The organism is Comamonas denitrificans, from assembly GCF_042654745.1.
GTDB lineage: Bacteria > Pseudomonadota > Gammaproteobacteria > Burkholderiales > Burkholderiaceae_C > Comamonas > Comamonas denitrificans.
This window is the reverse complement of the sequence record NZ_JBHSEY010000010.1, coordinates 1-55,781: the sequence shown is the minus strand read 5'-3', so window position 1 is coordinate 55,781 and position 55,781 is coordinate 1. Positions and strand designations below refer to the sequence as shown.

Annotated in this window: 53 protein-coding genes and 1 tRNA gene (1 of these 54 running past the window's edge); 14 read left to right on the top strand and 40 right to left on the bottom strand. The window is 61.0% G+C overall.

Translation table 11 applies throughout. From position 1 onward, the window contains the following. The 15 genes from ACFO24_RS02210 to rpsO form a co-directional block, all read right to left on the bottom strand. Positions 1–120: the 5' portion of an NADH-quinone oxidoreductase subunit J gene (locus tag ACFO24_RS02210; protein ID WP_207573840.1), read on the bottom strand. Its footprint begins 537 nt before the window's first position; 120 of the gene's 657 nt are visible here — the first part of the coding sequence; the start codon lies at positions 118–120; its stop codon lies beyond the left edge, outside the window. Between the two features lie 32 nt (positions 121–152). Further along, positions 153–662, bottom strand: coding sequence for an NADH-quinone oxidoreductase subunit NuoI (gene nuoI, locus ACFO24_RS02205; protein WP_207573839.1), 510 nt, complete (start codon positions 660–662; stop codon positions 153–155). A 14-nt stretch (positions 663–676) separates the two neighbouring features. Then, positions 677–1,753, bottom strand: a complete 1,077-nt coding sequence (nuoH, locus tag ACFO24_RS02200; protein WP_377736561.1) for an NADH-quinone oxidoreductase subunit NuoH — start codon at positions 1,751–1,753, stop codon at positions 677–679. Continuing rightward, positions 1,750–3,864: an NADH-quinone oxidoreductase subunit NuoG gene (gene nuoG, locus ACFO24_RS02195; RefSeq protein WP_377736560.1), complete on the bottom strand. Its 2,115-nt coding sequence runs from the start codon at positions 3,862–3,864 to the stop codon at positions 1,750–1,752. The genes nuoH and nuoG overlap by 4 nt, the downstream gene beginning before the upstream one ends. Before the next feature lie 11 nt (positions 3,865–3,875). Further along, positions 3,876–5,231 carry an NADH-quinone oxidoreductase subunit NuoF gene (gene nuoF, locus ACFO24_RS02190; RefSeq protein ID WP_207573948.1) on the bottom strand — a complete coding sequence of 452 codons (1,356 nt, stop codon included), beginning with the start codon at positions 5,229–5,231 and terminating at the stop codon, positions 3,876–3,878. Between the two features lie 2 nt (positions 5,232–5,233). Beyond that, the gene (gene nuoE, locus ACFO24_RS02185; RefSeq protein ID WP_207573836.1) at positions 5,234–5,725 is read right to left on the bottom strand and encodes an NADH-quinone oxidoreductase subunit NuoE; all 492 of its coding nucleotides are present in this window, start codon (positions 5,723–5,725) and stop codon (positions 5,234–5,236) included. Next, positions 5,722–6,975 carry an NADH-quinone oxidoreductase subunit D gene (locus ACFO24_RS02180; protein ID WP_207573835.1) on the bottom strand — a complete coding sequence of 418 codons (1,254 nt, stop codon included), beginning with the start codon at positions 6,973–6,975 and terminating at the stop codon, positions 5,722–5,724. Before ACFO24_RS02180 ends, nuoE begins: the two co-directional genes overlap by 4 nt. A gap of 3 nt (positions 6,976–6,978) precedes the next feature. After that, a complete protein-coding gene (locus ACFO24_RS02175; protein ID WP_377736559.1) occupies positions 6,979–7,587 on the bottom strand; it encodes an NADH-quinone oxidoreductase subunit C in 609 nt (202 codons plus the stop codon). A 9-nt stretch (positions 7,588–7,596) separates the two neighbouring features. After that, a complete protein-coding gene (locus ACFO24_RS02170; RefSeq protein ID WP_207573833.1) occupies positions 7,597–8,076 on the bottom strand; it encodes a NuoB/complex I 20 kDa subunit family protein in 480 nt (159 codons plus the stop codon). 35 nt (positions 8,077–8,111) lie between these two features. Further along, positions 8,112–8,471 carry an NADH-quinone oxidoreductase subunit A gene (locus ACFO24_RS02165; protein ID WP_377736558.1) on the bottom strand — a complete coding sequence of 120 codons (360 nt, stop codon included), beginning with the start codon at positions 8,469–8,471 and terminating at the stop codon, positions 8,112–8,114. A 72-nt stretch (positions 8,472–8,543) separates the two neighbouring features. Beyond that, positions 8,544–8,628: transfer RNA gene (locus ACFO24_RS02160), tRNA-Leu, on the bottom strand. Between the two features lie 128 nt (positions 8,629–8,756). Further along, positions 8,757–9,104, bottom strand: a complete 348-nt coding sequence (gene secG / locus ACFO24_RS02155; protein ID WP_377736557.1) for a preprotein translocase subunit SecG — start codon at positions 9,102–9,104, stop codon at positions 8,757–8,759. A gap of 35 nt (positions 9,105–9,139) precedes the next feature. Further along, positions 9,140–9,889 carry a triose-phosphate isomerase gene (gene tpiA, locus ACFO24_RS02150; RefSeq protein WP_377736556.1) on the bottom strand — a complete coding sequence of 250 codons (750 nt, stop codon included), beginning with the start codon at positions 9,887–9,889 and terminating at the stop codon, positions 9,140–9,142. 87 nt (positions 9,890–9,976) lie between these two features. After that, the gene (gene pnp / locus ACFO24_RS02145; RefSeq protein ID WP_377736555.1) at positions 9,977–12,217 is read right to left on the bottom strand and encodes a polyribonucleotide nucleotidyltransferase; all 2,241 of its coding nucleotides are present in this window, start codon (positions 12,215–12,217) and stop codon (positions 9,977–9,979) included. 236 nt (positions 12,218–12,453) lie between these two features. Continuing rightward, entirely contained in the window at positions 12,454–12,720 is a 267-nt protein-coding gene (gene rpsO / locus ACFO24_RS02140; protein WP_207573828.1) for a 30S ribosomal protein S15, read from the bottom strand. Between the two features lie 279 nt (positions 12,721–12,999). On the opposite strand from rpsO, the gene ACFO24_RS02135 reads away from it, so the two are divergent. Then, positions 13,000–14,610 carry a methyl-accepting chemotaxis protein gene (locus ACFO24_RS02135; RefSeq protein WP_377736554.1) on the top strand — a complete coding sequence of 537 codons (1,611 nt, stop codon included), beginning with the start codon at positions 13,000–13,002 and terminating at the stop codon, positions 14,608–14,610. A gap of 82 nt (positions 14,611–14,692) precedes the next feature. Here ACFO24_RS02135 and ACFO24_RS02130 read toward each other — a convergent pair whose 3' ends face one another. Next, positions 14,693–15,964 carry an RsmB/NOP family class I SAM-dependent RNA methyltransferase gene (locus tag ACFO24_RS02130; protein ID WP_377736553.1) on the bottom strand — a complete coding sequence of 424 codons (1,272 nt, stop codon included), beginning with the start codon at positions 15,962–15,964 and terminating at the stop codon, positions 14,693–14,695. 56 nt (positions 15,965–16,020) lie between these two features. Beyond that, entirely contained in the window at positions 16,021–16,605 is a 585-nt protein-coding gene (gene purN / locus ACFO24_RS02125; RefSeq protein ID WP_207573825.1) for a phosphoribosylglycinamide formyltransferase, read from the bottom strand. A gap of 44 nt (positions 16,606–16,649) precedes the next feature. Between purN and ACFO24_RS02120 the strand changes: the two genes are divergently transcribed. Further along, a complete protein-coding gene (locus ACFO24_RS02120) occupies positions 16,650–17,279 on the top strand; it encodes a YceH family protein (RefSeq protein ID WP_377736552.1) in 630 nt (209 codons plus the stop codon). A gap of 50 nt (positions 17,280–17,329) precedes the next feature. Here ACFO24_RS02120 and ACFO24_RS02115 read toward each other — a convergent pair whose 3' ends face one another. Both ACFO24_RS02115 and xrtH read right to left on the bottom strand, forming a co-directional pair. Further along, positions 17,330–18,049 (bottom strand): exosortase H-associated membrane protein, encoded by a 720-nt coding sequence (locus ACFO24_RS02115; protein ID WP_377736551.1) that lies wholly within the window; start codon positions 18,047–18,049, stop codon positions 17,330–17,332. Then, on the bottom strand, positions 18,042–18,563 hold the full coding sequence (gene xrtH, locus ACFO24_RS02110) for an exosortase H (RefSeq protein ID WP_377736550.1): 522 nt from the start codon (positions 18,561–18,563) through the stop codon (positions 18,042–18,044). Before xrtH ends, ACFO24_RS02115 begins: the two co-directional genes overlap by 8 nt. A 234-nt stretch (positions 18,564–18,797) precedes the next feature. Here xrtH and ACFO24_RS02105 point away from each other — a divergent pair, with 234 nt between their 5' ends. The 6 genes from ACFO24_RS02105 to ACFO24_RS02080 all read left to right on the top strand — a co-directional run bounded on the left by ACFO24_RS02105 (position 18,798) and on the right by ACFO24_RS02080 (position 27,553). After that, on the top strand, positions 18,798–20,147 hold the full coding sequence (locus ACFO24_RS02105; protein ID WP_377736548.1) for a methyltransferase domain-containing protein: 1,350 nt from the start codon (positions 18,798–18,800) through the stop codon (positions 20,145–20,147). 15 nt (positions 20,148–20,162) lie between these two features. Further along, positions 20,163–21,221, top strand: coding sequence for a bifunctional riboflavin kinase/FAD synthetase (locus ACFO24_RS02100; RefSeq protein WP_377736547.1), 1,059 nt, complete (start codon positions 20,163–20,165; stop codon positions 21,219–21,221). A 110-nt stretch (positions 21,222–21,331) separates the two neighbouring features. Continuing rightward, positions 21,332–24,214, top strand: coding sequence for an isoleucine--tRNA ligase (gene ileS, locus ACFO24_RS02095; protein WP_377736546.1), 2,883 nt, complete (start codon positions 21,332–21,334; stop codon positions 24,212–24,214). A gap of 110 nt (positions 24,215–24,324) precedes the next feature. After that, on the top strand, positions 24,325–24,831 hold the full coding sequence (gene lspA, locus ACFO24_RS02090) for a signal peptidase II (RefSeq protein ID WP_377736545.1): 507 nt from the start codon (positions 24,325–24,327) through the stop codon (positions 24,829–24,831). Positions 24,832–24,901: 70 nt separating this feature from the next. Further along, positions 24,902–26,539, top strand: coding sequence for a Na/Pi cotransporter family protein (locus ACFO24_RS02085; protein ID WP_207573820.1), 1,638 nt, complete (start codon positions 24,902–24,904; stop codon positions 26,537–26,539). Between the two features lie 114 nt (positions 26,540–26,653). Continuing rightward, positions 26,654–27,553 carry a DMT family transporter gene (locus ACFO24_RS02080; RefSeq protein ID WP_377736544.1) on the top strand — a complete coding sequence of 300 codons (900 nt, stop codon included), beginning with the start codon at positions 26,654–26,656 and terminating at the stop codon, positions 27,551–27,553. A gap of 536 nt (positions 27,554–28,089) precedes the next feature. Here ACFO24_RS02080 and ACFO24_RS02075 read toward each other — a convergent pair. From ACFO24_RS02075 to ACFO24_RS02010, 14 genes are all read right to left on the bottom strand, one after another. After that, on the bottom strand, positions 28,090–28,902 hold the full coding sequence (locus ACFO24_RS02075; RefSeq protein WP_377736543.1) for an SDR family oxidoreductase: 813 nt from the start codon (positions 28,900–28,902) through the stop codon (positions 28,090–28,092). Between the two features lie 40 nt (positions 28,903–28,942). Continuing rightward, positions 28,943–30,259, bottom strand: a complete 1,317-nt coding sequence (locus tag ACFO24_RS02070; protein ID WP_207573817.1) for a DUF3422 family protein — start codon at positions 30,257–30,259, stop codon at positions 28,943–28,945. Between the two features lie 248 nt (positions 30,260–30,507). After that, positions 30,508–31,293: a class I SAM-dependent methyltransferase gene (locus ACFO24_RS02065; protein WP_207573816.1), complete on the bottom strand. Its 786-nt coding sequence runs from the start codon at positions 31,291–31,293 to the stop codon at positions 30,508–30,510. Positions 31,294–31,357: 64 nt separating this feature from the next. Next, complete coding sequence (locus tag ACFO24_RS02060) at positions 31,358–32,062, bottom strand: sigma-E factor negative regulatory protein (RefSeq protein WP_377736542.1); 705 nt, start codon at positions 32,060–32,062, stop codon at positions 31,358–31,360. A 38-nt stretch (positions 32,063–32,100) separates the two neighbouring features. Continuing rightward, complete coding sequence (gene rpoE, locus ACFO24_RS02055) at positions 32,101–32,730, bottom strand: RNA polymerase sigma factor RpoE (protein ID WP_377736541.1); 630 nt, start codon at positions 32,728–32,730, stop codon at positions 32,101–32,103. A gap of 20 nt (positions 32,731–32,750) precedes the next feature. Beyond that, positions 32,751–33,239, bottom strand: coding sequence for a hypothetical protein (locus ACFO24_RS02050; protein WP_377736540.1), 489 nt, complete (start codon positions 33,237–33,239; stop codon positions 32,751–32,753). Between the two features lie 98 nt (positions 33,240–33,337). After that, the gene (gene fabF / locus ACFO24_RS02045) at positions 33,338–34,582 is read right to left on the bottom strand and encodes a beta-ketoacyl-ACP synthase II (RefSeq protein WP_207573812.1); all 1,245 of its coding nucleotides are present in this window, start codon (positions 34,580–34,582) and stop codon (positions 33,338–33,340) included. Positions 34,583–34,627: 45 nt separating this feature from the next. Next, positions 34,628–34,867, bottom strand: coding sequence for an acyl carrier protein (gene acpP, locus ACFO24_RS02040; protein WP_207573811.1), 240 nt, complete (start codon positions 34,865–34,867; stop codon positions 34,628–34,630). Positions 34,868–34,983: 116 nt separating this feature from the next. Further along, positions 34,984–35,721 (bottom strand): 3-oxoacyl-ACP reductase FabG, encoded by a 738-nt coding sequence (gene fabG / locus ACFO24_RS02035; RefSeq protein ID WP_207573810.1) that lies wholly within the window; start codon positions 35,719–35,721, stop codon positions 34,984–34,986. After that, positions 35,718–36,662 carry an ACP S-malonyltransferase gene (fabD, locus tag ACFO24_RS02030; protein WP_207573809.1) on the bottom strand — a complete coding sequence of 315 codons (945 nt, stop codon included), beginning with the start codon at positions 36,660–36,662 and terminating at the stop codon, positions 35,718–35,720. The genes fabG and fabD overlap by 4 nt, the downstream gene beginning before the upstream one ends. A gap of 56 nt (positions 36,663–36,718) precedes the next feature. Beyond that, positions 36,719–37,708, bottom strand: a complete 990-nt coding sequence (locus ACFO24_RS02025) for a beta-ketoacyl-ACP synthase III (protein WP_377736539.1) — start codon at positions 37,706–37,708, stop codon at positions 36,719–36,721. Next, positions 37,705–38,757: a phosphate acyltransferase PlsX gene (gene plsX / locus ACFO24_RS02020; RefSeq protein ID WP_377736538.1), complete on the bottom strand. Its 1,053-nt coding sequence runs from the start codon at positions 38,755–38,757 to the stop codon at positions 37,705–37,707. Before plsX ends, ACFO24_RS02025 begins: the two co-directional genes overlap by 4 nt. Before the next feature lie 95 nt (positions 38,758–38,852). Next, complete coding sequence (gene rpmF, locus ACFO24_RS02015; RefSeq protein ID WP_207573806.1) at positions 38,853–39,035, bottom strand: 50S ribosomal protein L32; 183 nt, start codon at positions 39,033–39,035, stop codon at positions 38,853–38,855. A 94-nt stretch (positions 39,036–39,129) separates the two neighbouring features. Then, the gene (locus ACFO24_RS02010) at positions 39,130–39,690 is read right to left on the bottom strand and encodes a YceD family protein (protein ID WP_377736537.1); all 561 of its coding nucleotides are present in this window, start codon (positions 39,688–39,690) and stop codon (positions 39,130–39,132) included. A 28-nt stretch (positions 39,691–39,718) separates the two neighbouring features. Here ACFO24_RS02010 and ACFO24_RS02005 point away from each other — a divergent pair, with 28 nt between their 5' ends. Both ACFO24_RS02005 and ACFO24_RS02000 read left to right on the top strand, forming a co-directional pair. Further along, on the top strand, positions 39,719–40,339 hold the full coding sequence (locus tag ACFO24_RS02005) for a Maf family nucleotide pyrophosphatase (protein ID WP_377736535.1): 621 nt from the start codon (positions 39,719–39,721) through the stop codon (positions 40,337–40,339). Further along, positions 40,336–41,121: an SAM-dependent methyltransferase gene (locus ACFO24_RS02000; RefSeq protein ID WP_377736534.1), complete on the top strand. Its 786-nt coding sequence runs from the start codon at positions 40,336–40,338 to the stop codon at positions 41,119–41,121. The genes ACFO24_RS02005 and ACFO24_RS02000 overlap by 4 nt, the downstream gene beginning before the upstream one ends. 109 nt (positions 41,122–41,230) lie before the next feature. Here ACFO24_RS02000 and ACFO24_RS01995 read toward each other — a convergent pair whose 3' ends face one another. From ACFO24_RS01995 to ACFO24_RS01980, 4 genes are all read right to left on the bottom strand, one after another. Continuing rightward, positions 41,231–42,238 (bottom strand): S49 family peptidase, encoded by a 1,008-nt coding sequence (locus ACFO24_RS01995; protein ID WP_377736533.1) that lies wholly within the window; start codon positions 42,236–42,238, stop codon positions 41,231–41,233. Positions 42,239–42,325: 87 nt separating this feature from the next. Further along, positions 42,326–42,991 (bottom strand): HAD family hydrolase, encoded by a 666-nt coding sequence (locus tag ACFO24_RS01990; RefSeq protein ID WP_377736532.1) that lies wholly within the window; start codon positions 42,989–42,991, stop codon positions 42,326–42,328. 35 nt (positions 42,992–43,026) lie between these two features. Continuing rightward, entirely contained in the window at positions 43,027–43,188 is a 162-nt protein-coding gene (locus ACFO24_RS01985; protein ID WP_377736531.1) for an oxidoreductase-like domain-containing protein, read from the bottom strand. Further along, positions 43,185–44,186, bottom strand: coding sequence for an RluA family pseudouridine synthase (locus ACFO24_RS01980; protein WP_377736530.1), 1,002 nt, complete (start codon positions 44,184–44,186; stop codon positions 43,185–43,187). Before ACFO24_RS01980 ends, ACFO24_RS01985 begins: the two co-directional genes overlap by 4 nt. 236 nt (positions 44,187–44,422) lie before the next feature. On the opposite strand from ACFO24_RS01980, the gene ACFO24_RS01975 reads away from it, so the two are divergent. The 4 genes from ACFO24_RS01975 to queF all read left to right on the top strand — a co-directional run bounded on the left by ACFO24_RS01975 (position 44,423) and on the right by queF (position 49,698). Continuing rightward, positions 44,423–44,605: a hypothetical protein gene (locus ACFO24_RS01975; protein WP_377736529.1), complete on the top strand. Its 183-nt coding sequence runs from the start codon at positions 44,423–44,425 to the stop codon at positions 44,603–44,605. 154 nt (positions 44,606–44,759) lie between these two features. Continuing rightward, positions 44,760–47,804, top strand: coding sequence for an Rne/Rng family ribonuclease (locus tag ACFO24_RS01970; protein ID WP_377736528.1), 3,045 nt, complete (start codon positions 44,760–44,762; stop codon positions 47,802–47,804). A gap of 256 nt (positions 47,805–48,060) precedes the next feature. Then, positions 48,061–48,828: a peroxide stress protein YaaA gene (gene yaaA / locus ACFO24_RS01965; RefSeq protein ID WP_377736527.1), complete on the top strand. Its 768-nt coding sequence runs from the start codon at positions 48,061–48,063 to the stop codon at positions 48,826–48,828. 9 nt (positions 48,829–48,837) lie between these two features. Then, complete coding sequence (queF, locus tag ACFO24_RS01960; protein WP_377736526.1) at positions 48,838–49,698, top strand: NADPH-dependent 7-cyano-7-deazaguanine reductase QueF; 861 nt, start codon at positions 48,838–48,840, stop codon at positions 49,696–49,698. A 15-nt stretch (positions 49,699–49,713) separates the two neighbouring features. Here queF and ACFO24_RS01955 read toward each other — a convergent pair whose 3' ends face one another. From ACFO24_RS01955 to ACFO24_RS01945, 3 genes are all read right to left on the bottom strand, one after another. Further along, on the bottom strand, positions 49,714–50,706 hold the full coding sequence (locus ACFO24_RS01955; RefSeq protein WP_207574636.1) for a response regulator: 993 nt from the start codon (positions 50,704–50,706) through the stop codon (positions 49,714–49,716). Positions 50,707–50,710: 4 nt separating this feature from the next. Beyond that, positions 50,711–53,575: an ATP-binding protein gene (locus tag ACFO24_RS01950; protein WP_377736525.1), complete on the bottom strand. Its 2,865-nt coding sequence runs from the start codon at positions 53,573–53,575 to the stop codon at positions 50,711–50,713. Between the two features lie 32 nt (positions 53,576–53,607). Next, on the bottom strand, positions 53,608–55,781 hold a 2,174-nt coding region (locus ACFO24_RS01945; RefSeq protein WP_377736524.1), incomplete at its 5' end, for a PAS domain-containing hybrid sensor histidine kinase/response regulator.

Below are 55,781 nucleotides of genomic sequence, written 5' to 3'. Positions count from 1 at the left end.
GGAAAAGCCCAAAATCAAATGCAGCACGGCGTGTACCGGGTTGCGCGAGGTGATCACGCGCAAGGCCGAATACAGCAGTACGGCGGAGAAGAAATAAAAGAAACCAGTTTTGGCGTCCATGATTCGCGTCTTTCTGTGGATCAGGAGCCGCTTCAGCGGTACTTGGCATCGGCCGCTTTGGCGGCAGCGATGTCGGCTTCATAGCGGTCACCCACGGCCAGCAACATGTCCTTGGTGTAGTACAGGTCGCCACGTTTTTCGCCGTGGTACTCAAAAATGTGCGTCTCGACGATGGAGTCGGTCGGGCAGCTTTCTTCGCAAAAACCGCAGAAGATGCACTTGGTCAAGTCAATGTCATAGCGCGTGGTGCGACGGGTGCCATCTTCGCGCTGGTGCGACTCAATGGTGATGGCCATCGCGGGGCAAACGGCTTCGCACAGTTTGCAGGCAATGCAGCGCTCTTCACCGTTGTCATAACGGCGCAGAGCATGCAGGCCACGAAAACGCGGCGACAGAGGGGTTTTTTCTTCCGGGTATTGGATGGTGACCCGGGGCGCAAATGCGTAACGCCCGGTCAAGGCCATGCCCTTGAAGAGCTCCACCAGCATGAAGCTCTTAAAGAAATCTTTGAGTGAGAAAGGCGCAGCAGTAACAGCAGCCATGGATGTGTCCCCGCTTATTTCCAGATGTTCCAAGGCGAGTGCAGCCATGCACCCACAACGACCAGCCACACCAAGGTGACTGGGATGAAGATTTTCCAGCCCAAGCGCATGATTTGGTCATAGCGGTAGCGCGGGAAGGTGGCACGAATCCAAATGAACATGCTGACGACGGCCGCCGTCTTCAGGCCCAACCAGATCCAGCCAGGAATAAAGGACAAGGCATCCACAGGAGGCAGCCAGCCGCCCAGGAACATGATCGCGGCCAGAATCGACACCAGCCACATGGCCGCGTATTCCGCCAAGAAGAACACCGCAAAGCCCATGCCCGAGTACTCCACCATGTGCCCGGCCACAATCTCGGCCTCACCCTCGACCACGTCAAACGGGTGGCGGTTGGTTTCGGCCACGGCAGAAATCATGTAGATGAAGAAAATCGGCAGCAGCGGCAGCCAGTTCCAGGAGAGCAGACCCAGCCCCATGTCAGCAAAGCTGCCCTTGCCCTGGCTGAGCACGATGGCCGTCAAATTCATGCTGCCCGTCACCATGATGACGATCAGGAAGCAAAAACCCATGGCAATTTCGTAGCTGACCATTTGTGCCGAAGCCCGCAAGGCACCCAAAAACGCGTATTTGGAGTTTGAAGCCCAGCCGGCAATGATCACGCCGTACACCTCAATCGAGGTGATGGCCATGACCAGCAAAATCCCGGCATTGACGTTGGCCAAAGCAAAATCGGGCGCAAATGGCACCACCGCCCAGGCCGCCAGTGCCGGCATGATGGCCATCACCGGGCCAACATAAAACAGGCCTTTGGCCGCAACCGTGGGCATGATCAGCTCTTTGGTCAAGAGCTTTAAGCCATCGGCCATCGGCTGCAGCAGCCCCCACGGGCCGACACGATTGGGGCCGGGACGGTTTTGCATCCAGCCCAGCAGCTTGCGCTCCCACAGGGTGAGGTAGGCCACCGCCAGCAACAAGGGAACCACAATGGCCACGATTCCCAGCAGAGCCCAAGCAACAGGCCATGCCATCTCTGTCCACCAAGGCGCAGCCACCAGGCCGGCTCCAGCAGTTTTCAGTGCCTCAATCATGCAGCACCTCCTTCACGCGCCAAGCGTGCATCGGCGGTCAGTTGCAACGAAGTTGCACGGCGCACGATGCCATCGAGTTGATAAATGCTAGCAGTCACCGGTTCAGCAGCCTCATTTTCAGGGACTTTTGCTGCCACTTTGGTGATATTGCTGCGCAAAGCGCTAGGAACTTCTTTAGTCTCTGCACCAATCGCAGCGGTCAGCACGTCTTGCGACGATTCGTAATCAAAGCCTGGCAGCTCCAGCAGATTGGCCAACACGCGCAATACTTTCCAAGCCGGACGGGTCTCCCCCAAGGGTTTGACCACGGCGTGGAAGCTTTGCACCCGGCCCTCGGCATTGACGAAGGTGCCCGAGGTTTCCGTAAACGGTGCCACCGGCAGCAGCACATCGCTGATGTCCAGATTGGCTTTGAAGGGGCTCAGCGTAATCACCATATCGGCCTGCTCCAAGCCTTTGGCACCGGCCGCCGCATCGAATGCGGGTTCGGTGTTGAGCAAAATCGCAGCTTTGATGGCGCCGGTGAGCATTTCACCGGCGTTTTTGCCATCTTTTTGCGGCTGGGCCTGCACCCACTGGGCACCGACGGTGTTGGCCGCTTCGGTCAAATAACCCACTGTGGCCCCGGTTTGCTCGCCAATCCACTGGGCCAAAGCCAGCAATTGCGCAGCATGGCCATGGTGCGCAGCAGCATTGCCCAGCAAGATGGCTTTGCGTTCACCAGCCAACAAGGCCTGGGCAATGGCTTGCGCCTGGGCCGGGGCCGTACCACCGGCCACCGGTGCGGGCACGCCTTTGGCCTGGGCGACTGCCACAGCGATATCTGCCAAGGCCTGCGCCCAGTCTTTTGTCGCCACTGCCGAGGCCGTCACTGGCAGGGCCCAATCCTGCACCTGCGCGTTGATGGCAAACACCTTGCAGCCGCGTTTGGCCGCTTGGCGCACGCGTCGCGCAAACAAGGGGTGGTCTTTGCGCAGATTGGAGCCAAGCACCAGCACCGACTGCAGCTCTTGCAATGCCGCAATCGGCATGCCCAGCCAGCGCACACCTTCAAAGGCATTGAATTGGGCGTTGCGCAGGCGGTAGTCAATGTTGTCGCTGCCCAAGCCACGCACCAGCTGCGCGGCCAGGTACAACTCTTCCAGCGTGCTGTGGGGGCTGACCAGAGCGCCAACACCGGCCGGGCCGTATTGGTCTTTAACCTGGTTCAGGCCTTTGACCACGTAGTTCAATGCGGTCTGCCAATCCACTTCTTGCCACTGGCCCCCTTGCTTGATCATGGGGCTGGTCAAGCGCTCTTCGCTGTTCAAGGCTTCGTAGGAGAAACGATCGCGGTCAGCAATCCAGCATTCATTGACCGCCTCGTTTTCCATGGGCACCACACGCATGACTTTGTGGTTTTTCACCTGAACAATCAGGTTGGCACCGGTCGAATCGTGCGGAGAAACCGATTTACGGCGCGACAACTCCCAGGTGCGGGCGTTGTACCGGAAGGGCTTGCTGGTCAAAGCACCGACCGGGCACAGGTCGATGGCGTTGCCAGAAAGTTCCGAATCCAGCGTGCCGCCATGGATGGTGGTGATTTCGGCGTACTCACCCCGATTGACCATGCCCAGCTCCATCACCCCGGCGATTTCTTCACCAAAGCGCACGCAGCGGGTGCAGTGAATGCAGCGGGTCATTTCTTGGGTGGACACCAGGGGGCCGATATCCTTGGGCGCAACCACGCGCTTTTCCTCGCCAAAGCGGGTGCTGCCAGCACCGTACCCGACCGCCAAGTCTTGCAACTGGCACTCGCCACCCTGGTCGCAGATGGGGCAGTCCAGCGGGTGGTTGATGAGCAGAAATTCCATGACCGATTGCTGCGCTTCCAAGGCTTTTTTGCTCTTGGTGCGCACAATCATGCCTTGGGTCACAGGTGTAGCACAGGCGGGCAAGGCTTTGGGCGCTTTTTCCACCTCGACCAAGCACATGCGGCAGTTGGCCGCAATCGATAGCTTTTTGTGATAGCAAAAGTGCGGAATGTAAACCCCGGCTTTTTCAGCCGCATGCATCACCATGCTGCCAGGGGCGATTTCGACTTTTTTACCGTCTAGTTCAATTTCAACCATATAACTCTCGCTCAGGCCGCTTTGGCAGCCGTTTGGGCGGCAGCAATCTTGGCTTCAAATTCGTGGCGGTAATGTTTGATCATTGCCCGCACCGGCATTGCGGCGGCATCGCCCAAAGCGCAAATCGTGCGCCCCATGATGTTGAAGGCCACATCGTCCAGCAAGGCAATATCCTCTGGACGGCCTTGCCCCTGGTTGATGCGCTTGACCACGCGCCACAGCCACCCGGTACCTTCACGGCAAGGGGTGCACTGGCCGCACGATTCGTGCTGGTAGAAGTAAGACAAACGCTCCAGGCACTCGACCATGTCGCGGGAATCGTCCATCACGATCACGGCCCCCGAACCCAGCATGGAGCCGGCTTTGGCGATCGAGTCGTAATCCATGGTGCATTCCATCATCACATCACCAGGCACCACGGGCGAAGACGATCCCCCAGGAATCACCGCTTTGAGCTTGCGCCCCGTGCGCACACCACCGGCCAATTCCAACAGTTTGGAAAACGGCGTACCCATCGGCACTTCATAGTTGCCCGGCAGATTGACATCACCGCTGACGGAGTAAATCTTGGTACCACCGTTATTGGGTTTGCCGCACTCCAAATACGCTTGGCCACCATTGCGGATGATCCAAGGCACTGCCGCAAACGTCTCGGTGTTATTGATCGTGGTGGGTTTGCCATACAAGCCAAAACTGGCCGGAAACGGCGGCTTAAAGCGTGGCTGACCTTTTTTGCCTTCCAGCGATTCGAGCAAGGCGGTTTCTTCACCACAGATGTATGCACCAAAGCCGTGGTGGGCAAACAGGTCAAAGCTAAAGTCTGACCCCATGATGTTTTTGCCTAGGTAGCCTGCTGCCCGGGCTTCGTCCAGCGCGGCTTCAAAGCGCTCGTAGGCTTGGAAAATCTCACCGTGAATGTAGTTGTATCCGGCGCAAGCCCCCATGGCAAAACCGGCAATGATCATGCCTTCAATCACCGTGTGGGGGTTGTGCATCAGGATTTCGCGGTCTTTGCAGGTACCGGGCTCGCCTTCGTCGGAGTTGCACACCACGTATTTTTCTCCGGGAAACTGGCGCGGCATAAAGCTCCACTTCAGCCCCGTTGGAAAACCGGCACCGCCACGACCACGCAGAGAAGATTCTTTCAAGGTGGCAATGACCTCATCTTGGGTCAGTCCGGCACTGCCATCTTTACCCAGCAGTTTTTTCAGCGCCTGGTAACCACCGCGCGCCTCGTAGTCTTTGATGGACCAGTTGCTGCCATCAATACCGGCATAGATTTGCGGCTCAATGTGGCGGTCATGAAAGCACGTCTCTTGGCCCGAAGCGGCAAACTTGGCCAGCACCGCTTGCGCTGCAGTGTTCATCGTCATGCCTGACCCTCCGCAGCACGCAGGCCATCGACCAACTCATCGAGTTTTTGATCGTCCATGAAACTGCACATATTGCGGTCATTGACCAACATCACCGGCGCATCGGCACAGGCACCCAGGCACTCGCACTGTTGCAGGGTGAACATACCGTCGGCAGTGGTTTCGCCCACTTTGATGCCCAGCTTTTTCTCCAGGTGCTGCAAGGCTTCGTAGCCGTTGCGCAGCAAACAGGGCAGGTTGGTGCAAACCGCCACCTTGAACTTGCCCACGGGCTGCTGGTTGTACATGTTGTAGAAGGTGGTGACTTCATGCACCGCAATTTCAGGCATATCCAGGTAAGCGGCAATTTCTGCTTCGCTTTCTTGGCTGACCCAGCCTTGCTCTTGCTGCACGATGGACAAACACGCCATCACGGCAGAACGCTGCTGCCCTTGCGGATACTTCGCCACTTCACGCGCAAAACGCGCCTTGGTTGCTTCGGTAATCATCGATCAATCTCTCCGAACACAATGTCCATGGTGCCGATCATGGCAACCGCGTCGGCAATCATGTGCCCACGGGTCAGCTCGTCATAAGCCGACAGGTGGGCAAAGCCCGGCGCACGAATTTTCAGGCGATAGGGCTTGTTGGCACCATCGCTGACCATGTAAATACCAAACTCTCCTTTGGGATGCTCGACAGCCGCATAGGCCTCGCCCTCAGGCACACGGAAGCCTTCACTGAACAGCTTGAAGTGGTGAATGAGGTCTTCCATGCCCTCTTTCATCTTCTCGCGTGCTGGCGGTGCCACTTTCAGGTTTTCGGTAATCACAGCACCTGGATTGGCTTTGAGCCAGGCAACGCACTGCTGCATGATGCGCACCGATTGCCGCATCTCAGCCACGCGCACCAAATAACGGTCGTAGCAATCGCCTTCTTTGCCCACAGGAATATCAAAATCCATCTGGCCGTAAACCTCGTACGGCTGCTTCTTGCGCAAATCCCAGGCAATCCCAGAGCCGCGCAGCATCACGCCACTAAACCCTAAGTTCAAGGCCCGCTCAGGCGTGACCACACCAATACCCACCGTACGCTGCTTCCAAATGCGGTTGTCCGTCAGCAAGGCCTCGTACTCGTCAATGCGCTTGGGGAAGCGCTGGCAGAAGTCTTCGATGAAGTCCAACAGCGAGCCTTGGCGGTTGCGGTTGAGGTCTTCCATCGCCTTGGCATTGCGCAGCTTGCTGGGCTTGAACTGCGCCATGGTTTCAGGCAAATCGCGATACACCCCACCTGGGCGGAAGTAAGCGGCGTGCATCCGGGCACCGGAGACAGCCTCGTACATATCAAACAGCTCTTCGCGCTCGCGGAAGGTGTACATCAGCACCGTGGAGGCGCCCAAGTCCATGCCGTTGGAGCCCAGCCACATCAGGTGATTGAGCAAACGGGTGATTTCAGAAAACAGCACGCGGATGTACTGGGCACGCACCGGCACCTGAACATTCAGCAGCTTCTCGATCGCCATGCAATACGCATGCTCGTTGCACATCATGGACACATAGTCCAGACGGTCCATGTACGGCAGCGATTGAACGTAGGTTTTGTATTCAGCCAGTTTTTCGGTGCCCCGGTGCAGCAAGCCCACATGGGGGTCGGCACGTTGCACCACCTCACCATCGAGCTCCAGCACCAAGCGCAGCACACCGTGCGCTGCCGGGTGCTGCGGACCAAAGTTCAGGGAATAGTTTTTAATTTCAGCCATGATTTAGTGCAGCCCTGCGTAATTGTCTTCACGGATGATGCGCGGCGTAATTTCACGCGGCTCAATCGTGACGGGTTGGTAAATCACGCGCCGCTGCTCAGCGTCGTAAGCCATTTCAACGTGACCCGACAACGGAAAATCTTTGCGGAAGGGGTGACCAATAAAGCCGTAATCGGTCAAGATGCGGCGCAAATCACTGTGACCTTCAAACACAATGCCATACAGGTCAAAGGCTTCCCGCTCAAACCAGTTGGCACCGGCCCACACTTCGGAGACGGAATCGATGGTTGGAAAATCATCATCAGCACAGAAAGTACGCACCCGCACGCGTTGGTTCAAGCTGATCGACAGCAGGTGTGACACGACGGCGTAGCGCAAACCATCCGTGCCAATGTCTTTGTAAGCGGAATAATCGACACCGCACAAATCCATTAACTGCTCAAACTGGCAACCGGGGGCCGTGTGCAGCTTTTTCATGGCCGCCAAATAATTGGCAGCACTGACTTCTACCGTTACCTCGCCGTGCTGCACCGTGACGGCGCGGGCCAAATCACCCAGAACTTTCGTAATTGTTGCGCTCAAGGCTTCAGGCGCAATGGCAATTGTTGTCATAGCAGCTCCTTAAACCCGTGCAATGGTGTTGGTGCGGCGAATTTTTTGCTGCAGCTGAATGATGCCGTAGATCAAAGCCTCGGCCGTGGGCGGACAGCCCGGCACATACACATCCACCGGCACAATGCGATCGCAGCCGCGCACAACAGAATAGCTGTAGTGGTAGTAGCCACCGCCGTTAGCACACGATCCCATGGAGAGCACCCAGCGCGGCTCGGCCATTTGGTCATAGACCTTGCGCAGGGCCGGGGCCATCTTGTTGCACAGCGTACCGGCGACAATCATCAAGTCGGACTGACGCGGCGAGCCACGAAACACCTCAGCGCCAAACCGGGCCAAGTCGTACCGCGCCGCCGCTGCGTGCATCATTTCGACAGCACAACAGGCCAGACCAAAAGTAACGGGCCAAATCGACCCGGTTTTTGCCCAGTTCACCACCGCGTCATAGCTGGTGGTGACAAAGCCTTCCTTCATCACGCCTTCAATCATCGCTCTTCCTTATTTCGGAAACCCGCTGCTGCGGCTTATTCCCAATCCAGGGCACCTTTTTTCCACTCGTAGGCAAAGCCCACGACCAGAACCGCCAGGAAAATCAAAACAGCCACAAAACCTGTCAGACCCACATCGCCCAAGGCTACCGCCCAGGGCAGCAAAAAGGCCAGTTCCAAGTCAAACAGGATAAACAGGATGGCGACGAGGTAGTAGCGCACGTCAAACTTCATGCGCGCGTCCTCAAACGCCTCAAAGCCGCACTCGTAGGGAGAGTTCTTGGCCTCATCGGGGCGATTGGGGCCCAGGATATAGCCCAGCACCAGCGGGCCAATACCCACAAGAGAGCCGACCAAGATAAACAGAAGGACGGGAAGGTATTGATCGAGATTCATGACAGGTCGCGTTTCCCGCTAGTAAACCTGCCCTCGACCATGGCCTGATACATGGGCAGGCTGTTTGTTAGATGGTGCCGTCGGCGAGAATCGAACTCGCACAGCTTTCGCCACTACCCCCTCAAGATAGCGTGTCTACCAATTCCACCACGACGGCTTTTTTGTCTCTTCATTTTTCCGAAGCCGGGTTACCTATAGATGACAACCCTTACTCCGGAAAGCCTCGGCATTCTAGCCTGAAAAATCACCCTGAAAGGCAATTTGCCCGAGTTTGTTTCCACCCGGTTACTTGTTGGCAGGAATCAAATCCGCCCCCTTGACGGGCTCAGCAGGGACCGCCGGCACGGATGCAGCCGCCGGAGCGCTCTCCAGCACACTGCCTACGCTGGCGGGGCGCGAATTGCCCAAATAGGCCAAGGCCAAGGTCGTCACAAAGAACAAAGTGGCCATGGCGGCCGTCGCACGCGACAAAAAGTTAGCGCTGCCGCTGGCACCAAACAGACTGCCCGAAGAGCCGCCACCAAAAGCGGCCCCCATGTCGGCACCCTTGCCGTGCTGCACCAAAATCAAACCAATCATGCCCAGGGCGGCCAGAATCTGCACCCCCAAAATAATGCCTGCAAAGGCCTGCATACCCAACTCCTTAGAAAAATTTCATCCGCGTGCGCTTAAGAGGCTGCGGCAATGATGTGTAGAAAATCGGCAGCTTTCAGCGCGGCACCACCAATCAAGCCGCCGTCAATGTCGGGCTGGGCCAGCAGTTGTGCCGCGTTGGCGGCATTCATGCTGCCGCCGTACAGCAGCGGCACTTGGGCAGCAGCGCCGTTGGCCTGCACCAGTTGCGCCCGCAAAGCGGCATGCACCGCCTGGGCCTGTTCGGGCGTAGCGGTTTTACCGGTGCCAATGGCCCAGACTGGCTCGTAGGCAACGACCAGGCGGGTCACATCCTGGCCCACCACGCCCAGCACAGCGGCCAGCTGGCGCTGCACCACGGCTTCGGTTTCGCCCGCTTCGCGCTGCACCAGGGTTTCGCCCAGGCAAACGATGGGGGTGATGCCGGCGGCCAACGCGGCCTGCGCTTTGGCGGCGACGATGGCATCGGTTTCGCCGTGGTACTGGCGGCGCTCGGAATGCCCCACCAGGGCATAGCGCACGCCAAAGTCATTGAGCATCTGTGCCGAGGTTTCACCGGTAAAGGCCCCGCTGGCGTGCTGGGAAACGTCCTGCGCCCCCAGGGCAATGGCCGAACCGGCGGTGAGCTGCTGCACCTGTGCCAAATACGGCGCGGGCACCGCGACGGCTACTTGGCAGGCTGGGGCCTGCGCCGCCAGACCGGCCAGGAGATCAGCCAGCAAGGCCTGATTAGCAGCCAGGCTGCCGTTCATCTTCCAGTTACCAGCTATCAATTTTTGTAGCATTTTCCGCTTACTCCAAAACAAAAAATGAATAAAAATAGCTGCTAACGCTTTATTTTTAAGCGCAAGCAGCTCTTTTAATACAATTAATTAGCCTTGTTCAGACTGGTCAGCCTGGTCGGCACGCGGTTCGCGGGGCTCACGTGGTTCACGGTACTCGCGGTTTTCACGCGGCTGGCGCGGGGCACGTTCGCGGTACTCGCGCGGTTCACGCGGCTCGCGCTCGGGCATACCGGCAGGGCGTTCCAGCAGGGCTTTCATGGACAGCTTGATGCGGCCCTTGTCGTCGGCTTCCAGCGCCTTGACCTTGACGATCTGGCCTTCTTGCAGGTAGTCGGTGACTTTTTCCACGCGCTCATGGGCAATTTGGCTGATGTGCAGCAGGCCGTCTTTGCCAGGCAGCACGTTCACCAGGGCACCAAATTCCAAGATCTTGACGATCGGGCCTTCATAGACCTTGCCAATTTCCACTTCGGCGGTGATTTCCTCGATGCGGCGCTTGGCTTCGTCGGCCTTGGCCGCTTCGGTGGCGGCGATGGTGATGGTGCCGTCTTCCTCGATGTTGATCTGGCAACCGGTCTCGTCGGTCAGCGCACGGATGGTGGCACCGCCCTTGCCGATCACGTCGCGGATCTTCTCGGGGTTGATCTTCATGGTGAAGAGCTTGGGTGCGAAGCTGGAGATTTCGGTCTTGGCCTCGCCCATGGCTTCTTGCATCTTGCCCAGAATGTGCATGCGCGCTTCTTTGGCCTGGGCCAGGGCGACTTGCATGATTTCCTTGGTAATGCCCTGGATCTTGATGTCCATCTGCAGCGCGGTGATGCCGGCGGTGGTACCGGCCACCTTGAAGTCCATGTCGCCCAGGTGATCTTCATCGCCCAGGATGTCGGTCAGCACGGCAAACTTGTTGTCTTCCTTGATCAGACCCATGGCGATGCCGGCCACGTGCGCCTTCATGGGCACGCCCGCATCCATCATCGACAAGCAGCCGCCGCACACCGAAGCCATCGACGAAGAACCATTCGATTCGGTGATTTCCGACACCACGCGGATGGTGTAGGGGAATTCTTCCTTGCTGGGCAGGCAGGCCACCAGGGCGCGCTTGGCCAGACGGCCGTGGCCGACTTCGCGGCGCTTGGTCGAGCCCATGCGGCCCACTTCGCCGGTGGCAAAGGGAGGCATGTTGTAGTGGAACAGGAAGCGGTCTTCAAACTCGCCGGCCAGCGCGTCGATGCGCTGTGCGTCGCGCTCAGTGCCCAGGGTGGAAATCACCAGCGCCTGCGTTTCGCCACGCGTAAACAGCGCCGAGCCGTGGGTGCGCGGCAGCACGCTGCTGCGGATTTCAATGGGGCGCACGGTGCGCGTGTCGCGGCCATCGATGCGGGGTTCGCCCGCCAAAATCTGGCCACGCACGATGCGCGCTTCGATGTCGAACAGCATGTTGTCCACCTTCACGCTGTCAAACTCCACGCCCTGCTCGGCCAGAGCAGCCTTGGTGGCGGCGTAGGCTTCGCGGCAGGCTTGCGTGCGCAGTTGCTTGTTGCGGTTTTGGTAGGCGGCGCGCAGCGGGCCTTCGGCCAGCTCGGTGACCTTGGCGATCAGGGCCTCGTCCTTGGCTTCAGGCTGCCAATCCCACACGGGCTTGCCCGCGTCGCGCACCAGTTCGTGGATGGCGTTGATGGCAATCTGGCTTTGCTCGTGGCCGTACACCACCGCGCCCAACATCACTTCTTCGGGCAGCTGCTCGGCTTCGGATTCGACCATCAGCACAGCGGCTTCGGTGCCGGCAACGACCAGATCCATCTGGCTGTTCTTGCGGGCGGTTTGGCCGGGGTTGAGCACGTATTCGCCATTGACGTAACCCACGCGGGCCGCGCCAATGGGGCCGTTAAAGGGAATGCCGGACACCGACAGCGCTGCGCTGGTGGCGATCATGGCGGCGATGTCGGCATCGACTTCGGGGTTCAGCGAAATGGTGTGGATGACCACATGCACTTCGTTGTAGAAACCTTCGGGAAACAGCGGGCGAATGGGGCGGTCGATCAGGCGGCTGGTCAGCGTTTCCAGCTCCGAAGGCTTGGCTTCGCGCTTGAAAAAGCTGCCAGGAATCTTGCCAGCGGCGTAGGTTTTTTCGATGTAGTCCACCGTCAGGGGGAAAAAGTCTTGCCCAGGCTTGGCGGTTTTAGAGGCCACCACGGTGGCCAGCACCACGGTGTCGTCAATGTTCACCAGCACCGCACCGCTGGCTTGGCGGGCGATTTCGCCGGTTTCCATGGTCACGGTGTGCTGACCCCATTGGAAGGTTTTGGTCACTTTATTAAACATGGTCATAGCCATCATTCCTTTTAAAAGTAGCTGCACCCGCTGGTGCAACGTAGGTTTAAAGGCTTTACAGATCGCGATGCCATTCCAAATCAGCGCTTGCAGCTATTATTTTGCAAGTATTGATGTGGAATGACACAGCTTCGCTCTGCAATCCTTCAACAAATTCAAAACAAAAACGCCTGCGCTGACCCAAGATCAGCGCAGGCATTTTGTTTATGCGATCCAACGCTTGAGCACTGTGCTTACTTGCGCAGACCCAGCTTGGCGATCAGCGCGACATAACGGTCAGCGTCTTTGGCCTTGAGGTAGTCCAACAGCTTGCGACGACGGCTCACCATGCGCAGCAGGCCACGGCGACCGTGGTGGTCTTTGGCGTGCTGTTTGAAGTGGGGGGTCAGTTCGTTGATGCGGGCGGTCAGCAGTGCCACTTGCACTTCTGGGCTGCCGGTATCGTTTTGCGAACGGGCATTGGCTTTAACAACTTCGGCCTTGATAGAGGCAGCGATCATGATTTTTTTCCTTCAATAACAGGGTAATGAGCACCCTTTAACTTGCGCCAAGACTGGAAAGGCCCCGGCGTGCGTTCTGCACCATGCAAAACCGGGCGATTCTAACACTTTCGCCTGATTTCCCTACAGCGCGGCGGCTTGGGCGGAAAAACGGCGGCTCCTCAGAGTTCTTACTGTTGCTTACAACTAAAGGGGCGGCTTACAACCCTGCCTCTGCCCAGCCTACCGGCTTGGCATGGATGCGCACCGCACCGATCCCCCCACAAGGAGGTTTTCCCCATGAAAATTGCCACCCGGCTCACCCTGGGCTTTGCCCTGATCATCCTGTTCATTTGCCTGCAAGGGGCGGTTGCCCTGGTCAAAAGCAGCGCCGTTGCCAGCGGCTTCCACCAAATCAGCACCCAAGACATGCCCAACGTGGTCATGCTCAGTGAAATCGATGAGAACCGCCACATCATCGCCGAGGCGCTGCGCGACATGCTCATCGTCAAAGAGGTGGAGCACTACGAGGCCCTCAAGCAACAGGTTTACGCCTCGCGCCAACGCATTGGCCAAGTCGTGGAACAGCTGCAAGCCCAGATGGCGGACGCTGAAAGCCACGCCCTGCTGGGCGATGTTTTGGCCCAGCGCAAAAATTACGTGCAAGCCCAAGAGCACCTTATCCAGCAATTGGACAAGGGCAACGAAGGCAGCGCCCGCAACTACCTGCTGGATGAGTTTGGCACCATCCTGAACGATTACGGCCGCGCCCTGGCGGCCTTGAAAAGCTTGCAAAGCGCGCGTTTGAATGCCTCGGTCACCCAGGCGCAGGCCAACATTGACTCCATCCAGCGCGGCGTTTGGCTGAGCGTGGGCCTGGCCCTGGTGGCCACCTTGCTGCTGTCGCGCTCCACGGTGTTGGCCATTACACGGCCCCTGCAGACGGTGGTGGCGCGCTGCCGCGCGGTGGCGGCCGGGCAGTTGCACGCACAAGCGCCCGTCAGCGGCAACAGCGAAACGGCCTTGCTGCTGCAGGCGCAACATGAAATGGTCCATGGCCTGCGTGACGTGGTCACCCAGGTGCGCAACGGCTCAGAAAGTGTGGCCGGGGCCAGCGCCGAAATTGCCCAGGCCAACCTGGACTTGAGTGGCCGCACCGAGCAACAAGCCAGCGCCCTGCAGCAAACCGCCGCCTCGATGGAGGAGCTCAGCGGCACCGTGCGCCACAACGCCGACACCGCCCAGCAAGCCAACGCTTTGGCGCAATCGGCCTCGCAAGTGGCGCAGCGCGGCGGTCAAGCGGTGCAGGAAGTGGTCGGCACCATGCAAGAGATTGCCACCCGCTCGGAGCGCGTGGCCAACATCATCAGCGTGATTGACGGCATCGCTTTTCAGACCAACATCCTGGCGCTGAACGCTGCCGTGGAAGCGGCCCGCGCCGGCGAGCAAGGGCGCGGTTTTGCCGTGGTGGCCAGCGAAGTGCGCAGCCTGGCCGGGCGCAGCGCCGAAGCGGCCAAAGAGATCAAACACCTGATCGATGCCAGCGTGGAGTGTGTACACACCGGCACCGCCCAGGCGAGCCGTGCCGGGGCGACCATGCAGGAAGTGGTTGAAGCCATCGGCCGCGTCACCGCGCTGATGGGGCAAATCAGCACCGCCACCCACCAGCAAAGCCAGGGCGTGGCCGAAGTAGGCACCGCCATCCAGCAGATGGACCAGATGACCCAGCAAAACGCTGCCCTGGTCGAAGAAATGGCCGCCGCTGCCAGCAGTTTGCAAAGCCAGGCGCAGGCGCTGGTGCAGGCGGTCAGCGTGTTTGATTTGGGGGCCTCGGGGCAGGCAGGTGGGCGCAGCAGCGCGGCCAGCGCCTTGCCTGCGCTGGCCGGGGCCGGGCCGTTGCGCTTGGCGTGAGGGAGGATGGCGCTTTGTTACCAGTCTATTGACTGGTATGCCCCAGTAGCAAAGCGCCAACAGCTATTTTTATTGCAGCACTTTAGGTGCGCTGCCACACCGCCGCAAAAAAGCCATCCACCTGGTGGGTGTGCGGCCACAGGCGCACGTACTGCGTACCGCTGCTGCCACCGGTACACAGGCTGGCGGCGTGCTCCACCTTCAGCTGCGCTAGCACCTCGCCCGCATCCAGCGCCACAAAGTCAGGGTGGGCCGCGCCAAAGGCTTGGGCGATGGCCTCGTTCTCTTCGGGCAGCACCGAGCAGGTGGCATACACCAGCCGCCCGCCGCTTTTCACCAAGCGGGCAGCGCTGTCCAGAATGGCGCTTTGCTTTGCCGTCAGCTCTTGCACGGCCTGCGGGCTTTGGCGCCATTTCAAATCGGGGTTGCGCCGCAAAGTGCCTAAGCCGGAACAGGGCGCATCGACCAGCACGCGGTCGATCTTGCCGGCCAGGCGCTTGACGCGCTCATCGCGCTCGTGCGAGAGCGCAGCGGGGTGGACGTTGGACAGGCCCGAACGCGCCAAGCGCGGTTTCAGGGCATCGAGGCGGTGGGCCGACACATCAAAGGCGTACAAACGCCCGGTGTTGCGCATTTGCGCCCCAATCGCCAGGGTTTTGCCGCCCGCGCCAGCACAAAAATCGACCACCATTTCGCCGCGCTTGGCATCGAGCAACAGGGCCAGCAGCTGCGAGCCTTCGTCTTGCACCTCGATGCGGCCTTGCACAAAGGCCTCCAGCTTGGTCAGCGCCGGTTTGTCCTGCACGCGCAGGCCCCAGGGGGAGTACGGCGTGGGTTCGGCGGCAATCCCGGCAGCGGCCAGCTCTTTGATCACGGCCTCGCGCTTGGCATTCAGGGTATTGACGCGCAAATCCAGCGGTGCCGGGGCCAACAGGCTGGCGGCCAGGGCATCAAACTGCTCCCCCAGCTGGGCCTGCAGCGCCTCGGCCAGCCACTGGGGCAGATTGTGGCGGTGCTGGGGCAGCAGCTCTGCCTCTGGCACGGCATCACAATCTTTCAGCCAGGTTTTTTCTGCGGGGTTGAGTGCCGCTTCCAGCAAATTGCGCGGGCCGGCAAAGCCCAAAATGGCCAGTCGGCGCTCGCGCGCTCCGCTGCCGGAGCGGGCCAGGGCCTCAAACCGCAGCTTGTGACGCAGCACGGTGTAGGCGGTTTCGGCCAGCGTGGCGCGTTCGCGCGGGCCCAGGCTGCGGTTTTGCCGAAAAAAACGTGAGACCACGCTGTCGGCCGGGTGCTGAAGCAGCAGCACTTGCTGCACCAGGGCGGCGCAGGCATCAAGAAGGGCTTTGGGATGCATAACAGTTCTAAAATTTCTAATGATTAAAGGCTTTAACGCTTATCAATAAAGCGCTATCAGCTCTTATTTTTAATAAAATTTACCACCGCACGGGGGTAGATGATGTGCTCTTGCGTCAGCACCCGGGCGGCCAGGGTGTCGGCGTTATCGTCCGGCAGCACCGGCACCACGGCTTGCTCCAGGATGGGGCCGACATCCAGCTCTTCAGTCACCATGTGCACCGTGCAGCCAGCAAACTTGCAACCGGCTTCAATGGCGCGTTGGTGGGTGTGCAAGCCGGTAAACGCGGGCAGCAGCGAGGGGTGGATATTCATCAGCCGCCCGGCAAAGTGGCCGACAAAACCAGGTGTCAAGATGCGCATAAACCCGGCCAGCACCACCAAGGTGGGCTGGTAGCGGTCAATCACCTGGGCCAGGGCAGCGTCAAAATCTTCGCGGCTGGCAAAGGCTTTGTGGTCGAGCACCTCGGTGGCAATGCCGTTTTCCTGGGCAAACTGCAGGCCTTTGGCATCGGCCTTGTTGCTGATCACGGCGGCAATGCGGGCACCGTACTGCCCAGCCCAATCGCCCTGCTGGGCAGCCCGCACAATAGCGGCCATGTTCGAGCCGCCGCCAGAGATGAGAATCACGATGTTTTTCATAGAGGGCGCGATTATCCCTGCCCTACCCCGTTTGCGTACCTGCCATGACTTTTGACCACCAAAACACCCCATTGAGTGCTGAACAAGCCCGCGTGCTGGCCACGCTGATGGAAAAACAGCGCACCGTGCCCGACAGCTACCCGCTCACGCTCAACAGCCTGCTGTCCGGCTGCAACCAAAAAACCAGCCGCGAGCCGCTGATGCAACTGTCCGAGGCCGAGGCCCTGGCCGCCCTGGATGCGCTGCGCGAACGCCATCTGGTGGTCGAAGTCAGCGGCCAACGCGCCATGCGCTGGGAGCACAACTTCGAGCGCGTGCTGGGCGTGCCCAGCCAAGCCGCCGCTCTGCTGGGCTTGCTGATCTTGCGCGGCCCGCAAACCGCCGCCGAGCTGCGCACCAATGCCGAGCGCTGGCACCGCTTTGCCGACACCTCCTCGGTCGAAGCATTTTTAGAAGAACTGCAAGAGCGCAGCGCCGACAAAGGCGGCCCGCTGGTGCGCCTGCTACCCAAAGCCCCCGGCGCGCGCGAGGCACGTTGGGCGCAATTGCTGTGTGGGGAACCGGTGGTGCCCAATACCTCAGCCATCACCAACAACGACGATCACCTTCACACCCGCCTTGCCGCACTGGAAGCACGCGTAGCAATACTGGAAACCTTGGGAAGGTCTGCATAACCTGCGGCGTTGCCCCGCAGATGTGAGACAGTAATGATATGAAACAGATCTTAGCCTCGGATCACGCCGACAAATGTGCGCCGTACAAACGCCTGGTCCAGCCACAGCCATACCAAAAGCGGACTCAAAGGAGGGATCACCAAACTGCCCAATTGGTAGGCATAGATCAATGCCTCAAGCTGCCAGGACTGGATATGCAGCACATGGGGGTTGAGCTGCACCGCAAGGCACAACTGCATCAGCACCTGGGTAACGATGCTGAACGCGTGCAGCGGAACCAATAAAGCGGCCCCGGCAGCCATGCGCCATACCCGCCCCGGGCCGAATGCGGCCAAAAGCAAGGCCCACAAAATGGGCAGGCTATAGCCATAGCGAGCCGGGTTGATGTCAATGATGACTTCACTGGCTCTCCAGCCTGTTTGTGCTGTACTGACCTGCAGGGATGAATACACGCTCAAAAGCGATCCCTCCATCTGCGTGCGCTGCACCCAGCCGCTGGCCCCAATGTCCAGCACCCACGAAGACAAAAGGGCCGCCGGCCTGGCCAGCCATGGGGCTACCACACTCCACAACAGGGTCAATACGACCACCCCCAGCACGGCCAAAATGACAAAGCGGGCAATAGGCTTATGCGGTAATAGCCGTGCAGGTTTGACCTGCACCAGAGTAGGCGATAGCGCAGGTGGATGTGCTTGGCCCGAAATCGAGGACTGCGCAAGCACCGATGGCTTTGGCGGACTGGTATCAGGATTGGTACTGATTTCAGGCATGAACAATTCCTCCTTGAGCATCCCCTTGTAGGGCCGGGTCTTTTTGACACCAGCGCACCCATAGAAGCCAGAAAACGAGCACATCCAGCATGATCAGAGCTTGCCATAGGTATTCATGGGCAAAGTCAAACACAGGGCGGCTCCATTGCCCCAGATAAAACAGGCTGATAACGCGCACGACATTCAGACTCTGCACGGCCAAGAATCCGATGAACAAACCCACCCCACGCTGATACCAAGCAGCTGGAAAGGCCATAACCCCAGAAAACAGAACGATGTACGCCTCCAAGCCATTGCAGCCTGCCTCAATCGAGACACCAAAACCGTTACTGGTATTCCACAGCACCTTGCCGACAGCTGCGGTGCTGCCATCAAACCAGGTCACTAGCCCTGCACACAAGCTTGCCAAAGCACTGGTCCAGGGCAGCACGACATGCTGCTGCACCCAATTGAGCATATTGAGACCAAACAAGCCCAACTGCAGGCCAAGAAAAATTAGAAAAAAACGTCGCATAAAAAAAGTGAGTAGAGTCGATAGGAGCGCAAACATACTGCCTGCAGCGGCACAATTCTGGCGAAGAAAATCCATTTCTTAATCAGGGACACTATTTTTTGCATTCATGCCTTGCGCCCCACTAGACAGCAAGCTGTGCAATCACCATCCCCTTCCCTGTGATAATCGTGAGCTTTGCTGTCTACCAGCAGTCAGCCTCGCCTTTTGCTTGCTTACACTTGAAAGTCTCAGTTCATGACCACTGGCCGCCCCCTCCAAGGCCCTTTTGCCGACCCAATTCGCAAACATCTTGAAACTGCCCGCCGCCAGATCAGCCAGGGACAGCTCAAGCAAGCAGCGCAAACTTTGAATCAAGCCCAGCGCATCCTGCCTGGCGATGCTCGTCTGTTCATGTTGGCAGCCCTGATGGCAGAAAAATCAGGCAACCAGGCAGGCGCTTTTGATGCCATGCGCCGCTGCCTCAACGTGGCTCCCAATTGGGGGCCAGGGCTACTCGAGTCGGCTTTGCTACATGCCCGCCACGACCAATTTCCCCAAGCGATCGAACTGGCCGAAAAAGTGGCGAAGCTGGAGCCTCATAACATCCAGGTTCTGGCTGGAGTAATCGATGTTGCCCACCGTGCTGGCCACACCGAGATGGCTGTACGCCACCTGCGCCGTGGCCTGGAATTGGTGCCGGGTGATATGGAATTGCGCCGGATGCTGGCGCAGGATCTTAGTGCCCTGGGTCAGCACGAAGAAGCGCTAACGCTTTGGAATGATTTGGTAGCAGAAAACCCAGGCAATCAATACGCACTCGAAGGTCGCTTGCAAGCACTCACCGCAGCAAACCAAATCAACAGTCCACAGGCCCAAGAAGATGCGGCCGCCCTGCTGGCATTGCAACCTGACAATCCGATATATGCGTACCAGCACCAATTAACCCAAGGTCAGACTCCAGACCAGCAACCCATTGAAATCAGTCGTGATTTGTTTGATGGTATGGCGGAGGGGTACGACCTGCATATGGTGGGCCAACTGGGGTACCGCCTGCCCAAGCTGGTGGCAGAAAAAATCACCCAGCGCCATCCGCAAAAAGACATCAACGTGCTCGACCTGGGCTGTGGCACTGGTCTGCTGGGGGTATACCTGGGTCGCCTCAACGGCCACCTGATTGGTGTGGACGTAGCGCACAAGATGATTGAGCAAGCGGCCCGCCACCAGGTGTACGACCGCTTTCACATGGTCAATCTGCACGATGCCTTGCAAGCCACCCCAGATGGGCTGTACCACGTACTGACAGCACTAGATGTATTTATCTATGCAGGCGATTTGACGGCTGCATTGCCCAATGCCCAGCGCATCCTGCTCCCTGGTGGGGTGCTGTACTTCTCATGCGAAATTGCCCCTGAAGACGGGCCAGATCTGATTCTGCAGGCCAATGGACGCTATGCCCACAAACGCAGCCATATCGAAGCCTTGTGCGCACAAGTGGGTCTGGAGACGACGGTAGAGGAGTTGATCTTGCGCCAAGAGGCGGGACAGCCTGTATCGGGTTTACTGGTGACGGCATACAAGCCTGAGGCTGGCACTGACCAGACGTAAAGCGCAACGATTGGCATGAAGATTTTTCTCGGTTACCGGCAAACCGGCCTAGCCCCGGCCTGCGCCCTGACCATCGGCAATTTTGACGGTGTCCACCGTGGCCACCAGGCCATGCTGGGGCTGCTGCGGGCCGAGGCCGCCCAGCGCGGCCTGCCCAGTTGCGCGGTGACGTTCGAGCCGCACCCGCGCGACTACTTTGCCAAGGTGCTGGGCAAGCCCGAACTGGCCCCGGCCCGCGTGGGCACGCTGCGCGACAAGCTGGCGCAATTGCGCGTGTGCGGACTCGATCAGGTGGTGATCCTGCCGTTCAACCACGCGCTGGCCAGCTTGAGCCCCCAGGCCTTTATTGACGAGGTGCTGCTCGGCGGCCTGGGCGCGCGCTACGTGCTGGTGGGCGATGATTTTCGGTTTGGTGCCCAGCGGGCGGGCGACTACGAGTTGCTGGACCGCATCGGCCAGGCGCAGGGCTTTGAAGTGGCCCGCATGAACAGCTATGAAGTGCACGGCGTGCGCGTCTCCAGCACCGAAGTGCGGGCCGCCCTGGCCGCAGGCGACATGGCCGGGGCCGAGCGCCTGCTGGGCCGCCCCTACACCATCAGCGGCCATGTGGTGCACGGACGCAAGCTGGGCCGCAAGCTGGCCGAAAGCGCCCCCGGCCTGGGCGATGGCTTTCGCACCTTGAATTTGCGCTTTGACCACTGGAAGCCCGCTGCCAGCGGCATCTTCGCCGTGCTGGTGCATGGTTTGACGGACCAGCCCCTGCCGGGCGTGGCCAATCTGGGCATCCGCCCCTCGCTCGACCCCAACGATGTGAACGGCGGGCGCGTGCTGCTGGAAACCCACTGCCTGGACTGGCCGCCGCACCTGGGCGGTGATGGGGGCTACGGTAAAATCATCCGCGTGGAACTGCTGCACAAACTGCACGACGAGCTGAAATACGACAGCCTGGATGCGCTGACCCGGGGCATCGCGCAAGACTGCTTGGATGCCCGCGCCTTTTTTGCTGCCCAACGCAGCGGCAACGATGTCGCCCCCGCACAAACCCAGCGCCAGACCACGCGCGACCGAATTTGATGCCGGGCATCACCTTCACCCATTTGCACCGGCCCTTCCGGTTTTCCTCCCCCTGAATTTCCAGCCCAGGCCCCGCCCTGGGCTTTGCCTTGAAGCGAGAAAGATTTTTCATGTCCGAACAGCAATCCCCGAAAAAAGCCAAAAACGCCCCCAAAAGCGGCAATGAAAGCGCCTACCGCGCCACGCTGAACATGCCTGACACGCCCTTTCCCATGCGCGGCGACCTGCCCAAGCGCGAGCCGCAATGGGCCAAGGACTGGGACGAGCAAGGCATCTACAAGCAACTGCGGGCTGCCCGCCAGGGAGCGCCCAAATTCATCCTGCACGACGGCCCGCCGTATGCCAACGGCCAAATCCACATCGGCCACGCGATGAACAAAATCCTGAAAGACATGATCGTCAAAAGCCGCCAACTGGAGGGCTTTGATGCGCTGTACACCCCCGGCTGGGACTGCCACGGCCTGCCCATTGAAAACGCCATCGAAAAACTGCATGGCCGCAACCTGCCGCGCGACGAGATGCAGGCCAAGGGCCGCGCCTTTGCCACCGAGCAGATTGCCCAGCAGATGGCCGACTTCCAGCGCCTGGGCGTGCTGGGCGAGTGGGACCACCCCTACAAAACCATGAACTTCGCCAGCGAGGCGCACCAGCTGCGCGCGCTGAAAAAGGTCATGGAGCGCGGCTTTATCTACCGCGGCCTGAAGCCCGTGTACTGGTGCTTTGACTGCGCCAGCTCACTGGCCGAGTTTGAAATTGAATATGCCGACAAGCCCAGCCAGACCCTGGACGTGATGTTCCCCACGGCCGCGCCGGAGCAACTGGCTGCGGTCTTCGGTCTGGCAAAGCTGGACAAACCCGCCTTTGCCGTGATCTGGACCACCACCGCATGGACGATTCCGGCCAACCAGGCGCTGAACGTAAACCCCGCGCTGGAATACAGCCTGGTCGATACCGAGCGCGGCCTGCTCATCCTGGCCAGCGCCCTGGTGGAAAAATGCCTGCAGCGTTGGGGCATCAGCGGCCAGGTGGTGGCCACTGCCGTGGGGCAAAAGCTCGATCGCCTGCCCTTCAAGCACCCGCTGGCCCATGTGGACCCGGGCTACGACCGCCTCTCGCCCATCTACGTGGCCGAGTACGCCACCGCCGAAGACGGCACGGGTATCGTGCACAGCGCCCCGGCCTACGGGGTGGACGACTTCAACAGCTGCGTGGGCAACGGGCTGGCGTACAACGACATCCTCAACCCCGTGCAAGGCAATGGCCAGTACGCGGCCGACTTTCCGCTGTTTGGCGGCCAGCCCATCTGGAAGGCCGTACCGCTGATCATTGATGCCCTCAAGGTGGCCGGCCGCCTGGTGGGCACCGCCGGCATCACGCACAGCTACCCGCACTGCTGGCGGCACAAATCGCCGGTGATCTACCGCGCTGCCGCCCAATGGTTTGTGCGCATGGACGAGGGCGAAGGCGTGTTCACCGATCCAGCACAAAAACCGGCACAAACGCTGCGCCAGATTGCGCTGGCAGCTATCGAAAACACCAGCTTTTACCCCGAAAACGGCAAGGCCCGCCTGCGCGACATGATTGCCAACCGGCCCGACTGGTGCATCTCGCGCCAGCGCAGCTGGGGCGTGCCGCTGCCGTTCTTTTTGCACGTCGATTCGGGCGAGCTGCACCCGCGCACGATGGAAATCATCGACCAGGCGGCCAGCATTGTTGAGCAAGGCGGCATCGAAGCCTGGAGCCGCGTCACCACCGAAGACATCCTGGGGGCCGAAGACGCACCGCACTACACCAAAAGCCTGGACATTCTGGAAGTGTGGTTCGACTCGGGCAGCACCTTCTGGCACGTGCTGCGCGGCACGCACGCCGGCATGCACCACGACGAAGGCCCCGAGGCCGACCTGTACCTGGAAGGCCACGACCAGCACCGCGGCTGGTTCCACAGCTCGCTCTTGCTGGCCAGCGCCATTTTTGGCCGCGCACCGTACCGGGGGCTGCTCACGCACGGCTTCACGGTGGATGGCCAGGGCAAGAAAATGAGCAAATCGCTGGGTAACACCGTCTCGCCGCAAGAGGTCAGCAGCAAGATGGGCGCGGAAATCATCCGCCTGTGGTGCGCCTCGACCGACTACTCGGGCGATCTGGCCATTGACGACAAAATCCTGGCCCGCGTGGTCGATGCCTACCGCCGCATCCGCAACACGCTGCGCTTTTTGCTGGCCAACACCAGCGATTTTGATGCCGCCAAGGATGCCGTGCCCTACGCGCAGATGCTGGAGATTGACCGCTGGGCGCTGGCCCGCGCGGCCGAATTTCAGGCCGAGGTGCTGGGCCACTTCAAGGTGTACGAATTTCACCCCGTGGTGGCCAAGCTGCAGCTGTTTTGCTCCGAGGATTTGGGCGGCTTTTACCTGGATGTGCTCAAAGACCGCCTCTACACCAGCGCTGCGGGCAGCGTGGCGCGGCGCAGCGCCCAGACGGCTCTCCACCAAATCCTGCACGCCATGCTGCGCTGGATGGCACCCTTCCTGTCGTTCACCGCAGAAGAGGCCTGGAAGATTGTCGGCGGCGGCAGCCCTTCCATCTTTTTGGAAACCTACCCCACCCTGCCTGCGGGCGATGCGGCGCTGCTGGCCAAGTGGGAACGCATCCGCGCCATCCGCGACACCACCAACAAGGAAATCGAAAACCAGCGCGAGGCCGGCCACATTGGCGCCTCGCTGCAGGCCGAGGTGACCCTGAGCGCCACGCCCGAAGACCTGGCCCTGCTGCAATCGCTGGGCGAGGATTTGAAGTTCGTCCTCATCACCAGCGCCGCGCAGGTGCAGGCTGGCGACGCGCTGGCGGTGCAGGTGCAAGTCAGCCACCACGCCAAGTGCGAGCGCTGCTGGCACTACCGCGCCGACGTGGGCGTGAACCCCGAGCACCCCACCCTGTGCGGGCGCTGCGACAGCAACCTGCACGGCAGCGGCGAAGTGCGCAGCATTGCCTAAGCCGATTCAATCAGATCAAATAAAACAGCTGCTACCGCTGATTTAACAAGCGTTTCAGGGCAAAAACACCTTGAAATGCTTGTTTTAAAAGCGGAACAAGCTATTGATTTATGCACACCTCTTCCCCTTCCCGCCCCCGCATCTGGCCCTGGCTGGCCTGGGCGCTGCTGATTCTGGTGCTCGACCAGCTGACCAAGCAGTGGATATTGCGCCACTACGCGCTGTGGGACAGCACGCCCGTCACCAGCTTTTTCAACATCGTGCGGGCGCACAACACCGGGGCGGCCTTCTCCTTTCTGGCCGACCACGGCGGCTGGCAGCGCTGGCTGTTTGTCGGCATCGGCGTGGGGGCCACGGTGCTGATCACCTGGCAGCTGCGCAAATACCCAACGCAAAAGCTGTTTTGCTTTGCGCTGGCCAGCATCCTGGGCGGGGCAATTGGCAACGTGATCGATCGGCTGATGCACGGCTACGTGGTCGATTTTTTGGACTTTTACTGGGGCAGCCGCCACTTTCCGGCCTTCAACGTGGCCGACATGGGCATCACCCTGGGCGCGGCCCTGCTCATCCTGGACGAGCTGCTGCGCAGCCGCCGCAGCAAGCCCGCCGCGCCGTGAGTGGGCGGCCCAGCTGCCAGCGGGCTTGTTCGCCCCGGCGTATATTGGCGGGCTTGATTTCTTAGGGTTTATGCAGCATTTACTCAATCTTTTGGCCGCCATTGCCCTGCTGGTGTGGGGCATCCAGATGGTGCGCACGGGCATCTTGCGCGTGTTTGGTGCCAACCTGCGCCAGCTCATCTCCCGGGGCGTGAGCACGCGGCTGACGGCCCTGCTCTCGGGCGTGGGGGTGACGGCCATCGTGCAGTCGAGCACGGCCACGGCGCTGATTGTTTCGGCCTTTGTGGGGCAGGGGATGATTTCGCTGACCTCGGCCCTGGTCATCATGCTGGGGGCGGATGTGGGCTCCAGCCTGATGGCGGTGGTGTTCTCGCTGGACCTGTCCTGGCTGTCGCCGCTGTGCATCTTCACCGGCGTGGTGCTCTTTGTGGCCCGCCAAGACACCACCGCCGGGCGCGTTGGCCGCATTTTGATCGGCCTGGGGCTGATGCTGCTGGCCCTGCGGCTGATTACCGAGGCCACCTTGGTGCTCACCCAGTCCGAGACGGTGCGCACGCTGCTGCTGGCCGTCACCAGCGACATCACGCTGGAGATCATCACCGGCGCGGTGCTGGCCGTCATTTCCTACTCCAGCCTGGCCACCGTGCTGCTGGTGTCGGCCCTGGCCGGCTCGGGCGGCATTCCGGGCGATGTGGCCCTGGGGCTGGTGCTGGGGGCCAACCTGGGCAGCGGCATGCTGGCCCTGCTGACCACGCTCAAATCCAGTGTGCAAGTGCGCCAGGTGCCGCTGGGCAACCTGCTGTTCAAGGTGGTTGGCGTGGTGGCCATGGTCGGGCTGATTCAACCCTGGCTGACCTACATTGCCCCGCTGGTGCCCAATATCGGTGCCCAGGTGGTGCTGTTTCACCTGCTGTTCAACCTGGTGGTGGCGCTGCTGTGTGTGCAATTTACCGGGCACTTTGCCCGGGTGGTCGAAAAAATCCTGCCGCCCGAGGTGGCCGCCCTCTCCTCCACCCGGCCGCACCACTTGGACACCTCGGCACTGGCCACCCCCTCCCTGGCCATTTCTTGTGCAGCCCGCGAGGCCCTGCACCAGGCCGACATCGTCGAAACCATGCTCGTGGGCCTGAAAAAAGTCTGGGAAGACAACGATGCCACCCTGGCCCAAGAGCTGCGCACGCTGGACGACCGGGTGGACGACCTGTATTCCGCCATCAAGTACTACCTGACCAAAATCTCCCGCGCCGAACTCGATCAGCGCGAGGGCCAGCGCTGGACCGAGGTGATCAACTTCACCATCAACATGGAGCAGGTGGGCGATTTGGTTGAGCGCATCCTGCAAGAGATCGAAGACAAAAAAATCAAAAAAGGCCGGGATTTCTCCAGCGCCGGGCTCGAGGAGATCAACGAAATGCACGCCCATCTGGTGGCCAACCTGCACCTGGCGATGAGCGTCTTTTTGAACGGCAATGTGCGCGATGCCCAGCGCCTGCTCAAAGAAAAAGCGCGTTTTCGCGATTTGGAACTGGCCTACGCCGCCAGCCATTTAAACCGCCTGTCCGACGGCAAGGTCAAAAGCATTGAAACCAGCGCCCTGCACATTGACATGATCAGCGACCTCAAGCGCATCAACTCCTTGCTGTGCTCACTGGCCTACCCGGTGCTGGAGGCCGCCGGCCTGATCGAGCCACGCCTGAAAGATTTGTAGCCGCTGCCGCAGCCGCCAGGCCGCTGCGGCTGCACACCCAGTGGCTGGGCAAGCCCGCCATCTTTCCTGCCACGCTGGCCTGCGCTGGCCCAGCCCGGCGTTAGCATTCGCGCAATGACTGCACCTTTGAACCTGGGCACGGTTGCCCTCTTAACCGCCGCCGCCCTGCTGTGGGCGGGCAACGCCATCGTCGGGCGCTTGATTTACGAGCTGATCTCGCCCTTTACCCTGAACTTTATCCGCTGGGCCGCCGCCTGCGTGCTGCTGCTGCCCATTGCCTGGCGCGTGCTGAAAAAAGACGGCCCACTGTGGCCGCACTGGAAGTCGTATGCCGTGCTGGGCTTTTTGGGCATCGGCTGCTACAACAGCCTGCTGTATCTGTCGCTAAAAACCTCCAGCCCGCTCAACGTCACCCTGGTCAGCGCCAGCATGCCCATTTGGATGCTGGGGCTGGGTCGCCTGTTTTGGGGCACCGCCATCAATGGCCGCCAGATTCTGGGGGCGCTGCTCTCGATTTGCGGGGTGGTGCTGGTGCTCACCCGGGGGGACATCGAGGTGCTGCGCCACCTGCAACTGGTGCCTGGCGACCTGTTCATGCTGCTGGCCACGCTGATTTGGTCGCTCTACACCTGGCTGCTGACCAAAGCCCCCGGCCCGCAAGAATTTAAAAGCGACTGGGCGCAGTTTTTGTTCGCCCAGGTGCTGTTTGGCGTGCTGTGGTCGGGCCTGTTCACGGCCACTGAAGCCAGCCTGGGGGCTTTTCACCTGGTGCTGGGCTGGCCGCTGATAACGGCGCTGGTGTTCATCACCATTGGCCCAGCCATTTTGGCCTACCGCTTCTGGGGCGCGGGGGTGCGCCGCTCCAGCCCCACGGTGGGCGGCTTTTTTGCCAACCTGATCCCGCTGTTTACCGCCATCTTGTCGGTGCTGGTGCTGGGGCAAGCGCCGCAGCTGTACCACGCCGGGGCGTTTGTCTTGATCGTCGGCGGCATTTTGGTGGCCTCGCGCCGCTAAGCATCAGCCCCTGCAGCTGCGCAGCCAGCGCAGCCGCCCACCCTACTCACCCCAACAGCGCATCGGCCAGGGCGTGGCCGTTTTCACCGCACAAGCGCTTCCCGTCTGACTCACCGCAGCTGTCCGAACGCAGCGCCGCAGGCGCGAAGTGAGTTCTGCGGTGCCAGGCTGCTGCCACACGCCTTCTTTGCCTCCCTTCTTGCGCGGGCAAGAAAGGAGGTCGCCTGCCGGGGCGAGTCCCGGCCAACAGCCCCAAAATCAAAAAAGAAAGCTGCTAGCGTAAGCAAACATTGAGTTTTCAGTCATTTCAACCTTCAAACCCAATAATCACCAGCGCAAGCAGCTTCTGTTTTAAACCCTCCCGTGGGGAGCCTTAGAACGTGTTCACGATCTCCTCATGGGTGTGCGGGCGCGGCTTCGGGCGGTCTGCGTCGTTGCAAATCCTCGCAATAGCCAAGCTATTGCTGTGGTTTGCGCCTCGCAACCCATCCCGAATCGCATCCCCCACACCTTCATTCGAGATCATGAACACGTTCTTAAAACGTGCCTGGGTACAAACCACCATCGGCCAAGATGTTTTGCCCATTCACATACCCAGCCTGCTGGCTGCACAAAAACGCACAAATCGCACCAAACTCGGCCGCTGTGCCAAAGCGCTGGGCGGGCACCAGGGCCTGCTGGCTGGCCCGAAAGGCCTCGGGGGTTTGCCCCGTTTTGGCCGCGCCCCCAACAAAGGTGGCTTGCAGGCGGTCGGTATCAAACTTTCCGGGCAGCAGGTTGTTCATGGTGATGCCCTTGGCGGCCAGCTCCGAGCGGGCCAGCCCGGCGATAAAACCGGTCAAGCCGCTGCGGGCCCCATTGGACAGGCCCAGGATGTCAATTGGCGCTTTCACCGCGCTGGAGGTGATGTTCACAATGCGGCCAAAGCCGCGCGCCGCCATGCCATCGACCACCGCCTTGATCAGCTCGATGGGGGTGAGCATGTTGGCATCGACCGCGGCCATCCACTGGTCGCGCTGCCAATCGCGAAAATCGCCGGGCGGCGGCCCACCGGCGTTGTTCACCAAAATATCCACATTCACCCCTGGCCCCCCCACCGCAGCGCGGCCTTCGGGCGTGGTGATGTCGCAGGCCACGGCAATGACTTGAGGGGGTTTTTGGCCACTGGCCCTTGCCCAGTCTGCGGCAGTTGCTCTTAATTTTTCAGCTGCTTGCTGCAACGGGCCTGCGGTGCGGGCATTGATGACCACGTTCACGCCTTCGGCTACCAGCGCCTGCGCACAGCCAAAGCCCAGCCCTTTGCTGGCGGCGCACACCAGCGCCCATTTACCGGCAATACCTAAATCCATGCTTGCTCTCCTTGCTGAAAAACCCTGATTGTTGGCTTCTTTATTGATGGTGTTTGCCAAACAGCCGGTGGTGCAAGCGCCGCAAGCTCCACCACACCGAGAAGGCCACCACCGGAATGGCCAGCGCCGCCGTGCTCTCGGCCGACAGCGGCCAGCCCAGGCGGTGCGCCCCTTTGGCCAAATAGCTGATCAGGCCGGTGATGTAGTAGGTAATGGCGGCCACGGACAGGCCCTCCACCGTCGATTGCAGTTTGAGCTGCATGGCCTGGCGCTCGTTCATGCTGCCCAGCAGCTGCTGGCTGCTTTGCTGCTGCTCGATCTCGACGCGGGTGCGCAGCAAATTGCTCACGCGCGAGACGCGCTCAGACAAGGCGTTTTGCCGCCGCGCGGCCCATTCGCAGGTGCTGCGGGCCGGGGTCAGCCGCCGCGCCATGAATTCTTGAAAACTCAAAAAGCCTGAGAGGCGCTCTTCCTGCAAATCCACAATGCGTTTCTCGACCAGCTCAAAATACGCTCGGCTGGCCGAAAAGCGGGCGTGGCTGGCGGCGTATTCGCTCTCCACCTGCCCGGCCAGGCGCGTGAGGCGATCGAGCAGCGCGGGCTCGGACTGGCGATCGGCCTGGCGAATTGCCTGGGCCAGCTCGGCCAGCTCTTGCTCGGCCTTGCCCAGCACCGCCACCGCATGGCGGGCCGCCGGCATGGCCAGCAGGGCCATCATGCGGTAGGTTTCCATCTCCAGCAGACGCTGCACCAGCCGCCCCAGGCGCGGGGCCGAAATCTCCGGCCCCGGCTGCACCAGCATGCGCGAGCAGCCATCGGCATGGATGGCAAAGTCGGTACACACCTGGGTTTGCCCCCGGTGTACCAAGGAGCCGGCCAAGGTGTCGGTATTGAGCATGTGCTCCACCACCTGGGCCAGGCCCCCTGGGCCACATTGGGCGGTTTGCACAATCCACAAATGGATACACGCCAGGCTGTGCCCAGGCAAGGCGGCCAGCCAGGCTTGCGGCACCTCTTCTGCCGCCGTGGGCGGGCTGCGCGTGTCCAGCAGCACATCGCTGGGCAGGGGGACTTGAAACGTCCAGCTGACAAACTCGGTGTGCAGCTCCCAACGCAGGCGAAAGCCGCCCACATCGACGCGCACATGGGTGGTGTGCTCATCCGGAACGCTGCGGTGGTGGTCGCGCAACAAGGCGGCCAAATGCTGGCGGCTGGCCTCGCGCTGGGCGCTGTCGCAGACCATGACCAAGTGGGTCAGCGCGGTGGGCGCGGCAATTGACTCGGGCGGGCGGGCGTGAATCTCGTTGTGCAGCGAGGCACGTTGCGGGTGCTGGGCGGGCAAAGACACAACTGGCATGGGCGCAAAACCTTGAAACCTGGGAAGAACCCGCAATTGTGCGCGATGAAGCTTACACATCCGCCCTTAGAACGTGTTCACGATCTCCTCATGGGTGTGCGGGCGCGGCTTCGGGCGGTCTGCGTCGTTGCAAATCCTCGCAATAGCCAAGCTATTGCTGTGGTTTGCGCCTCGCAATCCATCCCGAACCGCATCCCCCACACCTTCATTCGAGATCATGAACACGTTCTTAGAACGTGTTCGCGTTCTTAGCCGGGCGCACTTTCGGCGACGGGGCGCAACACTTTCACCCATTTGGTCGCTGGCAGTTGGTAGGCCGCCTGCACCGCCTGCGCCCGCGCTTGCAGCTGCAGCACATCGTGCGGCTGGGCCACGCGCAGGGCCAGCACGATGGTGTTGCCCTCGCGCGTGGGTTTAAACGCCCAAACGTTTTCAGCCCCAAAGGCCGTGCAAATCTTCTCCAGACTGCGGGCGTAGCTGCTGCGCCGACCAAAGAGATTGACCGTCATGCAGCCTTCCGGGGTGAGCATGGCGCGGCAATCGGCATAAAACTCGGCACTGTCCAGCACCGGCGCGGCCGCTTCGTGGTCGTACAAATCCACTTGCAAGGCATGCACCGCGCCCTGCCAATCGGGGTGGCGAATCGCCTCCCCCGCATCGGCCTGCAGCACCTGCAGGCGTTCGTTGTCCGGCGGCAGTTTGAACCAACCCCGGCAGGCGGCAATCACCTGCGGGTTGATCTCGATGGCCGTGGTGCGCATGCCCAGCGTTTTGTAGTGAAACTTGGTCAGCGCCGCGGCCCCCAGGCCCAACTGCACGGCCTGCAAAGCCGTCAAATCCTCATCGGCCGGGGTAAACAGCAGCCAGGCGACCATGCGCTGCACATATTCCAAATCCAGCATGTAGGGGTCTTTGAGCCGCATCGAGCCTTGCACCCAGGGCGTGCCCAGGTGCAGGTAGCGGGCGATGTCGCCTTCGGAAACGCTGACCGCCGGCAAATCGACCGCTGCTTTATTTTTTTTACGAGTGACCACAACACCGCCTCAATAACAACGGGGCCCGCAGGCCCCGAGGAGAAAAGAAAAATTCGAGTGCTCCCTAGGGAGCAGTACGCTGGGCCGAAGTATGCGCCAAGCCGGCATTGCGCAAAAACTCCGCCGGCACTTGCAAGCTGGGGCGGGTGCCGTATTGCTCGTGCAATGTGAGCAAAGCATCCAGGTTGGGATCGCGCAGCATGACCGTTTTGCCATCCTGGGCCGCCACGGCCACCACATTCGGGGCGGCCGTTTGTGCCAATTGCGGGGCGATAGCCGTGGGGGCTTGCACCATCAGCACTTGCCAGCCCACCGCCGCCACGGCAGCGATTGAGGCAAAACCGGCCGCCAATTTCCACCGAAACACCGAGGCATTGGCCGCCGGGTCGCGCTGCTGGGCCGACGCTAAGGCCGGCGCTTGCACTTGCTCCAAAACACCAGGAGCCACTGCCACCCGCGGGGCCGATACCGATTCAGCGGCCGTTTCTGCTGCTGTTTCTGCTGCTGTTTCCGCTACCGGTTCCGATAGCGCTTGCAAAGGCGGCTCTTGCGCCAATTGCGCCCGCAGCCCCGAAAGCAAATCGTGCTGGCTGTGGTGCGCCAAATCGGGCGAGCGCAGCACATCGCCCACCAGGTGGTAAAGCTGCCAATTGGCCTGGCCCTGGGCATCTTCGGCCAAGGCCAAGGCCTGCTCCAGCTCGGGCCCAGTCAATTCGCCATCGACCAAGGCCGAGAGCAACTCCTGTGTATTTACAACATCGTCTTTCATGGTTCTACCTGCTGTTTGCGGACAGCCCGCATCCCCTGTTACCAGCGCTTGCCCGTTTGGCGCTCCAGCATCGGTTTGACCCGTGCAGAAATCGCCTCGCGAGCGCGAAAAATGCGAGAGCGCACCGTGCCAATCGGGCAAGCCATGGCCTGCGCGATTTCGTCGTAGCTCAGCCCTTCGATTTCGCGCAGCGTCACCGCTTGGCGCAATTCTTCGGGCAAGGCCGCCATGGCCTCTTGCACCGCAGCGGCAATTTCTTGCGCGGCCAAAATGGTCTCGGGCGTCTCGTCCGTGCTTGGTTCGTGCCGGTTGCGAAAAGTTTCATCATCGTCTTGCGCCGGAGCCAACGCGCTTTCGGTCAGCACCGGATCGCGGCGCATATCCATCAAGAATTTTTTCGCCGTATTTACCGCAATGCGGTACAGCCAGGTGTAGAACTGCGCCTCGCCGCGAAACTGCGGCAGGGCCCGGTAGGCACGCAAAAAAGTTTCTTGGGCAATGTCTTGCACCAGATCATGGTCCCGCACCATGCGGGCAATCAGCCGCTCAATGCGGCGCTGGTATTTGATCACCAGCAACTCGTACGCCCGCTGATCCCCGGCCACGGTGCGCCGCACCAGTTGCATATCACTGTCGTTCGATGAGAGGGGCAAAGAAGGTGCGTTCATGCAGTCAAAAAAAGGGCTTCTCACTGCACCGGCGGCTGCAGCATCCAAGAAGGGCTGGAATATACCGCACGGCGCAGCGCCAACCAGTCATGAGGGTGGCGCGATGACGGTGCTTGGACCCAGAAAAAATAGCTGCCCACGTCTGTTTTTACGTGCAATCCAAGGGCTATTTGCATATCTATGGCCACTTTTAAAGCGGTAATAGCTATACATTTTTCTTCTGCAGCAGCACCAGCGGTATCACCATCGGCATTCGCCTGCCACGACCATGCCTGCCGGTCCCAGCGCAAACGGCCACGCGGCAAATGGCGCCAGGTCTTTCTGGCCCCCCACACACCCAGCGCCCACACCGCCAACAACCCCAGCGCCACCCGCCCACTGCTGGCCCAGCCGACATAGGCCACGGCGGCCAAGCCCAAACAGGCCAGCACCAGCAGCGCGGCACCAAGCAGCCACCCAGGGCCGACCTGCACGGTGACGGCAGGCGGGCTGTGGTGGCGCAGCGTCATAACGACAAAACCCGCTTGGGCCTTTCGGCCAAGCGGGTGAAGTTGAAAACAGCTGGCATCGACAAGACTGGCTGGGTCGAGCGCTGCAGCGGTGGGCGTTAAACGCGCTTGAAAACCAAAGAGCCGTTGGTACCGCCAAAGCCAAAGTTGTTTTTCAGCGCCACTTCAATCTTGGCATCGCGGGCGGTATTGGCGCAGTAGTCCAGATCGCACTCGGGATCTTGGTTGAACAGATTGATCGTGGGCGGAATTTTCTGTGTATGCAGCGCCATCACAGTGAACACACTCTCAATCCCACCAGCACCGCCCAGCAGGTGGCCGGTCATGGATTTGGTGGAGCTGACCACGGTTTGGTAAGCGGCATCACCCAAGGCGGCTTTGATGGCGTTGGTTTCGTTCTTGTCGCCCAGCGGGGTGGACGTGCCGTGGGCGTTCAGATAATGGATTTGGTCGGGATTCACCCCGGCATTGCGCATGGCATTGAGCATGGCACGGCGCGGGCCGTCCATGTTGGGGGCCGTCATGTGCCCGGCATCGGCGCTCATGCCGTAACCGCTTAATTCAGCGTAAATTTTGGCACCACGGGCTTTGGCGTGTTCGTACTCTTCCAGCACCAGCACGCCAGCGCCTTCGCCCAGCACAAAGCCATCGCGGTCTTTGTCCCAGGGGCGCGAGGCGGTGGCCGGATCATCGTTGCGCGTGGACAAGGCCCGCATGGCGGCAAAACCGCCTACGCCCAGGGGCGAAACCGTGGCTTCGGCCCCCCCGGCAACCACGATGTCGGCATCGCCGTATTCGATCATGCGCCCGGCTTCACCAATGCAGTGCAGGCCCGTGGTGCAGGCCGTGACGACCGACAGGTTGGGGCCTTTAAAGCCAAAGCGCATGGAAACATGGCCAGCCACCATATTGATGATGGAGGCGGGCACAAAAAATGGGGTAATGCGGCGCGGGCCGCGATGGGAGAGCTCGATCTGGGTGTTTTCGATCAGCGGTAAACCGCCAATGCCCGAACCCACCACGCACCCAATGCGCGTGGCCAGCTCTTCCGACAAGGCTTCGCCCGTGGGCAAGCCAGCGTCTTTCACGGCTTGTTCGGCTGCGGCGATCCCGTAATGGATGAAGGAGTCCATGGTGCGGGCATCTTTGCTGCTCATGTACTCTTCGACGTTAAAGCCTTTGACTTCGCCTGCAATCTTGCAGGAAAAAGCCTCTGTATCGAACTTGGTAATCAGGCCAATCCCGGATTGACCGGCCAAGATATTGGCCCAGGCGCTTTGTACCGTGTTACCCACGGGACTAATGCAACCCAGGCCGGTCACGACAACGCGACGACGGCTCATGCGTTTTAACCTTTACTGATCGCTGGCAGACACAAGCCCAAAGGCTTAAGCCTTGTGGTGGGTGTTGGCGTAGTCGATGGCGTTTTGCACCGTGGTGATTTTTTCAGCATCTTCATCGGGGATTTCGATGCCGAATTCATCTTCCAGGGCCATCACCAGTTCCACTGTGTCCAGCGAGTCGGCACCCAGGTCGGCCACAAAGGCTTTTTCGTTGGTGACTTGAGACTCTTCAACGCCGAGTTGCTCAGCAATGATTTTTTTGACACGTGTTTCAATATCGCTCATGGTTTCCCTCAGGGGTTGTGTAGAAATGAACCCGCGATTCTAGCCGCATCAGCAGGGCTTGCTGAAAACGGCTTGCCGTCGCGAGGAAACGGCATAACTTCATGCGCAAATGGCAATTACATGTACATGCCGCCATTCACCGCCAACTCTTGGCCCGTAATGTAGCCTGCTTCGTTGGATGCCAAAAACGCCACGGCATGGGCAATATCACTAGGGTCACCCAGCTTGCCCAGCGGAATTTGGGCCGCCAAGGCGGCTTTCTGCTCTTGCGGCAGCACCGCTGTCATATCGGTGGCGATAAAGCCCGGTGCCACACAGTTCACGGTGATGTTGCGGCTGCCCAGCTCACGCGCCAGGGCGCGGCTCATGCCAGCCACCCCGGCTTTGGCGGCGGCGTAGTTGGCCTGACCGGGGTTGCCCATGCTGCCAACCACGCTGGTGACGCTGATGATGCGGCCAAACCGCTGCTTCATCATCGGGCGAATAGCCGCACGGCTAAGTCGGAATACGGCTTTCAAATTGGTGTCCAGCACGGCATCCCACTCGTCATCTTTCATGCGCATGGCCAGCTGATCTTTGGTGATGCCGGCGTTGTTTACCAACACGTGCAGGCCGCCATCGGTTTTCACGATGGAATCGAACAAAGCCTCGACGCTGGCCGCGTCATTCACATCCAGCTTCACGCCACGGCCACCCTGGTCGATCAGGGCCGCGCTGATGCGCTGGGCTCCCTCATCGGAGGTGGCGGTGCCAATCACGGTGTAGCCACGCTGGGCCAGCTCCTGGGCAATGGCGGCACCAATGCCACGGGTGGCACCGGTCACCAAGGCAATACGGGGGGTAGCTTGTGTCATGCGAGTAACTCCTTTACTTCTGCCAAGGTGGCGGGGTCGTACAGGGCGGCGCCGATCAGGTCGGCATCAATGCGCTTGACCATGCCGGCCAAGACTTTGCCCGGGCCACACTCCACCACGTGGGTGATGCCTCGGGCCTTGAGGGCTTGCACGCTTTCGACCCAGCGCACCGGGCCAAAAGCCTGGCGGTACAGAGCATCGGCAATGGCCGCCCCTTCGTGCACCACGGCCACGTCAATGTTGTTGATCACGTCGATTTGAGGGGCGGCAAAGGTAATGCCCGCCAACGCGGCTTTTAATTGCTCGGCCGCTGGCTGCATCAGGCTGGAGTGAAACGGCGCCGAGACCGGCAGCGGCAAAGCGCGCTTGGCTCCTGCAGTTTTCATAGCTGCTCCCGCAGCATCCACGGCGGCTTTTGAGCCTGCAATCACGGTTTGCCCGGGATCGTTGAAGTTCACTGCTTCCACAACCTCAGCACCGCCCAAATCGGCCGTGACTTGGGCGCACACGGCTTTGACCTTCTCGGCATCCAAACCCAATACCGCAGCCATGGCACCGACACCCACCGGCACCGCCGCCTGCATCGCTGCCGCCCGCAGGCGCACCAGGGGAATGGCTTGCCCCAGGCTTAACACCCCAGCGGCGACCAAGGCGGAATATTCCCCCAGCGAATGCCCGGCCACGGCATCGGGCAGCGCCCCGCCTTCGGCCTGCCAAACGCGCCAGGCCGCCACGCCCGCGAGCAGCATCACCGGCTGGGTGTTGGTGGTCAGGGCCAGCGCCTCTTTGGGGCCCTGGGCTATCAGTGCGCCCAGGTCTTCACCCAGGGCATCCGAGGCCTCTTGCACGGCTTGGCGCACGGCAGGGTGGTCGCCCCAGGCATCCAACATGCCGACGGCTTGCGAGCCTTGGCCCGGAAAGACAAAAGCAAATTTTTTCATCGTCTAAAATTTTTAATAAAACAAGGCTCTAACGCTTACCAGTAAAGCGTTAGCAGCTACATTTTTACCAAAACCGCACCCCAGGTGAAGCCACCGCCCACCCCTTCGAGCAGGACATTTTGCCCCGGCTGCACCTGCCCAGAGCGCACCCCGTAATCCAGGGCCAGGGGGATCGAGGCCGCCGAGGTGTTGCCATGGTCATGCACGGTGACAATCACTTTGTCCATGGACAGCTTGAGCTTGCGGGCCGTGCTTTGCATGATGCGGATATTGGCCTGGTGCGGAATCAGCCAGTCGATGGCCCGCTCATCCAAACCGGCTTTGGCCAAGGTGGCATGAGCGACTTTTTCCAGCACGCCAACAGCCAGTTTGAACACCGCTTGCCCATCCATGGTGAGCAGGGGCGAGCCCAACACTTTGCCGCCGCTGACGTGGCCGGGCACGCACAGAATGTCGGTGTAGCGGCCGTCAGCATGCAGATCGCTGGCCAAGATGCCTGGGGTATCGGAAGCCTCCAACACCACCGCGCCCGCACCGTCGCCAAACAAAACGCAGGTGGTGCGGTCCTGGAAATCCAAAATCCGGCTAAAGACCTCGGCCCCCACGACCAAGGCACGGCGGGCATTGCCGGCGCGGATCATGGCATCGGCCACCGTCAGCGCATACACAAAGCCGCTGCACACCGCTTGCACATCAAACACTGGGCAGCCATTGGTGATGCCCAGTTTGTTTTGCAAGATGGCGGCGGTAGAGGGAAACACCATGTCCGGCGTGGACGTGGCCACGATGATCAGGTCAATGTCCTGCGCCGCAATGCCCGCAGCGGCAATGGCTTGCAAACTGGCTTGCAGGCCCAAATCGCTGCTGGTCACCCCTTCGTCGGCGAAGTGGCGGGCGTGGATGCCGGTGCGCTCAACAATCCATTCATCCGAGGTTTGCACCCCGCGCTGGGCCAAGTCGGCAACAAGGTCATGGTTGGTAATGCGGCGCGGTGGCAAATAGCTACCGGTGCCGGTGATGCGCGCAAAACGAGAAACAGAGGTCATAACAAGGCTTCAGCGGCACTGGCCGTAGTGGTGGCTGCTGCCAAAAGCGGAGCAGCGGCAACAATGCGCCCCCGGACTTTGTCCAGCAGCTGGTTGCGGGCCGCATCATACGCACGATTGAGCGCGTGCTCATACGCGCGGGCATCGGCCGAGCCGTGGCTTTTGAACACCAGGCCGCGCAAACCCAGCAGGGCCGCGCCGTTGTAGCGGCGATGGTCCATGCGCGCCATCAGCGCTTTTAGCACCGGATAAGCAACGATAGCGGCCATTTTGGTGAAAATGTTGCGTTTAAATTCATGCTTCAAGCCGCCGACAATCATGCCCGCCACGCCCTCGCTGGCCTTTAAGGCAACGTTGCCGACAAAACCGTCGCAGACCACGATATCAACGGTGCCTTTGTAAATATCGTTGCCTTCGACGTTGCCGTAAAAATTCAGCGCCCCGGCCTGCCCGGCAGAGCGCAACAGCTCTCCCGTGCGCTTGATAGTTTCATTGCCCTTGATGGCCTCTTCCCCAATATTGAGCAAACCCACACTGGGCTCGGGCCCACCCGGTTGCAGGGCGGACACCAAGGCCGCGCCCATGACGGCAAACTGCAGCAAATGCTCGGGCTGGCAATCCACATTGGCCCCCAAATCCAAGACAGTGGTGGCACCGCCTTTTTCTTGGGGCATTTGGCTGGCAATCGCTGGGCGATCAATGCCCTCGATGGTTTTCAGAAGATAGCGTGCAATCGCCATCAAAGCGCCGGTATTGCCAGCAGATACGGCAACATCAGCCTTGCCATCTTTGACCTGCTGAATCGCTACGCGCATGGAAGAGTCTTTTTTCTTGCGCAGCGCTATCTCTATCGGGTCATCCATGGCCACCACTTCGCTGGCCTCGATCACCGTCACCCGGGGGCGGCTGACCCATGGGGCGAGCACCTCAGACTTGCCCACCAGGAGCAATTGCGCATCGGCATGGGTCGCTAAAAATTTTTCACACGCCTCTAAGGTAACCCGAGGGCCATGGTCGCCCCCCATGCAATCGACGGCTAAAGTGATCATCGGTAACTCTTTGCTTTATTTCTAGGCACCACCAAACAGCAAAGCCCGCGCTACAGGGTAGCTGCGGGCTTTGTTGGGGCAGCCAATGCTGGTATTTAAGCTTCGGCTTTGTTTTTCAGCACTTGGCGGCCACGGTACACACCATTGGGGCTGATGTGGTGACGCAGGTGCACTTCGCCCGTGGTCGCCTCAACAGCAGTGCCCGGAGTGGTCAGTGCATTGTGCGAACGGTGCATACCGCGTTTGGAAGGGGACTTTTTGTTTTGTTGAACAGCCATGGTGGCTCCTGGGTCTTAAGGGGTTGGTAAAAAACGCGAGCAGCCCATTAAAGACACGAGGGTTTCGCGCGAAGCCTGCGATTATAGCCCAAACTTAATCTGCGCTACCGCCTGCCTTGCGCAATTGCGCCAGGGCTGCAAAGGGATGGGGTTTTTCGGGCGCATCTTCCACGTGGGCAGCCGCATCATCAAACGCCAGCGGCTGCGGGCAGATGCCATGCTGCGGCACCAGGGGCAAGGCCATGAGCAGCTCATCCTCAATCAATGTTTGCAGATCAAAATCGCGGCTCATCACCAGCAGGTCTTCTTCGCTGTCGTCATCTTGGGCTTGCGCGGTGGCTTCGTCTTTGACAAAACGAAAATCACGCTGCACTTCCAAAGGCACCTCGACCGGTTGCAGGCAACGCTGGCAGGTCAAGGTTGCCTGGGTGTGCACTTCCAGCACCAGCCACGCATGGCCTGCGCCACCGGTTTGCGCCTGCCACTGGCCCTGGGCATGCCAAGTGACGCTTTCGGCAGCAGGGTCGCCCAAAACTTCTTCGGCAAAACGGGGGTAGGCGGCCAAGGGGGTTTGCCCCTGCAGGGTGTGCTCGCCTTGGGCAAATGCGGCGATGTCCAGGTGCTGAACGTTGAATGCTTTGGATTCTTTCGACATAGGGCGGCAGTGTAAGAGAATCTGCCCCATGCCTGACCTCTCCCCCCCCTCTTCCCCCTCCACATCTGCAGCCCGCCCTCTTATTTTGGGCTCCACCTCACGCTACCGGCGTGAATTGCTCGAGCGCCTGCGCCTGCCCTTTACCGCCATCGCGCCGCTGGTGGATGAAACGGCCTTGCCGGGCGAAGCGCCGTTGCAGCTGGCCGAGCGCCTGGCGCTGGCCAAAGCCCAAGCCGTCGCAGCGGCGCATCCAGAGGCCATCGTCATTGGCTCGGACCAGGTGTGCGATCTGCATGGCCAGGCCTTGGGCAAACCCGGCACCCACGCCAAAGCCGTGGCGCAATTGCAGGCCATGCGCGGGCACAGCATGGTGTTTCACACGGCCGTGGCCGTGGTCTGCCAACACAGCGGTTTTTGCCAAAGCCACACCAGCCAGGTGACGGTGCAGTTTCGCGACCTCAGCGATGCAGAAATTGAGCGCTATCTGCGCTTGGAGCAACCGTATGACTGCGCCGGCAGCGCCAAAAGCGAAGGCCTGGGCATCAGCCTGCTGGATGCCATCCACAGCGACGACCCTACGGCCCTGATTGGCCTGCCGCTGATTGCCACCGCCCGCTTGCTGCGCCAGGCTGGAGTGGTGTTGCCATGAGCACGCCCAAACCACCCCTGGGCCGCTTGTTTTTAGTGCCAGCGCCGCTGGACTTTGGCTGCGCCAGCCAGGCCCCGCTGGAGGCGGTGCTGCCCAGCGGCACGTTGCAGCGGGCCGCCCAGCTGACCCATTGGGTGTGCGAAAACGCCAAAAGCTGCCGCGCTTATTTAAAGCGCATTGATGCCCTGATTCCCTTGTCCGCACCGCTGCAAAGCCACTCCATTCAAGAGCTGCCGCGCCATGTGCATAAAAAAGGCGACCACGCCGGCAGCGCAGCCCAAGGCTGGGGGGCGCAAACCCTGCTGGCGCCGCTGCTGGCCGGGAACGATGTCGGTTTGCTCAGCGAGGCCGGGATGCCGGCAGTAGCCGACCCGGGCAGCTCGGTGGTGCGGGCCGCGCACGACATGGGGGCGCAGGTGCTGCCCTTGGTGGGGCCGGTGTCGTTGCTGCTGACGTTGGCCGCCAGCGGTTTGAATGGCCAAAGCTTTGCCTTTCAAGGCTATTTGCCGCAAGACGCAGGCGAGCGCAGCCAGCGCATCCGCCAGCTTGAGAGCCTGAGCCTCAAAACCGGGCAAGCGCAAATTTTTATTGAAACGCCCTACCGCAACCCTGCCCTGTGGCAAGCACTGCTGGCGCATTTGCAACCCACCACCCGATTGGCCGTGGCCAGCGGCCTGACCCTGGCAGAGGCCGATATCCAATCGCGCAGCGTGGCCGATTGGCGCACCAAAGACTGGGCACCGGCCAAGCACACGCCCACTGTTTTTGCTTTTGGCCAGTAAGCTGGCCAGGAAGACAATATAAAAAGAGCTGTTTACGCTTGAATTTAGTTGATTTCAATATCAAAAAGCATTGAAACTTACTATTTACAAGCGCAAACAGCTCTCTTTTTTAGCGCAGACTCACGCCCCAGCTTTTTCCTGCCTGCACCGCCCCCTCGCCCAAGGCCGCACCAAAGCGCTTGGCCAGGCGTTCGGCCACGTTGTCGCGGCGGGTGTAGTCGATGATGTCTTCGGCCTGCACGATGTCGCGGGCCACAGAGTCCAGTGACCCCAGTTGATCGGCCAGGCCCATGGCCACGGCCTGCTCGCCCGTCCAGAACAGGCCGCTAAAGGTGTCGGCCGTTGCATGCAGGCGCTTGCCCCGCCCTTGCTGCACCACGGTGATGAACTGCTGGTGGATGGTGTCCAGCATTTCCTGCGCATGCTCGCGCTGCTCTGGCGACATGGGGCTGAACGGGTCGAGCATGCCTTTGTTGGCCCCGGCGGTGAGCAAGCGGCGCTCCACGCCCAGCTTTTCCATGGTGCCGGTAAAGCCAAAGCCATCCAGCAACACGCCAATGCTGCCAACCAGGCTGGCCTTGTCCACGTAAATCTCATCGGCCGCAGCTGCAATGTAGTAGGCCGCCGAGGCACAGGTTTCTTCCACCACGGCGTACACCGGTTTTTGGTGCAAGGCTTTTAACCGCAGGATTTCATCGTTGATCATGCCGGCCTGCACGGGGCTGCCGCCCGGCGAGTTAATCAACAAGACCAACGCCTTGGAGCCGGAATCTTCCAACGCCGAGCGCATGGCGGCATTGACAAATTCGGCACTGGCATCGGCACCGCTGGCGATTTCGCCCTTGATCTCTACCACCGCCGTGTGCGGGCCCGAGACGGTGGTGGTGGCCCCTTCTTTGCCAAAGAACCAAATCGCTGCACCAAACAAGCCCATCCAGAGCAGGCGCCAAAAAATCCTCCAGCGCCGCGCAGCCCGCTGCTCATTCACGGTGGCCAGCACCAGGCGCTCGAGCACCTCGCGCTCCCAGGCGGTATTGCCAGCGGCCTGTGCGCCAGGTTGCTGCCATAAGTCTTGACCGGGCTGCTGCGAAGCGCCCGAGGGGGGCAAATGATTCATAAATGCCTATCTGTGCAAAGTGCAAGTGCAAACAAAGGGCGCAGTGTATGCCAGCACCCCTTCAAGAAAATGACGAGAAATAGGGCTTTATCCCTGCATCAGCAGCCAATCGCGCAGCTGGGGCACGGTATCGGCCGTAAACAACGGGGCACACTGGGCAAAGGCGGCCGCATTGTGCGCCCCATACGACACGCCCACGCTGGCGCAGCCGGCATTGCGGGCCATGAGCAAATCGTGCGTGGTGTCGCCAATCATCAGCACCCGCTCGGGCGGCACATCCAACTCGGCCATCAGCTCTTGCAGCATCAGGGGGTGGGGCTTGCCTGCCGTTTCATCGGCCGTGCGCGTGGCATCAAACACGGAGCCAAGCTGGGCCTGCTCCAGAGCGCTGTTCAGCCCCACGCGGCTTTTGCCCGTGGCCACGGCCAAATAATGCCCACGGCCACGCAGCTCATGGAGCAGTGGCTCAATCCCGGCAAACAAAGTCACCTGCGCTTGCAACTTTAAATAGTGGTAACGGTAGCGGTTGGACAGCTCGGCATGCTTCTCGCGCGGCACATCCGGGGCGGCGTGGGCCAGTGCGGGGCCCAGGGCCATGCCAATCACATAGGCGGCCTGTTCATCGCTGGGGCGCTGGCCGCCCACATCCAGCACGGCCTGCTGGATGCTGCGGGTAATGGCCACGGTGGAGTCAAACAAAGTGCCATCCCAGTCAAAGGCGAGCAAATCAAAACGGCGGTCAGGCGCAGTCACGGTGGGTTCTCCAAAAAATCAAAACAGGCATCCCGTCATTTTTCCTCGGGATGCCGCGCTTGCCAGTCGGCCAGTTCCTGGCGGTAGTGGGCCAGCTCCTCGCTGTAGAGGTCCCACACGCAGGGGGAGCAGCCGCTGTCACAGCATTCGCTGGGCAGCGGCTGTTCGGGCGGTGTGGGGCGGGGGTCGTTGTTCACTGCCCAGCCTCCAGGAATTGCGCCAACTCCAGCGGCAATGCCGCCAGCAGGGTGAGCGACTCGCCCGTCACCGGATGGTTCAAGCGCAAGCGCCAGGCATGCAAAAACATGCGCCCCAGCCCTTGCTTGGGCAGGCGCTTGTTCAGGGCAAAGTCACCATACTTATCATCCCCGACAATGCCATGGCCTTGGCTGGACAGGTGGACGCGGATTTGGTGGGTGCGCCCGGTTTTGATCGTCACTTCCAGCAAACTCATGGCCGGCAGCCCTTGCAAGGCGCGCGGTGGCAGGCTTTGGCGCAACTGCACCAGCGTCAGCGCGGTCATGGCATCCGGGGCATCGGCGGTGGTGGTGCGCACGCGCCGCTCCCCATCGGGCAGCAGGTATTTGTGCAAGGGCGTATCAATCACTTTTTTATTGGCTGGCCAGCTGCCTTGCACCAAAGCCAAATAGGTTTTACCGGTAGAGCGCTCGCGAAACTGGTCTTGCAAGGCTTTGAGGGCCGAGCGTTTTTTCGCCACCAGCAAAATGCCCGAGGTTTCGCGGTCCAGCCGGTGTACCAGCTCCAGAAACTTCGCCTGCGGGCGGGCCCGGCGCAGTTGCTCAATCACGCCAAAACTCACCCCGCTGCCACCGTGTACGGCCACCCCTGCCGGTTTATCCAGGGCGATAAACGCTTCGTCCTCAAACAAAATCGGAAATTCGCGCGCCGGAGCGGCAACGGCATCGGAGGCTTTTTCTGCCACGCGCACCGGGGGCAAGCGCACGGTATCGCCCGCCTGCACACGGGTATCGGCCGCGCAGCGGCCTTTGTTGATGCGCACCTCGCCGCTGCGGATGATGCGGTACACATGGGTTTTGGGCACCCCCTTTAAATGGCGAATCAAAAAGTTGTCCAGCCGCTGGCCGGCATCCTCTTGCGAAACTTGTAACCAGCGCACCGCTGGTGCGGCAGCAGCTGGCGGTGGGGGCTGCATCCCCTTTATAATGTGCTTCACCTGCGCGTCAATACATGTAAGTGGTTGATTTTTTTGGATTTTGATCCAGGAACCCGTTACGCAAGCGTAGGTCGGTCGATGCCTGAAATATGTTTTCCACGTAAAAAACAGCTCTCAAAGCTGCTAAGGAACACATTTTCACCCGTGAACGCATTGCAATACTGAACGAATTTTTTGACCGGCTGCGGCCCCATGTTTTTTCGGGCCACAGCCGTTTTACTGACACCAGCATAGGTATGTGGGTTTTTCTTTCTTGGCTCATCAACGCACTGGCAGGGCAAGCCCCTGAGCGCGTCTGCACGCCAAGCCCCACCGACCTGAATGCCTCCACTGCGGCCCTCACGTTGCCGACATTGGGGGGTATTCACTCGTTTGTGCTGGCCCCACGCATCCTGCCACCGCCCCCTTTGCTGGCTTAACGGGCCAGGCAGCGTCGGCATGCCCGCCAAGGGCCAGGGGTGCGCCCTTTCGTTTCAGTAGTGCACGCTTTTCGGGTTCGACTGTTGGTCGTCTTGATTTAAAAGCGTGTTGGCCCGTGGCCAGCGCGTTTCCTCAGAAAAAAGGATGTGCATCATGAAACGGATGCTGATTAACGCCACCCAAACCGAAGAGCGCCGCCTGGCGATTGTGGATGGCCAAAAATTACTCGATTACGAAGTTGAAATCGAAGGCCGCGAGCAGCGCAAAGGCAATATCTACAAAGCGGTCGTCACCCGCATTGAGCCCTCACTGGAAGCTTGCTTTGTCGATTACGGCGAAGAGCGCCACGGCTTTTTGCCATTCAAAGAAATCTCGCGCCAATACTTTGCCGAGGGCGTCTCGCCCAGCCAGGCCCGCATTAACGAGGTGATCAAAGAAGGCCAAGAGCTGATCATCCAGGTCGAAAAAGAAGAGCGCGGCAACAAGGGCGCAGCGCTGACCACCTTTATCAGCCTGGCCGGGCGCTACGTGGTGCTGATGCCCAACAACCCGCGCGGCGGCGGTGTGTCGCGCCGCATCGAGGGCGAGGAACGCGCCGAGCTCAAAGAGGCCATGGACCAGCTGGACTACCCCAAGGGCATGAGCATCATCGCCCGCACCGCAGGCATTGGGCGCAGCGCGCCTGAGCTGCAATGGGACTTGGACTACCTCCTCAAACTGTGGAGCGCCATCGACGGTGCGGCCAAGGCGGGCAAGGGCGCTTTCCTGATCTACCAAGAGTCCAGCCTGGTGATCCGCGCCATTCGCGACTATTTCAACAACGACATCGGCGACATCCTGATCGACACGGACGACATCTACGAGCAGGCCCAGCAGTTCATGGCCCACGTCATGCCCGAGCACGCCAACCGCGTCAAACGCTACCGTGACGATGCGCCGCTGTTCTCGCGCTTTCAGATCGAGCACCAAATCGAATCGGCCTACGCGCGCACTGTGCAACTGCCCTCGGGCGGGGCGATTGTGATCGACCACACCGAAGCCCTGGTCAGCGTGGACGTGAACTCGGCCCGCGCCATCAAAGGCAGCGACATCGAAGAAACCGCCACCCGCACCAACCTGGAAGCCGCCGACGAAGTGGCCCGCCAAATGCGCCTGCGCGACCTGGGCGGCCTGATCGTGATCGACTTCATCGACATGGAAGAGTCGCGCAACCGCAAAGAGGTCGAAAACCGCCTGCGCGACGCGCTGCGCCAAGACCGCGCCCGCGTGCAGTTTGGCACCATCAGCAAATTTGGCCTGATGGAGATGAGCCGCCAGCGCCTCAAGCCCGCCCTGTCCGAAGGGGCGCACATCAACTGCCCGCGCTGCGGCGGCTCGGGCCACATCCGCGACACGGAAAGCTCGGCGCTGCAAATCCTGCGCATCATTCAGGAAGAGTCCATGAAGGACAACACCGCCGCCGTGCACTGCCAGGTGCCGGTGGAAGTGGCCAGCTTCCTGCTCAATGAAAAACGCGCGGAAATCTCCAAAATCGAACTCAAACAACGCGTTGCCGTGCTGATGGTGCCCAACAAAGGGCTGGAAACCCCGCACTACCGCCTGGAACGCCTGAAGCACGACGACCCGCGCCTGGACAGCATGCAGTCCAGCTACCAGTTGGCCGAAGAGATTGCCGATGACACCACCGTCACGCGCCGCTCACAGGAGCCGACCAACCGCCAGACCCCGGTCATCAAAGGCGTGCTGCCCGATGCCCCACCTGCGCCCCAACCCGCAGCCCCGGCACGCAAACCTGCTGGCGCTGCCGCCGCCCCGGCCAGCGCCCAGCCCGCTGTGCAGGAGCAAGGCTTTTTCTCCTGGCTCAAAAGCCTGTTTGGCTTTGGCACCCCGGCCCCCGTGGTGGCCCCGGCACCGGCCCCCGCAGCGCCCAGCAAGCCCCAAGGCCGTCGCAACGGCGAACGCAACACCGATGGGCGCAAACGCAACGGTGAACGCAACGGTGAACGCAGCAATGAACGCGGTGAGCGCACTGAGCGCAACCGCGAACAGCGCGAGGACAGCACCGAACGCAGCGCTGAACGCAGCACCGAGGGCCGCAGCCGCCGCAGCAGCAGCGACCGCCCCCAGCGCGAAGGCCGTGAAACGCGCGAGAACCGCGAAGGCCGCGAAAGTCGCGACACCCGCAAGCCCCGCACCCCGGAGCACGAGCAGCACAGCAGCAACGACGAGGCCAAAGAGCCGCGCGCCCCGCGTCCACGCCGTGAACCCCGGTCGGCCGAGGCGCAGGCTGTGCCCGCACCAGAGGCCAGCACGCGGCTGAGCCCCACGGCCCTGCCCGCCGATGCACCCATGGCCGACGTTGCGGCCGAAACCCAGTCGGCAACCAGCCTGGCCACCGAAGCGCCGCTGGGCCGTGCCGACCAGCATGACGATGGCGAAGACAGCGCCCCGCGCAATGGCCGCCGCAGCCGCGATCGCTATGGCCGTGACCGCCGTGGCAACCGCACCGAGCGCAGCCCGCGCGAAGAGCAACAGCCCGATGCCGCGTTAGAGGACAGCACCCCCATCGAAATCGTGCTGCCCGTTGCAGCGGCCCATCTGGCCCCCGCCAACGACAACGCTGCGGACGATGCCGCACCGCGCCGACGCAGCTACTTTGCCGACGTGCGCCCGGAAACGGGCACGCAGCCTGCCGCTGCCCCTGCATCTGAATCTGCGGCAGTGGCGGTGGCAGCGGCCGTCCCCACCGAAGCCAACGCACCGGTTGCGGAAAGCGTCCCCGCTTCCATTCCAGAAGCTAGCCCCGCTGAAATGGCGGCCGTTTCAGAGCCAATAAGCACTGAAACATCCACAGAAGAAGCGCCAACAGCTCCTGAAAAAGAAGCGCCTGCCGTGGCCATGGCGACAGCGGTAGAAGCAGCGGCAGCGACCCAGCCCGCCCCGGCCAGCACCTACCACCTGCCCATCGAGCAACTGAGCGCCCTAGCGCAGGCGGCCGGGCTGCAGTGGGTGCAATCGGATGCCGAGAAAATCGCCGCCGTGCAAGCGGCCATTGCCGCCGAGCCAGCCGCGATCCGCATCCCGCGCGAGCGCCCCGCGCCGGTGGTGCTGGACGATGCGCCGCTGATCCTGGTCGAAACCCGCAAGGATTTGGCCGACCTGCGCCTGCCGTTTGAAACGCACAACACCGCGTCCTAAGAACGTGTTCACGATCTCCTCATGGGTGTGCGGGCGCGGCTTCGGGCGGTCTGCGTCGTTGCAAATCCTCGCAATAGCCAAGCTATTGCTGTGGTTTGCGCCTCGCAACCCATCCCGAACCGCATCCCCCACACCTTCATTCGAGATCATGAACACGTTCTAAGCGGCGACAGGAGTCGGACTGACACCTGGCATAACGGGGGCCGAGATGCATTCTTGGCCCCCATTGTTTTTTCTTGCTGGATTGGAGCTGGCCATGCTGTTTTTACTCTCCCCCGCCAAAGCCCTGGACTACACCCGCCCCCTGCCCGAGGGCCTGCCCCACACCCTGCCCGCCTTCAGCGCCGAGGCGCAAGGCCTGATCGACATCCTGCGCGAATGCTCCCCGGCCGACATCGCCCGCTTGATGAAACTCAGCGATGCCCTGGCCCAACTCAACGCCGCCCGCTACGCCGCGTGGAGCAGCACATTGACCGCCGACAACGCCCGCCAGGCCTTGTTTGCCTTCAACGGCGATGTGTACGAAGGGCTGGATGCCTGGAGCCTAAGCCTGGACGATCTGGCCTGGGCGCAAGACCACGTGCGCACCTTAAGCGGCCTGTACGGCGTGCTGCGCCCCCTGGACTGGATGCAGCCCTACCGCCTGGAAATGGGCACCAAACTGGCCAATCCCCACGGCAACACCCTGTACGCCTACTGGGGCAGCCGCATTGCCCAGGCGCTGAACGAGCAGCAGGCCCAGGAAGCCGCCCCAGTGGTGATTAACCTGGCTTCGCAGGAGTATTTCAAATCGGTCGATCTGCAAACGCTGCGGGCGCAGGTGGTCGAATGCGTGTTTGAGGACTTCAAAGGCGGCCAGTACAAGATCATCAGCTTCTACGCCAAGCGTGCCCGGGGGCTGATGGCCCGCTGGGCCATCCAGCACCGGGCCGAAACGCCTGAGCAATTGCAAGGCTTTGACCTGGACGGCTATGCCTTCACCGCCGCCGCCTCCACCCCTGAACGCCTGGTTTTTCGCCGCTAAACCATCACGATGACACCCACCACCACCCCCGAACACTCCCCCCTGGGCAAAAGCAGCGCCTACGCCGACCAGTACGACCCCAGCCTGCTCTTTCCCCTGCCGCGCCAAACCAACCGCACCGGGCTGGGCATTGCGCCAGGCCAAGCGCTGCCGTTTTTTGGTGCCGATTTATGGACGGGGTATGAACTGTCCTGGCTGAACCTGCGTGGCAAGCCGCAGGTGGCGCTTTTGCAGGCGCAAATCCCCTGCGAAACGCCCAACCTGATTGAGAGCAAATCCTTCAAGCTCTACTTGAACAGCTTCAACAACAGCCGCTTTGCCAGCAGCGATGCGGTGCGCGAGCACCTGCGCCACGATTTAAGCGCCGCTGCTTGGCATGGCAGTGGGCAAACGGCCAGCATTGGCCTGCGCCTGGTCAGCCCCGAAGATTTCGACCAGCAAGCCATGGAAGAGTTAAGCGGCCTGAACCTGGATCGCCTGGACGTGGAGTGCTCCCACTACCACCCAGCCCCCGAGCTGCTTAGTGCCAAGCACGACGAGCCGCCGGTCACCGAGGTGCTCACCAGTCGCTTGCTCAAAAGCAACTGCCTGGTCACCGGCCAGCCCGATTGGGGCAGCGTGCAAATCAGCTACAGCGGGGCGCAAATCGACCAAGAGGGGCTGCTGCGCTACATCGTCAGCTTTCGCAACCACAACGAGTTCCATGAGCAATGCGTCGAACGCATCTTCATGGACATCTGGCAGCGCTGCCGCCCGATCAAGCTGACGGTGTATGCCCGCTACACGCGCCGGGGCGGGCTGGATATCAACCCGCTGCGCACCAGCCACCCGATGCAGTTGCCGCCCTCGGTGCGCACCGCGCGGCAGTAAGCGCACCGTGTTGGCCTAATCTGCCCAGCGCTGGCTGATGGCCAATAGCTCGTCCATCAAGCCCACAAACAGCGCAACCAGCTGCGGGTCAAAGTGCTGGCCCGCTTCGGATTCGATCAGTGCCATCGCATCCTGCGCCGTCCAGGCTTTTTTGTAGGGGCGCACGCTGGTCAGGGCATCAAACACATCGGCAATGGCCACGATGCGGGCCTCCAGCGGGATGGCCTCGCCCACCAGGCCATAGGGGTAGCCTTGGCCGTTGAATTTTTCGTGGTGGTACAAGGCCACCGAACGCGCCAAGCGCAGCACGCGCGAGGGGTCTTCGCCAATGATTTCTGCGCCAATTTCTGGGTGGCGGCGCATGACCACCCATTCTTCGGGGGTGAGCTTGCCCGGCTTTTGCAAGATGGCATCGGGGATGCCAATTTTGCCCACATCGTGCATGGGCGCGGCGTTGAGCAAATCATCTGTCCAATCGGGCGCACACCCGGCCGCCAAGGCCAGGCAGCGAGAAAAATGGCTCATGCGGATGACGTGCATGCCGGTTTCATTGTCTTTGTACTCGGCCGCCCGGCCCAAGCGCTGCACGATTTTTAAGCGCGTTTCGCGCAGCTCATCCAGCCGCACCAGCGACAAGTGCGTGCGCACCCGCGCCCGCACTACCGGGGCGCTGATGGGTTTGGTCAGGTAGTCCACACAGCCGGCGGCAAAGCCTTCGACCTCATCGGCAACATCGTTCAGGGCCGTGACAAAAATCACGGGCACGGCGGCCGTCTGCGCTTCGGCCTTGAGCGCGCGGCAGACCGCGTAGCCATCCATGCCCGGCATCATCACATCGAGCAAAATCAAATCGGGCGTGTGTTCCCGCGCCAACTCCAGCGCCCGTTGGCCATCAGTGGCGAACTGCAGGCGGTACTCTTGCTGCAGCACTTGGCGCAAGACTTGTAAGTTGGTCGGTTCGTCATCCACCAACAAAAGGCGCGGACGGTGGTCGAGGGTAACGGTCATGGCTTCATGGCTTTATGGTTTCGAGTTGCTCGCGCAACAAGGCACTGGCACGGGAAAAATCAAAATGATCCAGCGCCTGGGTCAGCTGCGGCAGCAAGGATGGGGGCAGGCAAGCGGTCAAGCGCGACAGATCAGGGTACTCGCTGCGCTCTAAATTTAAAAGCATTTCGCGCATGCAAGTAATCATTTCATCGGTTAATAGCTCATTATTACCTATGGAATTTAAGCGGCCCAAGCTATCTTTTTCTTCAGTCACCGCGAGCAAGGCTTGTACCTGCTGCCAGGCTTGGGCCAGCGCTGACCACGCCGCTGCTGGCAGCGGGTGGCCCTGGTGGGCCGAGGATTCCACCGCGTGCAAAGTCTGGGCCAAGGCCGGCAATTGCAAATTGCCCGCCACCCCGCGCCAGCGGTGGGCCAGGGCGGCCACGTCGGCCATTTGCGCAGCCGCATGGAGCGCTTGCAGCTGCGCAAGTACCGCAGGAAACTGGGCCATGCTGCGCTGCAAAGCACCCTGCCATTGGGCGCGGCTGCCCCACAGCGCCAGGGCGGCGGCCTCATCACACACGGCAGCAGGCGGTGCGCTGGCTGCGGGGGCCGTGGCGGCCGCCGGTGCCAGGGGGAGCAGGGGCGCGGCAGGGGCATCCAAGTGCAAAACCCGGGCAATTTCTGCTTGCAAACAGGGCACCGACAAGGGCTTTTGGGCAAAGCCATTCATGCCGACATCAAACGCCTGCTGGCGGTCTTGCAGCAAGACGCTGGCCGACAGGGCGATCACCGGCGTAGGGGCTTGGCCCTGCTGGGCTTGCCAGGCACGCCACTGCGTGGTGACGGCAAAGCCGTCGATGTCGGGCATGTGCAAATCCAGCAGCACCACATCAAAGGCCTGGGCTTTGAGCAACGCCAACGCCGCTTGGCCGCCACTGGCCAGCGTGACCTGGTGGCCACCACGGGCCAGTACCAGTTGCAGCAACTCCAGGTTCTCGGGCACGTCATCCACCGCCAGAATGCGCAGCGGCGGCAGCGCCACGCTGGCCAGCATGGGGGTGGCGGCCACGGGCTGGCCCGGCGGCAGGGGCAGGCAAACGGTAAAGCAGGTGCCTTGGTTTGGAATGCTGCTGACCTGCAAGCGCCCGTGCATCAATTCGACCAGCTGGCGGGCAATGGTGGTGCCCAGCCCGGTGCCGCCAAAGCGGCGCGTGGTACTGGTATCGGCCTGCGCGAAGGGGGTAAACACCCGACTCAATTGCTCCGCCGTCATGCCAATGCCGGTGTCTTGCACCTGCACATGCAGCCACTGCTCCGGCCCCTGGCGCACGTGCAATGTGACGCTGCCGATGGCGGTGAATTTGATGGCGTTGGAGAGCAGGTTGAGCAGCACTTGGTGAATGCGCAGGGCATCGCCCTGAAAAAACTCCGGCTCCTCAGGGGGGTAATCCAAATGCAGCGAGAGGGCTTTTTTGCCAGCCTCCAGGCTGAGCATGTCCACCAGCTGCTGGCACAGCTGGCGCAGCGAGAAATCGCGCACCTCCAGCTGCAGCGCACCTTTTTCGAGTTTGGCCGTATCCAAAATGTCGTTGAGCAAGCCCAGCAGGGTGCGCCCCGATTGCCGCACGGTGGTCAGCTGGCGCTGCTGCTGTGGGTTCAGGGGGGTATCGAGCAAGGCCTCGGTAAACCCCAAAATGGCGTTCAGCGGTGTGCGGATTTCATGGCTCATATTGGCCAAAAAGCTGCTGCGCGCCTGGCTGGCTTGTTCGGCCTGCTCTTTGGCCTGGCGCAGCTCCGCTTCGTGGCGTTTATGCTGCGTAATATCGTAAAAAACAGCCATGCAACCACGCAGCACACCGTCTTCAAAGAGCGGCAAGACCGTCATGGCCGCAGGAAATGGCCCACGCTCTTTGTGCACCAGAACCAGGTTATCCTGCATGTCAAAGGACACGCATTCTTGCAAGGCGTAGCACAAGCACACTGGGCAGGCGGGGGCATCCTCGCCTTCTGCTTGGCCTGCGCAAAAATACATTTGGCCGTGCAGCGACTGGCCTTTGAGCTGCGCCAGCGTCCAGCCAAAAAGGCGTTCTGCTTCTGGATTTAAGAAGGTGCAGCGCTCTTCGCGGTCCAACACCATTACGCCCTTGCCCAAATTAGCCGTAATGCTCTCTAAAAAGGAGCGCTCATGGGCCAATTCTTGTTCTAATTTTTTGCGTTTGGTGATGTCGGTGCGCACCGAGATGTACTCTTTGGGCAAGCCGTTGGCATCCAAAAACGGCACGATGGTGGCCGCCACCCAGTAGGCTTGGCCCGTGACCGGGGAGCGGTTGCAAATCTCGCCATGCCACGTGTGGCCTTGGCTGATGGTCTCCCACATTCCGGTATAGAAAGCACGCGGATGGATGCCCGAAGCAATGATGCGGTGGTTTTTCCCCAGCAGCTGATGCGGTGCCATGCCATTGATTTCACAAAACAAATCATTCACATAGGTGATGGTTCCGTGGACATCCGTGGCACTGACAATGGCGTGCTGATTCAGGGTGCGCTCGCGCAGCAGCATGGCGCGGTACTGCACCTCAAAGTCATCGGCAAACACACGCAATTGAAGCAGGGCTTGGGCGGGATCCTGCCAATTTTTAATGTGCAGGCCCAGCGGCTGCAGCATGCGGTTGAGCATGGCTTGCAAGTCAGCCAAGTTGTTTTGCACTTGCCCGTGTTGTGCATGCAGATGCGCTTGCTGCTGGGCGGCCGCGACAAGCTGCGCCAAAGCGTGTTGAACCTCCGGGCCAGCAGTTTGGGCAAGGCGGTGCAACTGTGCCAGTGCGCTCGCAGAAAGCTGCTGTGTGGTCACGACCCCAGCGGTCAGGTCATCTTGATTGGGCACAAACGATTATTTTCAAAAGATATGTAGCAATGCTATGTGATTAATTGTGCCAATAAATTCTGCGCCTGCACCAACTCAAAAGAATCCAAGGCTTCTTGAATCGTTTTGATTTTTGCAGCATCCACCCATGGCTGCAGCTGCACCAACTGCTGGTGGGGCAGCTCGCCTTGCGCGAGCATGTCGATGGCTTGCTGCACGAGGCCGCGCACTTGTGCAGCATCGGCCCCCACCGGCACCGCCCCTTGCCCCGCTGGCGCTGGCGCTGGCGCTGGCGCTGGCGCTGGCGGGGCCACAGCATCGCGCACTTGCAGCCACTGCTGCTGCAGCAGCTGCAAAGCCGCTGCACAGGCCGCCCCATCGTGCGCCTGCGCGCTCGCTTCCAACGACCGCAGCACACCGGCCAAGGGTTTGAGCTGCAAATTGGCCGCCACACCATGCCAGCGGTGGGCTTGCTCGGCCACGGCGGGCCAGTCTTGCGTGGCTGCCAATGCCTGCAATTGGGCGGGCCCGCTGCGGTATTGCTGCACGCAACGCTGCAGCATGTGCTGCCAAGTCGCCCAGTCGCCCCACAGGGCCACGGCGGCAGGCGCATCCCAGGGCGGTGCATCGGCTGTGGCCAGCGCAGGCGCTGCCGCGCTGGCGGGTGCAGCCACTGCGCTGGGCCCGGCAGCCGCCGCCAGGGGCAGGCCCAGCACCCGGGCCATTTCCGCGTACAAGTCGGGGATATGCAGGGGCTTGGGGGCAAAGCCATTCATCCCCGCTTGCAGGGCCAAGGCCCGGTCTTCGGCCAGCACACTGGCCGACAGGGCAATGATGGGCACCGGCGGCTGGGCTGTATCCTGTCCAAGGCGGCCCGCTTCCAGCGCGCGGATGTGCTCGGCCACCTGGTAGCCATCCATCTCGGGCATTTGCAAATCGGTCAGCACCAGATCAAAGGGCTGCCGGGCAAACTGCGCCAGGGCCTCGCGCCCGCCCGAGGCCAGCGTAAGCTGGTGCCCCGCGCGGCCCAGCACCACGCGCAGCAGCTCTAGGTTCTCGGGCATATCGTCCACGCACAAAATACGCAGCGGCGGCAGACTGGGGGCCGCCTGGGTAAAGCGTAGCGCCGCCCCGCTGGCCAATGCCAAAGGCAGTTGCACGGTAAACGCCGAGCCGGCACCCGGGGCGCTTTGCACCGCAATGCTGCCGCCCATCAGCTCGGCCAGCTGGCGGGCAATGGTGGTGCCCAGCCCGGTGCCGCCAAAGCGGCGGGTGGTGGAGGCATCGGCCTGGGCAAAGGGATCAAAAATGCGCTGCAGCTGCTCGGCCGTCATGCCGATACCGGTATCCACGACGCTCAAATGCAGCACCCCGCTGGCATAGGCCACGCGCAGTTGGAGGTGGCCCACCTCGGTAAATTTAATGGCGTTGCTGAGTAAATTGAGCAAGATTTGCTGGATGCGCAAGGCATCGGCATGGAAAAACTCAGGCTCGGTGGCCGGGTAGTGCAGCTGCAAAGCCAGCCCTTTTTGCGCCGCCTGCAAGCGCACGGTCTCGCATACTTCGGCACACAGTTGGCGCAAGGAAAGATCGGCCTGTTCAAGGTGGACGGCACCTTTGTCCAGCTTGGCCGAATCCAAAATATCGTTGAGCAACCGCAGCAGCGACAAGCCCGATTGGCGCACCGTGCTCAGCTGCTGGCGCTGGGTGGCATTGAGCGGACTGTCGAGCAACACCTCGCTAAAACCAATGATGGCGTTCATGGGGGTGCGAATTTCATGGCTCATGTTGGCCAAGAAACTGCTGCGGGCAGCGGCGGCCACTTCGGCCCGCTCTTTGGCCTGGCGCAGGGCTTCCTCCATGGCATGGCGTTCGCTCAAATCGGTGGCGAATTTCACAATTTTGAAAACCTTGCCCTGGGTATCAAAAATGGGGTTGTACGAGCCCAAAATCCATACCCGGCGGCCCCCCTTGGCCACCCGCAAGAACTCCCCCAAAACGGGCTGGCCCTGGCGCAATTGCGCCCAGCCTGCGGCATAGCCCGGGGCCTTCAACTCTCGTTCGGTGCAAAAATTTTGGTGGTGCAGGCCCAGTACCTCGTCCCGGGTATAGCCCATCATGCGCAGGTGATTGTCATTGGCACCAATGACGTAGCCGTCTAACCCGGATATTTCACCGTAGTAGAGCCACAAACGAGTACGGCATTGCCCTTGTGTGCCCGAAAATC

What these genes read in the sequence shown, in the direction of transcription:
- nuoI (WP_207573839.1), bottom strand. Translation starts at nt 662, where the DNA reads ATGGCTGCTGTTACTGCTGCGCCTTTCTCACTCAAAGATTTCTTTAAG.
- nuoH (WP_377736561.1), bottom strand. Translation starts at nt 1,753, where the DNA reads ATGATTGAGGCACTGAAAACTGCTGGAGCCGGCCTGGTGGCTGCGCCT.
- nuoG (WP_377736560.1), bottom strand. Translation starts at nt 3,864, where the DNA reads ATGGTTGAAATTGAACTAGACGGTAAAAAAGTCGAAATCGCCCCTGGC.
- nuoF (WP_207573948.1), bottom strand. Translation starts at nt 5,231, where the DNA reads ATGAACACTGCAGCGCAAGCGGTGCTGGCCAAGTTTGCCGCTTCGGGC.
- nuoE (WP_207573836.1), bottom strand. Translation starts at nt 5,725, where the DNA reads ATGATTACCGAAGCAACCAAGGCGCGTTTTGCGCGTGAAGTGGCGAAG.
- ACFO24_RS02180 (WP_207573835.1), bottom strand. Translation starts at nt 6,975, where the DNA reads ATGGCTGAAATTAAAAACTATTCCCTGAACTTTGGTCCGCAGCACCCG.
- ACFO24_RS02175 (WP_377736559.1), bottom strand. Translation starts at nt 7,587, where the DNA reads ATGACAACAATTGCCATTGCGCCTGAAGCCTTGAGCGCAACAATTACG.
- ACFO24_RS02170 (WP_207573833.1), bottom strand. Translation starts at nt 8,076, where the DNA reads ATGATTGAAGGCGTGATGAAGGAAGGCTTTGTCACCACCAGCTATGAC.
- ACFO24_RS02165 (WP_377736558.1), bottom strand. Translation starts at nt 8,471, where the DNA reads ATGAATCTCGATCAATACCTTCCCGTCCTTCTGTTTATCTTGGTCGGC.
- secG (WP_377736557.1), bottom strand. Translation starts at nt 9,104, where the DNA reads ATGCAGGCCTTTGCAGGCATTATTTTGGGGGTGCAGATTCTGGCCGCC.
- tpiA (WP_377736556.1), bottom strand. Translation starts at nt 9,889, where the DNA reads ATGCTACAAAAATTGATAGCTGGTAACTGGAAGATGAACGGCAGCCTG.
- pnp (WP_377736555.1), bottom strand. Translation starts at nt 12,217, where the DNA reads ATGACCATGTTTAATAAAGTGACCAAAACCTTCCAATGGGGTCAGCAC.
- rpsO (WP_207573828.1), bottom strand. Translation starts at nt 12,720, where the DNA reads ATGATCGCTGCCTCTATCAAGGCCGAAGTTGTTAAAGCCAATGCCCGT.
- ACFO24_RS02135 (WP_377736554.1), top strand. Translation starts at nt 13,000, where the DNA reads ATGAAAATTGCCACCCGGCTCACCCTGGGCTTTGCCCTGATCATCCTG.
- ACFO24_RS02130 (WP_377736553.1), bottom strand. Translation starts at nt 15,964, where the DNA reads ATGCATCCCAAAGCCCTTCTTGATGCCTGCGCCGCCCTGGTGCAGCAA.
- purN (WP_207573825.1), bottom strand. Translation starts at nt 16,605, where the DNA reads ATGAAAAACATCGTGATTCTCATCTCTGGCGGCGGCTCGAACATGGCC.
- ACFO24_RS02120 (WP_377736552.1), top strand. Translation starts at nt 16,650, where the DNA reads ATGACTTTTGACCACCAAAACACCCCATTGAGTGCTGAACAAGCCCGC.
- ACFO24_RS02115 (WP_377736551.1), bottom strand. Translation starts at nt 18,049, where the DNA reads ATGCCTGAAATCAGTACCAATCCTGATACCAGTCCGCCAAAGCCATCG.
- xrtH (WP_377736550.1), bottom strand. Translation starts at nt 18,563, where the DNA reads ATGCGACGTTTTTTTCTAATTTTTCTTGGCCTGCAGTTGGGCTTGTTT.
- ACFO24_RS02105 (WP_377736548.1), top strand. Translation starts at nt 18,798, where the DNA reads ATGACCACTGGCCGCCCCCTCCAAGGCCCTTTTGCCGACCCAATTCGC.
- ACFO24_RS02100 (WP_377736547.1), top strand. Translation starts at nt 20,163, where the DNA reads ATGAAGATTTTTCTCGGTTACCGGCAAACCGGCCTAGCCCCGGCCTGC.
- ileS (WP_377736546.1), top strand. Translation starts at nt 21,332, where the DNA reads ATGTCCGAACAGCAATCCCCGAAAAAAGCCAAAAACGCCCCCAAAAGC.
- lspA (WP_377736545.1), top strand. Translation starts at nt 24,325, where the DNA reads ATGCACACCTCTTCCCCTTCCCGCCCCCGCATCTGGCCCTGGCTGGCC.
- ACFO24_RS02085 (WP_207573820.1), top strand. Translation starts at nt 24,902, where the DNA reads ATGCAGCATTTACTCAATCTTTTGGCCGCCATTGCCCTGCTGGTGTGG.
- ACFO24_RS02080 (WP_377736544.1), top strand. Translation starts at nt 26,654, where the DNA reads ATGACTGCACCTTTGAACCTGGGCACGGTTGCCCTCTTAACCGCCGCC.
- ACFO24_RS02075 (WP_377736543.1), bottom strand. Translation starts at nt 28,902, where the DNA reads ATGGATTTAGGTATTGCCGGTAAATGGGCGCTGGTGTGCGCCGCCAGC.
- ACFO24_RS02070 (WP_207573817.1), bottom strand. Translation starts at nt 30,259, where the DNA reads ATGCCAGTTGTGTCTTTGCCCGCCCAGCACCCGCAACGTGCCTCGCTG.
- ACFO24_RS02060 (WP_377736542.1), bottom strand. Translation starts at nt 32,062, where the DNA reads ATGAAAGACGATGTTGTAAATACACAGGAGTTGCTCTCGGCCTTGGTC.
- rpoE (WP_377736541.1), bottom strand. Translation starts at nt 32,730, where the DNA reads ATGAACGCACCTTCTTTGCCCCTCTCATCGAACGACAGTGATATGCAA.
- ACFO24_RS02050 (WP_377736540.1), bottom strand. Translation starts at nt 33,239, where the DNA reads ATGACGCTGCGCCACCACAGCCCGCCTGCCGTCACCGTGCAGGTCGGC.
- fabF (WP_207573812.1), bottom strand. Translation starts at nt 34,582, where the DNA reads ATGAGCCGTCGTCGCGTTGTCGTGACCGGCCTGGGTTGCATTAGTCCC.
- acpP (WP_207573811.1), bottom strand. Translation starts at nt 34,867, where the DNA reads ATGAGCGATATTGAAACACGTGTCAAAAAAATCATTGCTGAGCAACTC.
- fabG (WP_207573810.1), bottom strand. Translation starts at nt 35,721, where the DNA reads ATGACACAAGCTACCCCCCGTATTGCCTTGGTGACCGGTGCCACCCGT.
- fabD (WP_207573809.1), bottom strand. Translation starts at nt 36,662, where the DNA reads ATGAAAAAATTTGCTTTTGTCTTTCCGGGCCAAGGCTCGCAAGCCGTC.
- ACFO24_RS02025 (WP_377736539.1), bottom strand. Translation starts at nt 37,708, where the DNA reads ATGACCTCTGTTTCTCGTTTTGCGCGCATCACCGGCACCGGTAGCTAT.
- plsX (WP_377736538.1), bottom strand. Translation starts at nt 38,757, where the DNA reads ATGATCACTTTAGCCGTCGATTGCATGGGGGGCGACCATGGCCCTCGG.
- rpmF (WP_207573806.1), bottom strand. Translation starts at nt 39,035, where the DNA reads ATGGCTGTTCAACAAAACAAAAAGTCCCCTTCCAAACGCGGTATGCAC.
- ACFO24_RS02010 (WP_377736537.1), bottom strand. Translation starts at nt 39,690, where the DNA reads ATGTCGAAAGAATCCAAAGCATTCAACGTTCAGCACCTGGACATCGCC.
- ACFO24_RS02005 (WP_377736535.1), top strand. Translation starts at nt 39,719, where the DNA reads ATGCCTGACCTCTCCCCCCCCTCTTCCCCCTCCACATCTGCAGCCCGC.
- ACFO24_RS02000 (WP_377736534.1), top strand. Translation starts at nt 40,336, where the DNA reads ATGAGCACGCCCAAACCACCCCTGGGCCGCTTGTTTTTAGTGCCAGCG.
- ACFO24_RS01995 (WP_377736533.1), bottom strand. Translation starts at nt 42,238, where the DNA reads ATGAATCATTTGCCCCCCTCGGGCGCTTCGCAGCAGCCCGGTCAAGAC.
- ACFO24_RS01975 (WP_377736529.1), top strand. Translation starts at nt 44,423, where the DNA reads ATGTGGGTTTTTCTTTCTTGGCTCATCAACGCACTGGCAGGGCAAGCC.
- ACFO24_RS01970 (WP_377736528.1), top strand. Translation starts at nt 44,760, where the DNA reads ATGAAACGGATGCTGATTAACGCCACCCAAACCGAAGAGCGCCGCCTG.
- yaaA (WP_377736527.1), top strand. Translation starts at nt 48,061, where the DNA reads ATGCTGTTTTTACTCTCCCCCGCCAAAGCCCTGGACTACACCCGCCCC.
- queF (WP_377736526.1), top strand. Translation starts at nt 48,838, where the DNA reads ATGACACCCACCACCACCCCCGAACACTCCCCCCTGGGCAAAAGCAGC.
- ACFO24_RS01955 (WP_207574636.1), bottom strand. Translation starts at nt 50,706, where the DNA reads ATGACCGTTACCCTCGACCACCGTCCGCGCCTTTTGTTGGTGGATGAC.